This is a genomic window from Kitasatospora sp. NPDC058115 (genome assembly GCF_042884635.1).
GTDB lineage: Bacteria > Actinomycetota > Actinomycetes > Streptomycetales > Streptomycetaceae > Kitasatospora.
The window spans coordinates 57,672-98,684 of sequence record NZ_JBHVTL010000018.1 but is presented as its reverse complement, the minus strand read 5'-3'; the positions used below and the strand labels follow the sequence as shown (position 1 = coordinate 98,684).

Genomic DNA, 41,013 nt, shown 5'->3' with positions numbered 1-41,013 from the left:
GGCGCTGGTTCGTATGGTGGTCGAGGAGCACCGCCGGGCGTGCCCGCCCGGGCGGGCGGGGTCCACGCGGCCTGCACCTGACGCGAGTTGGGTGTGGGCTCTCGTGCGGTGCTGGTTCGTGTGGTGGTCGAGGAGCACCGTCGGGCGTGCCTGCCGGGGCGGTCGGGGTGCGCAGGGCCCGCGCGTGCGGCGAGTTGGGTGTGGGCTCTCGTGCGGTGCTGGTTCGTGTGGTGGTCGAGGAGCACCGCCGGGCGTGCCCGCCGGGGCGGTCGGGGTCCACGCGGCCGGCACCTGACGCGAGCTGGGCGTCGGCTCCCGTGCGGCGGTGCCCTCGGGACCTCCGGCCCGCGCGCGGCGGGCTGAACCCGGGCTGAAGCCGCGCCGAACCGCGATTGCCGCCCCCGGCCGGGCGTGGCTAGCGTGCCGTGCCTGCCGTCCCCGCCGGGGACGGGCGGTGGAGGTCGTCCGGCCCTGCGGGGCACGGGGAGAGTGCGGTGGTGCCTGATGGCGGCGAGCGCGGTACTGCGGTTGGCCGTGGCCCTGGACGGCGACCCGGGCGGTGCGCCGGAGCGGGAGACGCCCCTGCCGCCGGAGCGGTGGGCCGAGCGGGTGGCCGAGGCCGAGCGCGGGCTGCTGGACCTGGTCACCCTGGACGACGCCCACCGCCCGGCGCCGGACGGCACGGCCCGGCCGGAGGCGCTGCAACTCGCCGCCGCCCTGGGCGCGTCGACCCGGTGGATCGGCATCGCGCCGACGGTCACCCCGACCCACGGCGAGCCCTTCCACCTGTCGACCGCCCTCGCCACCCTGGACTTCGTGACCGGCGGCCGGGCGGCGGCCCTGGTGCGGCCCGGGCTGGACCCGGCCGAGGACCGCAACGCCGGGCGCGCCCCCGGCACCGCGCAGGAGCGGCTGGCGGAGACCGAGGAGGCCGTCGAGGTGATCCGCGCGCTGTGGGACAGCTGGGAGGACGGCGCGGAGATCCGCGACGCCGCGAGCGGCCGCTTCCTGGACCGCGCGCGGGTGCGGCCCGTCGACCACCGCGGCCGCCACTTCGCCGTCCGGGGACCGTCCGTCACCCCGCGCCCGCCGCAGGGGCAGCCGCCGGTCCTGGTCGCGGTGCACGACGAGGCCGGCCGCCGGCTCGCCGCCCGCGCCGCCGACCTCGCCCTGCTGACCGTCGCCGACCCGGACGACGCCCGGGCGCAGCTCGCCGCCCTGCGGGCCGCCGAGGCCGAGGCCGGAGCGGCCCGGACGGGGCCGCCGCTGCTGGTGTTCGCCGACCGCCCGGTGGCCCTGGACACCGACCCGCGCCGCGCCGCGGCCCGCCGCGCGGGCGGCCCCGGCGCGTTCGCCGGCACCCCGGAGGAGCTCGCCGGATCGCTGCTCGCCTGGCAGCGCACCGGCCTGGACGGCGTGCGGCTGCTGCCCGCCTCGCCCGGGCGGGACCTGCCGGGCATCGTCCGGGGCCTGGTGCCCGAGCTGCAGCTGCGCGGAGCCTTCCGCCGGCGGTACGAGGGCGCCACGCTGCGCGAGCGCCTCGGCCTGCCCGCCCCGGACAACCGGCTCTCCGGCCGCAGCGTCTGACGAGGAACCAGGAGGAACCGTGCCCGTGCGCCCGCGCCGACAGGTCCTGCTCGCCGCCACCTTCCCGCACAGCGTCTGGGTGGTCTGGGACGACCCCCGCTCCGGCAGCCAGATCGACTTCGCGTCGTTCCGGCACGCCGTCCGCACCGCCGAACGCGGCCGGTTCGACTTCTTCCTGATCGCCGAGACCCTGCGGCTGCGCGAACACGCCGGACGGCTGGACGACCTGGAGGTGGCCGGCCGCCCGCACAGCCCGACGGTGATGTCCGCGCTGGCCGCCGTCACCCGGCACATCGGGCTCGTCCCGACGATGAGCACCACCTACAACGAACCGTACGAACTCGCCCGGCAGATCGCCTCCCTGGACCACCTCTCGGGCGGCCGCGCGGGCTGGAACATGGTCACCACCGCCGACCCCGAGGCCGGGGTCAACTTCCGCCGGGGCGCCCACCTCGCGCCCGCCGACCGGTACGCCCGCGCCGAGGAGTTCGTCCGGGCCGCCGACACGCTCTGGCGCGGCGGCCTCGCCCCCTACCGCCACCGGGGCGCCCACTTCGACCTGGAGGGCCGCTTCACCCTGCCGCCGGGACCGCAGGGCCGCCCGGTCCTGGTGCAGGCCGGGGACTCCGGGCAGGGGCGCGACTTCGCGGCCCGCCACGCCGACATCGTCTTCGGCCTGCACGACCGCCCCGGGCCCGGCCGGCGGTTCCGGGCCGACCTGCGGGCGCGGGCCCGGGCGCTGGGCCGGGACCCGGACGCGCTCAAGGTGATGCCGGGTGCCGGGTTCATCCTCGGCGACACCCCGGCGGAGGCCGAGGAGCGCTCCCGCGAGGTGGCGGCGCGGCAGATCACCCCGGCGATCGCGCTCACCCGGATCGGGCAGCTGTGGGCGGCGGACCTGTCCGGCCACGACCCGGACGACCCGCCGCCCCCGCCCGCGGCGCCGCCCGGGTCGCCCGCCGCGACGCTGTACGACCGGGCGCTCGCCGAGGGCCTGTCGGTGCGCGAGCTGGCGATCCGCACGCTGCTGCGGCACACCTTCACCGGCACCCCGGCCGGGGTGGCCGCCCGGATCGACGCCGACGTCCAGAGCGGCGCCGCGGACGGCTACATCCTGGCCGGCCACCTCAACCCGGTCGGCTTCGACGAGTTCACCGACCTGGTGGTCCCGCACCTCCAGGAGCGCGGCGTGCTGCGCGCCGAGTACCGCGAGGGCGCCACCCTGCGCGAGAACCTCGGCCTGCCCGCCGGCGGACCGGACCTCGCCGGGCTGCGGGAATAACCGCCGGCCGCAGATTGTTGACGCGCTGCAAGGCCGCCGGCGACGGCCGCGCGGACGTGCGCGGCGGGGCAGGCGGAAGGGGCGGGCGGAGGAGGAGCACCGGTGAGGTACGAGGTACTCGGCCCGCTCAGGGTCAGTGACGCGGACGGCCAGGTCGTGATCACCTCCCGCAAGACCGAGGCGGTGCTGGCCGTCCTGCTCGCCCGGATGGGCCAGGTGGTCTCGGTGGACGACCTGGTGCGCGAGCTGTGGCCCGCCACGCCGCCCCAGCGCGCCCGGGACGCCGTCTACGTCTACGTCTCGCAGCTGCGCAAGCTGCTCACCCGCCCCGGCGAGCCCGAGCCGATCATCACCCGGGCGCCCGGCTACGTCCTGTGGACGCCCCCGCAGGCCGTCGACTTCCACACCCTCCAGGAGCAACTGCCCGCCGCCCGGGCGATGATGCGCGAACGGCGCTACGACGAGGCCTGCGAGCTGCTGGAGAAGACCGTCGCCCTGTGGCGCGGCCCGGTGCTGGCCGGTCTGCAGGCCGGGCCGGTGGTCAACACCTTCGCGGCCTGGCTGCAGGAGCTCCAGCTGGAGTGCAGCGAACTGCTGGTGGAGTCCAAGCTGATGCTCTCCCGGGACCGCGAGGTGGTCTCCCAGCTGCGCTGCCTGATCCGCGAGCACCCGCTGCAGGAGAGCTTCTACGCCCAGCTGATGCTGGCCCTGTGGCGCTCGGGCCGGCAGGCCGACGCGCTCACCGTCTACCACTCCGCGCGCGACACCCTCAACCGGGAGCTGGGCCTGGAGCCGGGCTGCTGGCTGCGCAACCTCCAGCGCACCATCCTGGAGGTCGGCGCGGACGCCCCCGCCCGGCGCAGGCCCGCCGCCGTGCGGGCCTGACGTCCGCCCCGTTCCCGTTTGGGTGCGGTTTAGCCCCCTTCGGCACGCTGGAGGAGGCAGAACCGATCCCCGAGCGATGACGGAGCGATTCGAGTGAACGATGTCCCCACCCGCCACCTGGGCGGCCTGGAAGTCGGTGCCCAGGGGCTCGGCGCCCTCGGCCTGAGCGAGTTCTACGGCCCGACCGATCCGGAGCAGGCGGTCGCCACCATCCGCCGGGCGCTCGACCTGGGCGTCACCCTGATCGACACCGCCGACGTCTACGGGCACGGCCTGAGCGAGGAACTGGTCGGCCGGGCGGTGGCCGGCCGGCGCGACGAGGCGGTGGTGGCCACCAAGTTCGGGGTGGTGCGCACCGGCGACGGGATCGGGCAGGCGGTGCGCGGCGACGCCGCCTACGTGAAGGAGTCCGCCGACGCCTCGCTCAAGCGCCTCGGGCTCGACCACATCGACCTCTTCTACCCGGCCCGGATCGACCCCTCGGTGCCGATCGAGGAGACGGTCGGCGCGCTGGCCGAGCTGGTGCGGGAGGGGAAGGTGCGCCACATCGGGCTCTCCGAGGCCGCCCCGGAGACCATCCGCCGGGCCCACGCCGTGCACCCGCTGGCCGCCGTGCAGACCGAGTGGTCGCTGTTCTCCCGCGGCCTGGAGAGCGAGGTCGTCCCGCTCGCGCGCGAGCTGGGCATCGGCATCGTGCCCAACGCCCCGCTCGCCCGGGGTCTGCTCACCGGGCGCTACCGGGCCGCGGAGGTGTTCGGGCCGGAGGACTTCCGGACCGTCGCCCAGCCGCGGTTCACCCCGGAGAACTTCCCGGCCAACCTCGCCCTGGTCGACCGGCTGGAGCCACTGTCCATCGAACTCGGAGTGTCGGTCGGCCAGTTGGCGCTGGCCTGGGTGCACCACCGGGGCGAGGACGTCGTCCCGATCCCCGGCACCCGGCGGATCGACCACCTGGAGGAGAACCTCGCCGCCGCGACGCTCGCCCTCGGCCCCGAGGAGCTGGCCGCGATCGAGGCCGCGGTGCCCGCCGAGCAGGTCGCCGGCGCCCGGCTCACCGACTTCAGTCTGCAGTTCGTCGACCGCTGACCGGCGAGCGGTACGCACCGGACGGGCCCCGGGCCCGTCCGGTGCTGACGGCTGTCCGCCGCCGTTCCGCGGACGACGCCCGGGCCGGCCGCCGTCGCGGGCGCCGTCGCGGGCGCCGGGGCGGGCGCGAGGGGCCCGTCGGGGACATGGCAAGGGCGCGGCCGCAGGGGGTTTAGCCGCGTGCACGGAAGGGGTTTAGCCGCCCGATGGAGGCTGGCCGCCCGACCGCACCGAGCGGTCGGCGTCCCTTCCCGTCCGCCTTGCGCAAAGGACCCGCGATGACCGAACTCCGCGGCAGACAGGCCGCGTTCTCGAACCTTCCGTCCCTCACCGGGCTGCGCTTCGCCGCCGCCCTGATCGTCTACTTCACCCACCTCTCGGTCGAGGGCTACCTCGCCCCCGGCCCGGCCGCGGCGGTGTTCCGGTACGCCTTCGGCCTGGGCTGGCTGGGGGTGGAGTTCTTCTTCATCCTGAGCGGGTTCGTGCTGACCTGGTCGGCCCGGATCGGCGAGAGCCGGACGGGGTTCTGGCGCCGCCGGCTGGTGAAGATCTTCCCGACCCATCTGCTGACCTGGCTGGCGGCGCTGCTGCTGGCCCTCGCGGCGGGTGAACTGCTCACCACCGCCCGGCTGTTGCCCAGCTTCTTCCTGCTGAACGCGTGGTTCCCGGAGCTGGACGTGATGCGGGCGGTCAACCTGCCCAGCTGGTCGCTCAGCGTCGAGCTGGCGTTCTACCTGGCCTTCCCCTGGCTGCACGCGCTGGTCCGGCGGATCCGGCCGGAGCGGCTGTGGGCCTGGGTGTGGGGCGTGACGGCGACGATCGCGCTGCTCCCGCTCGTCGCCGAGACCGCACTGCCGGGCAGCCCCCAGCTGCCGGGCCTGAAGGTGTCGCTGACGCAGAACTGGTTCCTGGTGGCGTTCCCGGCCGTGCGCGCGCTGGACTTCGTGCTCGGCATCCTGCTGGCCCGGATCATGCTGACCGGCCGGTGGATCCGGCTCGGCCTGCCCGGTGCGGCGCTGCTGGTCGCGGCCGGGGCGGCGGCCCAGCTGGCCCTGGTGCCGACGGCGTACGGCTTCACCGCCACGCTGGCGCTGCCGCTGGCCCTGCTGGTCGCCGCGGCGGCACGCGCGGACATCGCGGGGACCCGCTCGCCGTTCCGCGGCCGGACGGCGGTGCGTCTGGGCGAGATCTCCTTCGCCTTCTACATGACGCACCACCTGGTGCTGCACTACGTCCGGCTGGCCCTCGGCGAGACGAAGGTCTGGTCGGTGCCCGAGGTGGCCGGCCTCGGCCTGGTGCTGCTGGCCGTGACCATCGGGGTGTCCTGGCTCAGTTTCCGGCTCGTGGAGGTCCCGGCGATGCGCCGATGGAGCCGCCCGGCCGCTCGCGGGGAGCGGCCGGAGCCGGCACTGACGGGCGGCCGCACGGGGTGACCGCGGGGCACCGCGGGCCGTACGGGGCCACGACGGGCCACACCGGCCGAGCGGTCCCCGTACGACCCGGGCCGGGCGGCGGGCTCCCCACGGGGGCCCGCCGCCCGGCCCGCGGGACCGGGGCCTCCGGGTCAGGAGGCCACCGGCTCGCCGGTGTCCCGCGGCGAGACCTCCTCCACCACCGGGCCGGCCGCGAAGGCCTTCGGGCGGCCGGGCAGGAGCAGACCGACCACCACGATGACCGCGGTCATCGCCAGCTCCCACCAGAAGGTGGTGGAGTAGGCGTTGCGGACCGAGTCGCCGTGCGCGACCCCGCGCTGGACCAGCAGCGCCACCAGCGCCACGCCGAAGGAGCCGCCGACCTGGTTGAGCGACAGCATGGTGCTGGTCGCCCCCGAGGTCTTCTCCAGCGGGACGGTCCGGTAGAGCGAGGCGAGCGTCGGCGCGCCGACGCAGCCGAGGCCGATGCCCGAGACCAGGGCGTAGAGGCCGAGCACCAGCTGGCTGGTGGCCGCCGAGGACAGCGCGTTGCCGAGCGTGCCGAGCACCACCAGCGCGGCGCCGACCGGCACCAGCAGATTGGCGCCCAGCTTGTCGCTGAGCCGCCCGGCCAGCGGCATCCCGAGGAAGGTGCCGACCCCGAACGGGGCCAGCAGCAGCCCACTGGCCATCAGGCTCTGGCCGTGCACCTGCTGCTGGTAGAGCGGCAGCAGCACGTACAGCGAGAACACCGCCGCGCCGGTGAGCGCCATGGCGACCACGGCGGCCGTGAAGCCCCGGTTGGCGAGCAGCCGCACGTCGATCAGCGGGGTGCGGCGGGTGGTGAGCGCGTGCACCACGAAGCCCGCCACCAGCAGGGCGCCGATGATCAGCGACACCACCACCGTGGTCGAGCCGAAGCCCTCGTGGGCGGTCTGCGACAGCCCGTACACCAGGACGGCGAAGCCGGGGCTCAGCAGCAGGGTGCCGAGGACGTCGAAGGTCGCCCGCTCGCCCTCGGCGGGAGCGTCGGCGGGCACCACCTTGAACGAGAACACCAGCGCGATCAGCACGATCGGCACGTTCACCAGGAACAGCCAGCTCCAGTGCAGGTTGTCCGCGATGACGCCGCCGAGGATCGGGCCGATCACCGGGCCGAGCGTCATCGGCAGGGCCAGCAGGCCCATCACCTTGCCCAGCCGGGCCGGGCCGGCCGCGCGGGCGGTGAGCGTCATCATGACCGGCTCGATGATGCCGGCCGCCACGCCCTGGAGGATGCGGAAGGTCACCAGCGAGCCGATGTTCCAGGACAGCGCCGAGGCGACGGCCGTCACGGTGTAGAGCACCAGGCCGAACAGCCAGACCTTCTTGCCGCCGAAGTGGTCCACCGCCCAGCCGGTCACCGGGATGGTCGCGGCGACCGCCAGCAGATAGCCGGTGATGACCCACTCGGCGGTGGTGAGCGTGGTGTCGAAGGTGGCGGCCAGCGGGCTCAGCCCGACGCCGACGATGGTCGCGTTCAGCGTCGCGGTCACCGACGCGAGCGCCATGACAATGATCAGCTTGACCAGCGGACCGTCCAGCCGGTCCTCGGCTGATTGCGTCATTTCAGTCCTTAGGGATAGCAGGGGAGGAGAAGGCGGATGAGGAGGCGGGTGCGCATCACGCGATGCCCCGCGGCCGCGGAATGCGGCGGGACGGCGCGGCGGGGTACCGGAGGGGCGCCGCGCCCGAGGACCGCCTTGCCGAAAGCCCGGCGCTGGGCGCCCGGCGTACTGAAAGAGCGTATAAACAATGGCGGGGCGGCGGCCATCGGCCCTTAGACACCGTTAAGGCCGCCGACCCGGAATTCGGGTCGGCGGCCTTCGACGGGGTGGGAATCCGCCGGCCGGGCATCGGTGACCTGCGGATTCGTCCCGCCGGTCCGGGGCGGGGAAGGTTCCCGGAGTCTTTAGGTCGTGTCCGGTCGGGGGTCCGTCAGGAGCACGGCCTGGGCCGGGCAGAGCTGCTGGGCGAGCCGGACGTCCTGCTCCAGGCCGGCCGGGGGCTCGGGCGTCAGCAGGGTCACCAGGCCGTCGTCGTCGTGCTCGAAGACGTCCGGCGCGGTCAGCACGCACAGGCCCGCGCCGATGCAGCGGTCCCGGTCGGTGGAGACCCGCACCCCGGCGGCGCTCACCAGGCCACCGGCAGGCGCTCGACGCTCTGCATGGTGCCGGTCCGGCGCATCACCAGCTCCTCGGCCGGCACCGCCAGCCGCAGCCCGGGCAGCCGGCGCACCAGCGTCTCGAAGGCGATCTCCAGTTGCAGCCGGGCCAGGTTCTGCCCCAGGCACTGGTGGATGCCGTAGCCGAAGGTCAGGTGCTGGCGGCTGGCCCGGGAGAGGTCGAGATCGTAGGGCTCGGCGTGCACCCGCTCGTCCCGGTTGGTCATGGTGGAGGAGACCACCAGGCCGTCCCCGGCCTTCAGCACCCGGCCGTCGATCTCGATGTCGTCGGTGATCCAGCGCACCCCGGCGAAGTCGGTCACCGCCGTGATCCGCAGCAGCTCCTCGATCGCGGTGGCGGCCGGCACCTCGCCCGAGCGCAGTGCCGCCAGCTGCTCCGGGTTCTCCAGCAGGGCCAGCACGCTGATCGGGATCATCGAGGAGGTGGTCTCCAGACCGGCGATCAGCAGCACCATGGTCAGCTGGACCACCTCGTCGTGGCTCAGCTCGCCGCTCTCCACGTGCGCCACCAGCCGGCCGACCAGGTTCTCGTCGGGGCTGTCCTCCTGGGCCGTCACCAGCCGGTCCAGGTAGCGGACCAGTTCGGCGGCAGAGGCCTCGGTGTGGGCCGGGTCCCGGCCCTGCATGACGCCCGCGGTGGCGGACTGGAAGAAGGCGTGGTCCTCGTAGGGGATGCCCAGCAGCGCCGACATCACGAGCGACGGGATCGGCGCGGCGAAATGCTCCACCAGGTCGGCGGGGGAGCCGAGTTCCTCGATCCGGTCGATCAGTCCGTTGACGATCCGCTCGATGTCGGGGCGCAGCGCCCGGGCGTGCTTGAGGCTGAACTCCGGGTTGAGCAGCCGTCGGTGGTGGTGGTGGATCGGCGGGTCCTCGCCCACCAGCACCAGCTTGCGGGCGGCCGGCGCGCCCAGGTGCGGGGCCATGGTCGGGTAGGCGTCGTAGCTGCGGTCGGAGGACAGCCGCTCGTCGGCGAGCAGCCGGCGGGCCTCGGCGTAGCCGGTGATCAGCCAGACCCGGCGGTCGTCCCAGAGGGTGACCTGGTTGATCGGGCCCCGTGTGCTGATCTCCCGGTAGACGTCCGGCGGCTGGTAGGGGCAGGTGCGGCGCACCGGGAACGACGGTGCTTCGGCGGAACTGGCGGACAACGCGGCCTCCCAGTCGGATTTCCCGGAATGGTGCCCGGGGGGGAATTCTGGTTACTCCGGCGCATGCTAGTTGCGCCGCCCGGGGGCGGGCCACGGGAGTTCCGGCGGGAATCAACGGGAATTCAATGGCCGTTTGTCGCGGATTTAGCCGCGCATTCGACGGGTGGCGGCGGCCGGTTCAGCGGGGGCCGCCGGGCCGGTTTAGCGCCGTTGCCTAGCGTGATCGGCACGCCGTTTTCCCCGGCGTCCCCGTCCCCGTGCCGAATGGAGCCGAGCATGGCACCGATCCCCCTTCCCGGCCCGCTGGGCCCCGCCGCCGACGCCCTGCGGGGCTGGCTGCTCGCCAGGCTGGCGGTACCGCCGCTCGGCCCGACCGGGCCGAACCCGCCGGTCGGCGAACCGGAGAACCTGATCCACCTGACCGACCTCACCGAGACCCTGATCAGCTACGACTCCACCAACGCGGACTTCAGCGGGAGCACCCCGACGCTGGACGACCTCGCCCACGTCCGCTACGAGCTCCGTGACCAGCAGGGCGCGCTGGTCGGCACGACCAAGGGCATCGGGCGGATGCTGCGCAAGGGACCGGACGGCAACTTCCTGGGCTACTTCTCGGAGGAGATCCGGCTGATCGACGGTCATGTCATCCGCACCGGCGGCATCGTCGACGACGCCCGGCTGACCCTCGGCGAGCAGCAGACCATCAAGGCGGTCGCGGTGGCCGGCCCGCTGCGCGGGGCGATCGGGTTCCGCCAGTTCCGGCCGGTGGAGACCCACAAGTCCTACGCCTCGGCGATCGTCCTCTACCGCCGCTGAAACCCCGCCCGCCGCACTCCCGCCGGACCCCCGTCCGCCGCCCGCCCGACGCCCGCCCGCCGTACGCCCGCCCGCCGGACCGCCGTCCGGCCGGGGGGAGCGTACCGACGCCCCTGGGAGCAGACCGCAGATGGACCCCGCAGAGATCCGCCTCCTGGCGGCCGGCACCGCGCTGCCGGGCCCGCCCATCGACAACGCCGCCCTGGGCCGCCGCTTCGGCATGGACGCCCTCTGGGAACAGTGGGTGGACACCTTCATCGGCACCCGGACCCGCCACCTCGCCCTCGACCTGGAGACCGGCGAGCAGCGCGACACCCTGGCCGACCTCGGCACCACCGCCGGTGAGCGTGCGCTCGCCGCGGCCGGCACCGACCCCGCCGACATCGACCTCGTGGTGCTCGGCACCGCCACCCCCGACAGTCTGATGCCGGCCACCGTCAACCAGATCGCCGACCGGCTCGGCATCGACGGTGTGGCCACCTACCAGCTGCAGTCCGGCTGTTCCGGTGCGGTCCAGGCGATCGACGTCGCCCGGCAGCTGCTCTCCACCGGCCGCCACCGCACCGCCCTGGTGCTCGGCGGCGACGTCATCGCCAAGCACTACGACCTGAGCGCCGACCTGCGCGCGGTCCCGCCCGCCGAACTGGTCAACTACGTGCTGTTCGGCGACGCCGCCGGGGCCGCCGTGCTGAGCGCCGACCCGGCCGCGGGCCCGACCGCCGTCCGCGCCTCCTTCGTCCAGCTGGCCGGACGGGGACGGGCGCCGGGCCAGGTGCTGGAGTGGTTCGGGCCGGTCGACCGGCACAGCGGGCGGCCGGCGGCGCGCGAGGACTACAAGGCGATCGAGGAGACCGTCCCGCTGTTCGCCGAGCAGATCCTGCGCCGGCTGCTCGACGAGGCCGGCTGGCAGCCGGACGAGGTGACGCACCTGCTGCCGCCGCAGCTGTCCACCCAGATGACCGCCCGGATCGTCCAGCGGCTCGGTCTGCCCGGCGCCGAGGAGATCAGCTGCGTCGGCGAGACCGCCAACACCGGCAACGCGCTGGTCTTCTTCCAGCTCGAACAGGTGCTGCCGAAGCTGGCCGCGGGCGACCGCGCCGCCGTCCTCGCGGTGGAGTCCAGCAAGTGGATCAAGTCCGGGTTCGCCCTGGAACAGGTCTGACCCCTCCGCCCCGCTCCACCCCGTCCGGCCCCGCCACACCTCGAACCATCGAAGGGCAGAGCACGCATGTCGAACGACGAGAAGCTCCGCGACTACCTCAAGCGGGTCAGCGCCAGCCTCCAGGACACCCGCCTGCGGCTGCACGAGGCCGAGGCCAGGTACACGGAGCCGATCGCCATCGTCGGGATGGCGTGCCGTTATCCGGGTGGGGTGGGGTCGCCGGAGGAGCTGTGGCGGCTGGTGGCCGAGGGGCGGGACGCGATCTCGGAGTTCCCGGCGGACCGGGGCTGGGACCTGGAGGCGCTGTACGACCCGGATCCGGAGCGCACCGGGACGGCCTACACCCGGCACGGCGGCTTCCTGGCCGGCGCCGCCGACTTCGACGCCGACTTCTTCGGCATCAGCCCCCGGGAGAGCGGCACCATCGACCCCCAGCAGCGGCTGCTGCTGGAGACCACCTGGGAGGCGCTGGAGAGCGCCGGGCTGGACCCGGCCGCGCTGCGCGCCACCCCGGTCGGCGTCTTCACCGGGATCATGTACAGCGACTACGGCTCACGGCTCAACCCGGTGCCGGCGGCGGTCGAGGGCCAGGTCGGCATCGGCAGCGCGCCCAGCGTGGCGTCGGGGCGGATCGCCTACACCTACGGGTTCGAGGGCCCGGCGGTGACGGTGGACACCGCCTGCTCCTCCTCGCTGGTCGCCCTGCACCTGGCCGCCCAGGCCCTGCGGTCGGGCGAGTGCACACTGGCGCTCGCGGGCGGGGCCACGGTGATGGCCACCCCCAACACCTTCGTCGAGTTCAGCCGCCAGCGCGGCCTGTCGCCGGACGGCCGCTGCAAGGCCTTCTCGGCCGCCGCCGACGGCACCGGCTGGGGCGAGGGCGCGGCCCTGCTGCTCCTGGAGCGGCTCTCCGACGCCCGGGCCAACGGCCATCCGGTGTACGCGGTGGTGCGCGGCTCGGCCGTCAACCAGGACGGCACCAGCAGCCAGCTCTCCGCGCCGAACGGTCCTTCGCAGGAGCGGGTGATCCGGGCGGCGCTGGCGTCGGCGGGGTTGGGTGCGGGGGACGTGGACGTGGTGGAGGCGCACGGGACGGGGACGCGGCTGGGTGATCCGATCGAGGCGCAGGCGCTGCTGGCGACGTACGGTCAGGAGCGCCCTGCGGGGCGGCCGTTGTGGCTGGGGTCGGTGAAGTCCAACATCGGGCATGCCCAGGCGGCGGCCGGGGTGGCGGGTGTGATCAAGATGGTGCAGGCGCTGCGGCACGGGGTGCTGCCGGCCACCCTGCACATCGACGAGCCGACCGGTGAGGTGGACTGGTCCTCGCGCGGGGTGGAACTGCTGCGGACGCCGGTCGACTGGGCGCCGGGGGAGCGGCCGCGTCGTGCGGGCGTCTCCGCCTTCGGGATCAGCGGCACCAATGCGCACGTGATCCTGGAGGAGGCGCCCGCGGTGGCGGAGACCGCCGGGGCCCCGGCGGACGACCCGGCACCCGTGACGGCCCCGGTGCTGCTCTCGGGCCGCTCGGAGGCGGCGCTGGGCGCGGCGGCGGAGCGGCTGGCGGACTGGCTGGAGGGTACGGGCGCCCAGGCCGGACCGGCGCAGGTGGCGGCCTGGACGCTGACCCGGGGCGCCCGGCACCGGTTCGGCGGCGCCGTGGTCTCCCCGGACCGCGACGAACTGATCGCCGGACTGCGGGCGTTGGCGGAGCAGAAGTCCCATCCGGCGGTGGTGGCGGGGCGGTTGGCGTCGTCGCCGGGTGGGGTGGTGCTGGTGTTCCCGGGTCAGGGGTCGCAGTGGGTGGGGATGGGGGTGGCGTTGGCGGAGTCGTCGCCGGTGTTCGCGCAGTGGCTGGCGCGCACGGGGAAGGCGCTGGAGCCTCATGTGGAGTGGCGGTTGGAGGAGGCGCTGCGGGATCCGGTGTTGTTGGAGCGGGTCGATGTGGTGCAGCCGGTGCTGTGGGCGGTGATGGTGTCGCTGGCGGGGTTGTGGCGGTCGTTGGGGTTGCCGGTGGGTGCGGTGGTGGGGCATTCGCAGGGTGAGATCGCGGCGGCGGCGGTGTCGGGGGCGTTGAGTCTGGCGGACGCGGCGGCGGTGGTGGCGTTGCGCAGCCGGGCGATCCGTTCGATCGCGGGTGACGGCGGGATGGCGTCGGTGCCGTTGGCGGTGGCGGAGGTGGAGGAGCTGATCGGGCGCTGGGGTGGTGAGTTGGAGGTTGCGGCGGTCAACGGTCCGTCGTCGACGGTGGTGTCCGGGGCGGCTTCGGCGATCGCGGCGCTGGTGGCGTGGGGTGAGGAGCGGGAGGTGCGGGTGCGGCGGGTTCCGGTGGACTACGCCTCGCATTCCGCGCGGGTGGAGCCCCTGGAGGCCGAGTTGCTCGCTCTGCTGGGCGGGATCGTGCCGAGGGAGTCGTCGGTGCCGTTCTACTCGACGGTGACCGGTGGCCGGGTGGACACCCGGACGCTGGATGCCGGGTACTGGTTCCGTAATCTGCGGGGCCGGGTGCGTTTCGAGGAGACCGTCCAGGCCCTGGCCGAGGAGGGTTTCACGACGTTCGTGGAGTCCAGTGCGCATCCGGTGCTGACGGTCGGTGTCCAGGAGACCCTGGCCGGCCGTCCGGACACGCTCGTCACCGGCACCCTGCGCCGCAACCGTGAGGACGACCGGCCGCTGCTGCAGGCGCTGGCCGCCGTCGAACTGCACGGCCACCGTCTGGACTGGCCCGTCACCGCGCCCGCCACCCCGCCCGGCCTGCCCACCTACCCCTTCCAGCACCGCCACTACTGGCTGGACGCCCCCACCGCCACCGGCGGCCCGGACGCCTCCGCCCACCCGCTGCTCGGCGCGACCGTCGAACGGGCCGACGACGGCGGACTGCTCCTCAGCGGCCGCCTCTCGCCGCGCAGCCACCCCTGGCTGGCCGAGCACACCGTCTCCCACACCGCGCTGTTCCCCGGCACCGGATTCGCCGAACTGGCCCTGGCCACCGCCGCGTCCGCCGGATCGCCCGGCGTGGACGAACTCGTCCTGCTGGCACCGCTGACCCTCGGCGAGGCGGCGCTCGACCTCCAGGTCCTCGCCCCGGCCGCCGACGAGGACGGCCGGCGCACCTTCGACGTCTATTCGCGCCCCGAGCACGGCGGCGCCGGCGACTGGACCCACCACGCCACCGGCACCCTCGCCGCCGAAGCGGCCGAGCCCGCCGAACCCGCCACCCCCGCCGATGAGTTCCCCGCCGACTGGCCCCCGGCGGGCGCCACCCTCCTCGATCTCGCCGACGCCGAACGCAGGTTCACCGCCGCCGAGGTCGGCTACGGCCCGACCTACCGGGGCCTGCGCGCCGCCTGGCAGCAGGGCGACACCCTCTACGCCGAGGTCGAACTCCCCGAGGCCGCCCACCCGGACGCCGCCCGCTACGGCATCCACCCCGCCCTGCTGGACGCCGCCCTCCATGCGGAGGCCGCGGCGGGCGGCCCGGACCGCCCCGCGGTGCTGCGGCTGCCCTTCGCCTGGAACGGCCTCGGCCTGCACGCCGTCGGCGCCACCGTGCTGCGGGTGCGCCTGGACCGCCTGGACGAGGACACCCTCGGCGTCCTGGCCGTCGACCCCGAGGGCACCCCCGTGCTCACCGTCGCCACCCTGGTGCTGCGCCCGGTGGACGCCGGCCGGCTGACCGTCCCCGCCCCCCGGGGCTCGGCCCGGCCCACCCGCACCCCGGCCCGCCGGGCCGCCGGACGCACGGCGGGGGAGGACGGCGCCGCCGAGCGCCTCCGCCGGCTGTCCGCCGCCGATCTTGAGCGGCACCTGCGCGAGCTGGTGCGGGCCGAGGTCGCCACCGTCCTCGGCTACGCCACCACCGCGGAGCTCGACCCCGACCGGGCCTTCCGGGACCTCGGTTTCGAGTCCCTCACCGCCGTCCAGCTCCGCGACCGGGTCGCCGCCGCCACCGGACTCAAGCTGCCGCCGACCCTGGTGTTCAACCACCCCAGCCCGCGCGCCCTCGCCGAGCACCTCGGCGAGCTGCTGCGGCAGAGCGGCGGCGCGCCCGCCGCCGCGCCCGCCCGCACCCGCGCCGCCGCCGACGAACCCCTCGCGATCATCGGGATGGCGTGCCGTTATCCGGGTGGGGTGGGGTCGCCGGAGGAGCTGTGGCGGCTGGTGGCCGAGGGGCGGGACGCGATCTCGGAGTTCCCGGCGGACCGGGGCTGGGACCTGGAGGCGCTGTACGACCCGGATCCGGAGCGCACCGGGACGGCCTACACCCGGCACGGCGGCTTCCTGGCCGGCGCCGCCGACTTCGACCCCGCGTTCTTCGGCATCAACCCGCGTGAGGCCGTCGCGATGGACCCGCAGCAGCGGCTGCTGCTGGAGGCGTCCTGGGAGGCGCTGGAGAGCGCCGGGCTGGACCCGGCCGCGCTGCGCGCCACCCCGGTCGGCGTCTTCACCGGCCTGATCTACACCGAGTACGGCGGCCGGGTGCGCGGCTCCGCCCCCGAGGCGGAGGGCTACCTCGGCACCGGCAGCGCGGGCAGCGTGGCGTCGGGGCGGATCGCCTACACCTACGGGTTCGAGGGCCCGGCGGTGACGGTGGACACGGCCTGCTCCTCCTCGCTGGTCGCCCTGCACCTCGCGGGCCAGGCCCTGCGCTCCGGTGAGTGCAGCCTCGCCCTGGTCGGCGGCGCCACCGTGATGTCCACCCCGGACACCCTGATCGAGTTCAGCCGCCAGCGCGGCCTGTCGCCGGACGGCCGCTGCCGGGCCTTCGCGTCCGGCGCCGACGGCACCGGCTTCGCCGAGGGCGTCGGACTGCTGCTGGTCGAACGGCTCTCGGACGCCCGCGCCAACGGCCACCCCGTCCTGGCGGTGGTGCGCGGTACGGCGGTCAACCAGGACGGTGCCTCGAACGGTCTGACGGCGCCGAACGGTCCTTCGCAGGAGCGGGTGATCCGGGCGGCGTTGGCGTCGGCGGGGTTGGGTGCGGGGGACGTGGACGTGGTGGAGGCGCACGGGACGGGGACGCGGCTGGGTGATCCGATCGAGGCTCAGGCGCTGCTGGCGACGTACGGTCAGGAGCGCCCGGACGGGCGGCCGTTGTGGCTGGGGTCGGTGAAGTCGAACATCGGGCATGCCCAGGCGGCGGCCGGGGTGGCGGGTGTGATCAAGATGGTGCAGGCGCTGCGGCACGGGGTGCTGCCGGCCACCCTGCACATCGACGAGCCGACCGGCGCCGTGGAGTGGGAGAGCGGCGCGGTGGAACTGCTGCGCGAGCCCGTCGCCTGGGCGCCGGGTGAGCGGCCGCGCCGGGCCGGCGTCTCCGCCTTCGGCATGAGCGGCACCAATGCGCACGTGATCCTGGAGGAGGCCCCGGCCACCGCGGCCGCCGACCCGGCCCCGGTCGCGGGCCCCGTGCTCCTGTCGGCGCGTTCCGAGGCGGCGCTGGGCGCGGCGGCGGAGCGGCTGGCGGACTGGCTGGAGGGCGCGGGCGCGCAGACCGGGCTGGCCGAGGTCGCCGCCTGGACGCTGACCCGGGGCGCCCGGCACGGGTACGGCGCCGCCGTCGTCTCGGACGAGCGCGCCGAGGTGGTGGCCGCGCTGCGGGCCCTGACCGATCATCCGGCGGTGGTGGCGGGGCGGTTGGCGTCGTCGCCGGGTGGGGTGGTGCTGGTGTTCCCGGGTCAGGGGTCGCAGTGGGTGGGGATGGGGGTGGCGTTGGCGGAGTCGTCGCCGGTGTTCGCGCAGTGGCTGGCGCGGGCGGGGAAGGCGCTGGAGCCTCATGTGGAGTGGAGGTTGGAGGAGGCGCTGCGGGATCCGGTGTTGTTGGAGCGGGTCGATGTGGTGCAGCCGGTGTTGTGGGCGGTGATGGTGTCGCTGGCGGGGTTGTGGCGGTCGTTGGGGTTGCCGGTGGGTGCGGTGGTGGGGCATTCGCAGGGTGAGATCGCGGCGGCGGCGGTGTCGGGGGCGTTGAGTCTGGAGGATGCGGCGGCGGTGGTGGCGTTGCGCAGCCGGGCGATCCGTTCGATCGCGGGTGACGGCGGGATGGCGTCGGTGCCGTTGGCGGTGGCGGAGGTGGAGGAGCTGATCGGGCGTTGGGGTGGTGAGTTGGAGGTTGCGGCGGTCAACGGTCCGTCGTCGACGGTGGTGTCCGGGGCGGCTTCGGCGATCGCTGCGCTGGTGGCGTGGGGTGAGGAGCGGGAGGTGCGGGTGCGGCGGGTTCCGGTGGACTACGCCTCGCATTCCGCGCGGGTGGAGCCTTTGGAGGCCGAGTTGCTCGCTCTGCTGGGCGGGATCGTGCCGAGGGAGTCGTCGGTGCCGTTCTACTCGACGGTGACCGGTGGCCGGGTGGACACCCGGACGCTGGATGCCGGGTACTGGTTCCGTAATCTGCGGGGCCGGGTGCGTTTCGAGGAGACCGTCCAGGCCCTGGCCGAGGAGGGTTTCACGACGTTCGTGGAGTCCAGTGCGCATCCGGTGCTGACGGTCGGTGTCCAGGAGACGCTGGCCGGCCGTCCGGACACGCTCGTCACCGGCACCCTGCGCCGCAATCGCGAGGACGACCGGCCGCTGCTGCAGGCGCTGGCCGCCGTCGAACTGCACGGCCACCGTCTGGACTGGCCCGTCACCGCGCCCGCCACCCCGCCCGGCCTGCCCACCTACCCCTTCCAGCACCGCCACTACTGGCTCGACCCGGCCCCGGACATCAGCGATCCCGGCCACCTCGGCCTGCACAGCGCCGACCATCCGCTGCTGGGCGCCACCACCGACCTCCCGGACGGCACCGCGCTCTACACCAGCAGCCTCTCCACCGGCACCCACCCCTGGCTGCTCGACCACGCCGTCACCGGCACCCCGCTGCTGCCCGCCACCGCGCTGGTCGAGCTCGCCCTGCACGCCGGCCACCGCGCCGCCGTCCCGGCCCTGGCCGAACTGACCCTGGAGGCCCCGCTGGTGCTCGGCGCCGGGGCCGTCCACCTGCAGACCACCGTGCAGCCCCCGGACGACGACGGCGCCCGCGCGCTGGCCGTCCACTCCCGCCCGGCCGCCGCCGGACCCCAGGAGCCCTGGACCCGGCACGCCACCGCCCTGCTGCTCCCGGAGCAGCCCGCGGCGCACCCGGAGGAGTGGACGTCCGGCGCCTGGCCGCCGCCCGGCGCCACGCCCGTCGATCCGGCCGCCCTCTACCCGGGCCTCGCCGACCGGGGCTACGACTACGGCCCGGCCTTCCAGGGCGTCCGCGCCCTGTGGCGCGCCGGCGACACCCTCTACGCCGAGGTCGAACTCCCGGAGGCCGCCCACCCGGACGCCGCCCGCTACGGCATCCACCCCGCGCTGCTCGACGCCACCCTCCACCCGCTGGCCGCCGACGACACCGGCACCGACGGCGACCGGGGGACGGCGCTCCCCTTCGCCTGGACCGGCGTCACGCTCGCCGCCACGGCCGCCACCGGCCTGCGCGTGCGGCTGACCCGGCACGGCACGGACTCGCTGGCGCTGAGCGCCGTCGACCCGGCCGGCGGGCCGGTGGTCTCCGCCGAGCGGATCGCCCTGCGCCCGCTCGCCCCCGGCGCCCTCGCCGCCGCCGGCCCGGCCGGACGCCCGGACGGCCTGTACCACCTGGACTGGACGCCCGTCGCCCCGCAGCCCGCGGAGCGCGCCGAGTGGTCCGAACTGCCCGAGTACCGTCTCGACACCGAACCGGCCGACCCCGCCACCCTGTTCACCGCCGACCCGCCCGCCACCGCGGTCCTGCCGCTCACCCTGCCCGAGCACCCGGACCTCGGGACCGCCACCGCCGCACTGCTCGGCTTCGTGCAGCGCTGGCTCGCCCAGGAGCACCTGGCCGGCACCCGGCTGGCCGTGCTGACCCGCGACGCCCAGAGCACCGACCCCGCCGACCGCCCGGTCGAGCCGGTCGCGGCCGCCCTGTGGGGCCTGCTGCGCAGCGCCCAGACCGAGCACCCCGGCCGGCTGCGCCTGCTGGACACCGACGGGCACCCCGGATCCCGGGACGCGCTGGCCGCGGCCCTCACCCTGGACGAGCCCCAACTCGCCCTGCGCCGGGGCGCGGTGCTCACCCCGGCGGTCGTGCCGCTGCCCGCCCGCCCCGAGCTCCTCGCCCCGGGCGACGGTCCCTGGCGGCTCGCCCCCACCGGCGACACCCTGGACGGGCTGGCCCTGGTCCCCGCCCCGGACGCCGACCGCCCGCTCGGCCCCGGAGAGGTGCGGATCGCCGTGCGCGCCGCCGGGCTGAACTTCCGGGACGTGCTGATCACCCTCGGCGTCTACCCGGACCGCGCCCTGCTCGGCACCGAGGCGGCCGGCGTGGTCACCGCCGTCGGCCCGGAGGTCACCGGCCTGGCGCCCGGCGACCGGGTCACCGGTCTGGTCTCCGGCGGCATCGGCCCGGTCGCCGTCACCGACCACCGGCTGCTGGCCCGCATCCCGGCCGGCTGGACCTTCGCCCAGGCCGCCGCCGTCCCCGCCGCCTACCTGACCGCCCACTACGCCCTGGTCGACCTGGCCGGGCTCCGCGCCGGGGAGCGCCTGCTGGTGCACTCGGCGGCCGGCGGGGTCGGCATCGCCGCCGTCCAGCTCGCCACCCACCTCGGCGCCGAGGTGTACGGGACGGCCGGGCCCGGCAAGTGGGACACCCTCGCCGCGCTCGGCATCGACCCGGAGCGCACCGCCTCCTCCCGCACCCTCGACTTCGAGGGACGGTTCCTGGCCGCCACCGACGGCGCCGGGGTGGACGTCGTGCTGAACTCCTTCACCGGGGACTTCGTCGACGCCTCCCTGCGGCTGCTGCCGCGCGGCGGCCGCTTCGTCGAGATGGGCAAGGCCGACCTGCGCGACCCGCAGCGGATCGCCGAGCTGCACCCCGGCGTGCGCTACCGCTCCTTCGACCTGCTGGAGGCCGGCCCGCAGCGGATCGGCGAGCTGCTGGCCGAACTGCTGTCGCTGTTCGAGCGCGGGGCGCTGACCCTGCCGCCGGTCACCGTCTGGCCGGTCGCCCGCGCCGGGGAGGCGCTGCGCCACCTCGCCCAGGCCCGGCACACCGGCAAGGTGGTGGTGAGCGTCCCCGCGCCGCTCGACCCGGCGGGCACCGTCCTGGTCACCGGCGGCACCGGCACCCTGGGCGCGCTGACCGCCCGGCACCTGGTGGCCGAACACGGCGTCCGGCACCTGCTGCTGGCCGGGCGCCGGGGCCCGGAGGCCGCCGGCGCGGCCGAGCTGGCCGCCGAACTCGCCGCACTGGGCGCCGAGGTGACCCTCGCCGCGGTGGACGTCGCCGACCGGGCCGCGCTGGCCGCGCTGCTCGACGCCGTGCCCGCCGAGCATCCGCTGACCCTGGTGGTGCACACCGCGGGGGTGCTGGCCGACGGCGTCCTGGAGGCCCTCGACCCGGCCGCCCTGGAGACCGTGCTCGCCCCCAAGGCCCGGGCCGCCCGGCACCTGGACGAGCTGACCCGGGACGCCGACCTCTCCGGCCTGCTGCTGTTCTCCTCCGTCTCCGGCGTGCTCGGCGGCGGCGGACAGGCCAACTACGCCGCCGCCAACGCGTACCTGGACGCCCTCGCCCAGCGCCGCGCCGCCGAGGGCCTGCCCGCGACCTCGCTGGCCTGGGGCCTGTGGCAGCGGGCCAGCGGCCTCACCGGGCAGCTCACCGACGGCGACCGGGCCCGGCTGGCCCGCGGCGGCCTGGTGCCGCTGGCCGACCGGGAGGGCCTGGCCCTGCTGGACGCGGCCCGCGCCACCGGCCGGGCGGCCGTGGTCACCAGCCGCTTCGACCTGCGGGCGGGCCGGGCCGCCGGGAGCGTGCCCCCGCTGCTGCGCTCGCTGGCGGGTGCCCCCGTCCGGCGCAGCGCCGCCGGGTCCGCCGCCGCGCCCGCCGCCGGGTCCGCGGCCCCGCTGCAGGCGAGGCTGGCCGGCCTCGACCCGGCCGGGCGCGCGGAGGCCCTGCTCCAGCTGGTGCTGGCCCAGGCCGCCGCCGTCCTCGGCCACGGCACGGCCGCCACCGTCGCCCCCGACCAGGCCTTCAAGGAGATCGGCTTCGACTCGCTGACCGCCGTCGAACTGCGCAACCGCCTCGGTGCGGCCACCGGCCTGCGGCTGGCGCCGACCACGGTGTTCGACCATCCGACCCCGGCGGCGCTGGCCGGCCACCTGCACCGCGCCCTGGCCCCCGGCGACGAGGCCCCGCAGGACCCGCTGCTGGCCGAACTCGACCGGCTGGAGGCCCTGCTGCCCGCACTGGCCGCCGCGGAGAGCGTCCGCGGAAAGGTCGGACGGCGGCTGCGCGAGCTGCTCTGGCGGCTCGACGACGGCCCGGCCGAGGCCGGCGGCGAGCGCGCCGGGGACCTCGCCGAGGACCTCGCCGGGGCCAGCGACGACGAACTGTTCGCCGCGCTCGACGACGAACTCAACCACCCCGGAACGGAGCTCTGAGATGCCCGGGACGACCGGATCGACCGCCGCCCCCGGCGGCACCGAGGAGCGGCTGCGCGACTACCTGCGCCGCGCGACCGCCGACCTGCGCCAGGCCAGGCGCCGGATCGAGGCCCTGGAGGAGCGGGCCCACGAGCCGATCGCGATCGTCGGCATGGCCTGCCGGCTGCCCGGCGGCGTGCGCACCCCCGAGGACCTGTGGCAGCTGCTCGCCGAGGGCCGGGACGCGGTCGGCGACTTCCCCGCCGACCGCGGCTGGGACCTCGACGCGCTGTTCGACGAGGACCCGGCCACCCCCGGCACCTCCTACGCCCGCCAGGGCGGGTTCCTCGACGGCGCGGGGGAGTTCGACGCCGCCTTCTTCGGCCTGGGCCCGCGCGAGGCGCTGGCCATGGACCCGCAGCAGCGGCTGCTGCTGGAGACCGCGTGGCGCGCCTTCGAGTCCGCCGCGATCGACCCGGCCGGCCTGCGCGGCAGCCGCACCGGCGTGTACGTCGGCATGATCGGCCAGGACTACGCCCCGCGCCCGCACGAGGTGGCCGGCGAACTCGACGGCCACTTCATGACCGGCAACGCCGGCTCCGTGGCCTCCGGCCGGCTCGCCTACCACTTCGGCCTGCACGGGCCGGCCCTGACCGTCGACACCGCCTGCTCGTCCTCGCTGGTCGCGATGCACCTGGCCGCCCGTTCGCTGCGCTCGGGCGAGAGCGACCTGGCCCTGGCCGGCGGCGCCTGCGTGCTCGCCCACCCGAGGGTGTTCCTGGAGTTCAGCCGCCAGCGCGGACTGGCCCCGGACGGCCGGTGCAAGGCCTTCGCGGCGGGCGCCGACGGCACCGGGCTCGCCGAGGGCGTCGGCCTGCTGCTGCTGGAGCGCCTTTCCGACGCCCGCGCCCACGGCCACCGGGTGCTCGCCGTGCTGCGCGGCTCGGCCGTCAACCAGGACGGGCCCAGCAACGGGCTCACCGCCCCCAGCGGACCGGCGCAGGAAGCGGTCATCCGGGAGGCCCTGGCCGACGCCCGGCTCACCCCCGGCCAGATCGACGCGGTCGAGGCGCACGGCACCGGCACCACCCTCGGCGACCCGATCGAGGCGAGCGCCCTGCTCGCCGTGTACGGCCGGGCCGAGCGCGAACGCCCGCTGCGGCTCGGCTCGTTGAAGTCCAACATCGGTCACACCCAGGCCGCCGCAGGGGTGGCCGGGGTGATCAAACTGATCCTCTCGCTGCGGCACGACACCCTGCCGGCCAGCCTCCACCTGGACGCGCCCACCCCGCACGTCGACTGGTCCCGGGGCGCGGTCGAGCTGCTCACCGGGGCGGCGCCCTGGCCGCGCGGGGAGCACCCGCGCCGGGCCGCCGTCTCCTCCTTCGGGATCAGCGGCACCAACGCCCACCTCGTCCTGGAGGAGGCCCCGCAGCCCCCGCAGCCCCCGCAGGCGCCGCAGGCGCCGCCCGCCGACCCCGGCGCCGCTCCCGCCGGGCGGCCCTGGCTGCTCACCGCCCGCACCCCCGCGGCGCTCGGCGAACACGCGCTGGCGCTCGCCGCGCACGCCGAGGCTGGCGCGGCCGGGAACCCGCAGGAGACCGCCCACTGGCTCCGGCACGGCCGGGCCCGGTTCCCGCACCGGGCCGCCGTGCTCACCGACCGCCCCGAGGAGATCGCCCCCGCCCTGCGCGCCCTGGCCGCCGGGCGCGCACACCCCGCCCTGGTGCGCGGAACCGCCGTCGCCCCCGCCAGGGCCGCCTGGACCTTCTCCGGCCAGGGCGCCCAGTCCGCCGGGATGGGCCGCGAACTCCACGCCGAGCACCAGGAGTTCGCCAAGGCGCTGGACGAGGTCTGTGACGCCCTCGACCCCCATCTCGAACGCCCGCTGCGGGACGTCATGTTCGCCGAGCCGGGCACCCCCGAGGCCGCCCTGCTGGACCGCACCCGCTACACCCAGCCGGCCCTGTTCGCCCACCAGACCGCCCTGGCCCGGCTGCTCGGCACCCGGCTGCCGCCCCCGGTCGCGGTGCTGGGCCACTCGCTCGGCGAACTGTCCGCGGCCCACCTGGCCGGGGTGTTCGACCTGGAGTCGGCGGCCGCCCTGGTCGCCGCCCGGGCCCGGCTGATGGACGAACTGCCCGCCGGCGCCGGCGCCATGCTCTCCGTCCAGGCCTCCGAGGAACGGCTCACCGAACTGCTCGCGCCGTACGCCGGCGCGCTGGACCTGGCCGCCGTCAACGGGCCCGCCTCGACCGTGGTCTCCGGCGACACCGCCGCGGTCGACCGGCTCGACCGGGAGCTGACCGCGCTCGGGCTGCGCACCCGCCGGCTGCGGGTCTCGCACGCCTTCCACTCCGCCCAGCTGGACCCGGTGCTCGAACGCTTCCACGCCGAGGCGCGGCGGATCGGCTACCGCGCCCCGGACCTGCCGGTGATCAGCAACCTCACCGGCGAGGCCGCCGACCCGCAGCGGATCGCCGGGCCCGACTACTGGACCGAGCAGATCCGCGCCACCGTCCGCTTCGACCGGGGCGTGCGCACCCTGCGCGACCGCTACGGCGTCACCGCCTACCTGGAGCTCGGTCCGCACGGAACGCTCAGCGCGCTGACGGCCGCGATCCACCCCGAGGCCGCCCACCTGGCCGCGCAGCTGCGCGAACGGCCCCAGCCGAGGGCGCTCGCGGCCGCGCTGGCCGGGGCCGAGGTGCACGGGCTCCCGGTCTCCGGCCCGGCCGGCCCGGCGCCCGCCGCCGACCCCGACACCGTGCCCGGCCACCCCTTCGCCCGCACCGCCTACTGGCTGGCCACCCCCGGCCCGTCCGGCGCCGCCCCGGCCGGGGCGCCCGTCGAGGGCGCGGACGGCCCGCCCGCCGACGGGCCCGCCGCCGACGACCCGGACGCCCTGCTGCGCCGCTGGGCGGCGGCCGGCCCCCCGGACCGCACCGCCCTGCTGCTGGCCGTGGTCCGGGAGCACGCCGCGGCCGCCCTCGGCCACCCCGACCCGGCGCAGATCGGCGAACGGGAACGCTTCCAGGACCTCGGCTTCTCCTCCTTCAGCGTCCTGGACCTGCGCAACCGGCTCGGCGCCGCCACCGGGCTCACCCTGCCCCCGGTGGTCGCCTTCGACCACCCCACGCCGGCCGAACTGGCCGGCCACCTCGACCACCTGCTGGCCGAGTCCGCCCTGCCCGCCTCCTGACCACACAACCCGCCGAACCCCCAGAGGAGCGAAACCCGGTCATGCGCGTCGGAATCACCTACCTCAGCATCTCCCCGTCGGTGGACCGGGAGTCCGCCCGCCGGAAGTACCTGGACTTCGCCCGGCAGGTCGAATGGGCCAATGACCGGGGATTCTCCGGCATCTGGGTCACCGAACACCACTTCTCCGGCTACAGCCTCAGCTCCTCGCCGCTGCTGCTGCTCGGCCGGGCCGCCGGGCTCGCCCCCGACCTGCGGATCGGCACCGGGATCCTGGTGCTGCCGCTGTGGGACCCGGTCCGGCTGGTCGCCGACGTCAACACCCTCGACCAGCTGTCCGGCGGACGGCTGGACCTGGGCATCGGCCGCGGCTACCAGCCGCACGAGTTCCTCGGCTTCGGCCGCGACCTCGACCACAGCCGGGCCGCCTTCGAGGAGTCCACCGATCTGCTGCTGCGGCTGCTCACCGAGAACGAGGTCACCCACAAGGGGGAGTTCCACCGGATCGATGCCCCGGTGACCGTCCTGCCGCCCTCCCACCAGACCCCGCATCCGCCGATCTGGGCCGCCGCGGTGTCACCGGAGTCCACCCGCTTCGCCGTCCGGCGCGGCTTCCACCTGCTCGGCCTGGCCCTGTCGACCCCGGACGAACTGGCCGCCCAGTGGCGGACGGTGAACACCCTGGCGGCCGAGGAGGGCGTCGCGGCCGAGGGCCTGGAGTACGCGGTCAACCGGTTCGTGCACATCGGCACCGACCCGGCCGGGCGCCGGGCCGCCGCCCGTGAGGTCGCCCGGCAGATCCGGACCTCCCAGGCGCTGGCCGAGGGCGCCTACCCGACCGGCGGCGTCCCGCCGCTGCCCGTCGCCGTCGACCCGGCCGACGAGGAGTTCGCCTCCGAGCGGCTGCTGGCCGGCTCGCCCGAGCAGATCGTCGACCAGCTGCGCGAGCTCGCCGCCGTCGGCGTCACCCAGGTCAACGCCGCCTTCGAGTACGGCACCCTGCCCGCCGAGACGGCCTTCGCCGCGATGCGCACCTTCGCCGCCGAGGTGCTCCCGGCCCTGCGCGAGCTGCCCGTGCGCCGCTGAGCCCCGGCACGCCGAAGGGGGGTGGGACACCGTCACGGTGTCCCACCCCCCTTCGGCGCGGCCGGACGGTCAGCCGCGGTCCAGACCGGCGAGCTCGGCCAGCCGGCTGTAGGACTCCCGGCGGTCCTGCGGGTCGTAGGTGTTCGCCACCACCATCACCTCGTCGGCGCCGGACTCGGCCACGAAGGCCTTCAGCTTCGCGGCCACCGTGGCGGGCCCGCCGACCACCTCGGCCCGCAGGTCGTTCAGCGGCGGGGTGCGCTGGGCGACCTGCTCCGCCGGGGTCGGCCGGTGGGCCAGGGCCTGGTCGACGGGCAGCAGCGGCGACGGGTTGCCCGTCGCGTGCTGCGCGAGCGCCAGGCGCCACGGGGTGGCCAGCTCGTCGGCGTGCCGGTCGTCCCGGCCCACCACCACGGTCAGCGCCAGGATCGCCCACGGCCGCGCGCCCTCGTGGGCCGGGACGAACTGCTCCCGGTAGCGGCGCAGCGCGGTGAAGGCGTTGACCGGGTTCTGGTAGGCCGCCAGGTACCCGTAGCCCAGGCCCAGCCGGGCCGCCGTGCCCGCCGAGGCGGGGCTGCCGCCGAGCAGGAACACCTGCGGCAGCGGCGCGTCCCGGGGCACCGCCCTGACCCCGGCCAGCTCGTGGCCCTCCGGGAGGGGGGTGCGCCCCCCGAACGCCAGCAGCTGCGCCAGCTGGCCGTTGAAGACCTCCGGGGCGAGCGAGGAACGCTGGAGCACGGCGGCGGTCGGCCCGTGCTCGGTGCCGGTGGACCGGCCGATGCCGAGGTCGATCCGGCCGGGGTGCAGCGCCTCCAGGGTCTGGAACTGCTCCGCGACGTGCAGCGGCGAGTGGTTGGGCAGCAGCATGCCACCGGCGCCGATCCGCAGCCGGGTGGTGCGGGCCGCCAGGTGTGCGATGACGATCTCGGGCGCCGAGATGCCCACCGCCGCCTGGGCGTGGTGCTCGGCCACCCAGTACCGGCTGAAGCCCAGCTCCTCGACGTGCACGGCGAGCCGGGTGGCCTCCTGGAGCAGCTCGGCGCTGCCGGTGCCGGCCCGGCGGGGGCCCTGGTCGAGGACGGAGAACGCGGTCATGCCTGTTTCCTCAGGAGTCGGCCCCCGACACGCCGGGGGCGGGTGGATCGGGTGCGGGGCGCGCCGGCGGTCACACGACGGCCGGCGCCGGGTAGGGGTGCGGCACGCCGAAGTGCTCGCGCAGCGTGCTGCCCCGGTAGGCGGAGCGGTAGATCCCGCGCTTCTGCAGGATCGGCACCACCAGCTCGACGAAGGCCTGCAGACCGTCGGCGAACACGTCCGGCATCAGGGTGAAGCCGTCCGCCGCGCCCGAGGCGAACCACTCCTCGGCGACGTCGGCGACGTGCTCGGGCGTGCCGACCGCCTCGATGTGCGCCCCCCGCCAGGGCGCGTGGCCCGCCAGCTCGTCCAGCCGCCGCAGCCGCTCCAGCGCCTCGCGCCGGCTGTCGGCCACGGTGGTCATCAGGCCGGGCAGGATCTTGACCGACCGGGGGTCGCGGCCGTGCCGCTCGGCCCGGGCCCGGACGTCGCCGGCGTAGGCGTGCGCGACGTCCGGCGTCTTGGCCCCGGAGAACACCACGTCCGCCGTCCGCCCGGCCAGTTCGCGCCCCGGCTCGGAGGCACCGGCCTGCACCACCAGCGGGTGGCCCTGGGCGGAGGGCGGCAGCGGCAGCGGCCCGCGCACGCTGAAGTGCGCCCCCTGGTGGGATATCGGCCGCAGCCGCCGCGGGTCGGTGAAGCGGCCGGTGCGCACGTCCGCCACCAGCGCCTCCGGCTCCCAGCTGCGCCACAGCGCCTTGACGATGTCGACGAACTCCTCGGCGCGCGCGTACCGGTCGGTGCGCGGCGCCAGCCCGGTGCCGCCGAAGTTGGCCGCCACCTGCGGGATGTAGGTGGTGACGGCGTTCCAGCCGGCCCGGCCGCCGCTGAGCACGTCGAGCGACTTGAAGCGGCGGGCGATGTTGTACGGCTCGTTGGAGGTGGTGGAGGCGGTGGCGATCAGGCCGATCCGGGAGGTGGCGCCGGCGATCGCGGTGAGGAGCAGGGTCGGCTCGTGGTAGTACGCGCCGTGCGGGCTGAAGTCGACGTCACCGAAGACCCCGGGGGTGTCGGAGAGGAACACCGCGTCCATCAGGCCGCGTTCGGCGAGCTGCGCGGCGGCCACCCAGGTCTCCACCCGGGCGAAGCCGTACGGATCGGAGCCGGACACCCGCCAGGCGGCGGGGTGCACGCCCATGGCGCTGCCGACCATGTGGAGGTTGAGGTGGAGCTCGCGTTCGGTGCTCATGGGGCCTTCCCGGGGTTCGGGCCGTCCAGTCGGGGGACGGCGTCCAGCAGCTGGCGGGTGTAGGGGTGACGCGGTGCGGTGAGGACCTCGGTGACGTCCCCGGACTCGACGACCCCGCCGTCCTTCATCACCAGCACCTCGTCGGCGAGGTGGCGCACCACGCCGAGGTCGTGCGAGATGAACACGTAGGCGACGCCGAGCTCGGCCCGCAGCTCGGCCAGCAGGTCGAGGACCTGGGCCTGGACCGAGACGTCCAGCGCCGCCACCGGCTCGTCGAGCACGATGATCCGCGGGCGGGGGGCCAGTGCCCGGGCGATCGCCACCCGCTGGCGCTGCCCGCCGGACAGCGCGCGCGGACGGCGGTGCAGCAGGTCCGGGTCCAGTCCCACCTGGGCCATCAGCTCGGCGACCCGGCCGGCCCGCGCCGCCCGGGGCACGCCGGTGGCGGCCAGCGGCTCGGCGATGATCCGGGCGACCGGGTAGCGCGGGTCGAAGCTGCTGAGCGGGTCCTGGTGGACGACCTGGATCCGCCGGTGGAGGGCGCGCCGCGCGGTGCCGCGCAGGCCCTGCCAGGACTGCCCGTCCACCTCGACCCGTCCGGCGTCCGGCGAGGCCAGGCCCAGCAGCAGGCGCCCGGTGGTGCTCTTGCCGGAGCCGGACTCGCCCACGATGCCGAGCGTGCGGCCCTCGCGGAGGGTCAGCGAGACGTCCCGGACGGCGGCCACCGGGGCGTGGCCGGGGACGGCGAAGGACTTGCCGAGGCCCTCGGCGCGCAGCACCACCCGCTCCCCGGTGCGCGGGCGGGGCAGCTCGCTGCCCGCGCGCGGCCCGGAGAGCCGGGTGCCGCGCGCCCGCGGCCGGGGCACCGCGGCGAGCAGCCGCCGGGTGTACGGGTGCCCGGGCTCGGCCAGCACCTGGGCGGTGGGGCCCTGTTCGACCACCTCGCCGTCCTTCATCACCAGCACCCGGTCGGCGACCTGGGCCACCACCGCGAGGTCGTGGCTGATCAGCAGCAGGGCCCGGCCGGCCCGGCGCCGCTCGGCGAGCAGGTCCAGGATCTGCGCCTGGACGGTGACGTCCAGGGCGGTGGTCGGCTCGTCGGCGATCAGCAGGGCCGGATCGGCGGCGAGCGCGGAGGCGATCAGGGCCCGCTGGCGCAGGCCGCCGGACAGCTGGTGCGGGAACTGCCGGGCGCGCAGTTCCGGTTGGGGCACCCCCGCCTCGGAGAGCAGCCGCAGGACCCGCGCGGGCACCTCGGCGCGCGGCACGGTGCGGTGGGCGCGCAGCGCCTCGGCGATCTCGTCGCCGACCCGGCGCAGCGGGTCGAGCGAGACCAGCGCGTCCTGCAGCACGAAGCCGATCCGGCGCCCGCGCAGCGGCCGCCACTGCCGGCCGGTCAGCGCTCCGGCGTCGCGTCCGTCGATCCGGAAGGTCTCGGCGGCGGTGCGCGCGCCGCTCCCGGCCAGCCCGACCAGGCTGCGCGCGGTGACGCTCTTGCCGGAGCCGGACTCGCCGACCAGGGCGACGCTCTCCCCGGCGCCGACGGTCAGCGACAGGCCGCGCACGGCGTTGACCGAACCGCGCGGGCCGGGGAAGGTGACGGTGAGGCCGCGCACCTCGACGACGGGCGGCGGCGGTTCCTGGGTGCGTCCGGCCGTGGGCTCCGGCCGCAGTTCGGTGCTCATCGGTGCCTCCGGGTGTCTCGTGCGCCGCGCCCGTTCATCGCGCCACCCGGCCTTCGGCCCGGTCCTGGAGCCACTGCCCGGCGGCCGAGACGGCCAGCACCGTGAGGGTGATCGCCGCGCCCGGGAAGACCGCCGTCCACCAGGCGACCTCGACGTAGTCGCCGCTGCCGGCGAGCATCGCGCCCCACTCGGCGGTGGGCGGCTGCGGGCCGAGTCCCAGGTAGCTGAGCGCGGAGCCGGTGACGATCATGCCGCCGACGCCGACGGTGGCGAGCGCCAGCAGCGGGCCGACGGCGTTCGGCACGATGTGCCGCAGGACCACCTGGAGCCGGGACCAGCCGAGCACGGTGGCCGCCTCGACGTAGTCGGTGCCGCGCACCCGCAGCACCTCGGCGCGCACCAGCCGGGCGTAGCCGGGCAGGGTGACCAGGGCGAGGCCGGCCACCAGGTTGCCGGTGCCGGTGCCCAGCACCGCGACCACCAGCAGCACCAGCAGCACGCCGGGGATGGACATCAGCACGTCCAGCGCCCGGGCGACGACCCCGTCGACGGCCCGCCCGCCCTGGGCGGCCAGGACGCCGACCACGGTGCCGGCCGCCAGCGCCAGGGCGGAGGCGGACAGGCCGATCAGCAGCGAGGGCCGGGCGCCGTGCACCACCCGGGAGTAGACGTCGCGTCCGTTCTCGTCGGTGCCCATCCAGTGCGCGGCCCCGGGGGGCAGCAGGCTGTCGGCGGCGTCGGCGGCGTCCGGGCCGGTGCCGGTGAACAGCCCGGGGGCGAGCGCGGCCAGCAGGAGGACGGCGCAGAGCGCGAGCCCGACGGCGGCGCCGGGCCTGATGCGGGGGACGACCACGGTTCCTCCTCAGTTCTCTCGGGTGCGCAGTCGCGGGTCGATCAGCCGGTAGGACAGATCGACGGCGGTGTTGACGACGGCGCAGACCAGCCCGGCCACCAGCACGATGCCGATGACCAGCGGCAGGTCCTTGTTGCGGACGGCGGTGACCGCGAGCGTGCCCAGCCCCTGCCGGGAGAAGACCGACTCGACCACCACCGCGCCGCCGATCAGCGAGCCGGTCAGCCAGCCGACCAGGGTGGTGACCGGCAGCAGGCCGTGCCGCAGCGCGTGCCGCAGCCGGACCGCCGCCTCGCCGACGCCCCGGGCGCGGGCCGTGGTGACGAACGGTTCGTCCAGGGTCTGTTCCAGCCCGCGCCGCAGCACCCGGGTGATCACCGCGGCGGGCGCGGCGGCCAGCGCCAGGGCGGGCAGGACGAGCCCGTCCAGTCCGGGCGCCCCGAGCGCGGGGAACCAGCGCAGCCTGAAGGAGAACAGCGCGAGCAGCAGGGTGCCGAGCCAGAAGGCGGGCACCGCGACGCCCAGGCCCTCCAGCAGCGCGGCCGGGGTGCGCACCGCGCGCGGGCGCCCGGCGGTCAGCAGGGCCGCCGCCAGCGCCAGCACGACGGTCACCAGCACGGTGGCGGCCAGCAGTTGGAGGGTCGGGCCGAGCTGCTGGCCGATCGCGGTGCGCACCGGGAGGTGTAGCACGTAGGAGTCGCCGAGGTCGCCGCGCAGCACGTGGCCGAGGAAGGTCGTGTACTGGAGCGGCAGCGGCCGGTCCAGGCCGTACTCCCGGGTGATCTCGGCGCGCAGCTGGTCGCTGGTGCCGCGCAGGCCGGTGAGCAGGTCGACCGGGTCGCCGGAGGTGAGGTGCAGGGCGAGGAAGGCGACCGTCACCGCGCCCCACAGCACCAGGACGGCGCTGCCGAGCCGGCGGGCGGCGGCGCCGATCACGGCGCGAGCCAGGTGTCGGCGAAGTTGGGGAAGCTCTGCTGCTCGAAGACGACGCCCCGCACCCGGGCCGAAGTGCCCAGCACGTAGGTGTTGTTGAAGACGGGCAGGATCGCCGCGTCGTCGCCGATCTTCTGCTGGACGGCGGTGTACAGGGCCTTCTGCCGCTGCACGTCGGTAGTCGCGAGCGCCTCGGCGAGCTGGGCGTCGACCTGGTCGTCGCGGTAGCGGGCGGCGTTGTTGTCGATCTTGGCGGTGGGCACGTGGGCGCTGCCGAAGACCAGCCGCAGCGCGTCCGGGGAGGAGTTGTTGGCGCTGCTGTTGAGGAGGTCGTAGTCCCCGGCGAGGACGCGCTTGACGTAGGTGCCGGTGTCCAGGTTCTGGTTGCGGATCTCGATGCCGAGGTCCTTGGCGGCGGCCTGGATCTGGGTGGCCAGGGCGGTGTACTGGCCGAAGTACTCGCCGATGTACAGGAAGTCCAGGCTCAGCCGCTTGCCGTCCTTGGTGCGGTAGCCCTCGGCGTCGCGCGCCGTCCAGCCGGCGTCGGCCAGCAGCTTCCCGGCGGCCGCGGCGTCGTAGCCGTACTGGCCGGCGACGCTCGCCGCGTACTGCGGGGTGGAGGGCGAGAGCGCCCCGGTGGCGGCGGGGGAGACGCCGAAGTAGAGCTTCTGGACGATCAGGTGCCAGTCGATGCCGTTGCGCAGCGCCTTGCGCAGCCGGACGTCGGTGAGCGGGCCCTTCTCGGTGTTGGGGTTGAGGCTCCAGGGGACGCCGGGGGAGACGGCGCTGTGCACGCTGAACTTGGGGTCGGCCTTGAGCTTGGCCACGTTGACCGGGGCGATCGCGGCGGCGGCGTCGGCCTGACCGCTGGTCAGCGCGCCCTGGCGGGAGGCGTTGTCCGGGACGATCCGCACGGTCAGCCGGTCCAGGTGGGCGGCGCCCCGGTTGACGGCGCCGTCGGGGGCCCAGGCGTAGTCGGCGCGGCGCTGGTAGGTGATGCCCTGCTGCGGGGTGAAGCCCTCGGCGCTGGTGAAGGGGCCGGTGCCGACGATCTTCGAGCAGAGCGCCTTGGGGTCGCCGGCCAGCGTGGCGGGCGACTCGATGCCGAGGCTGGGCGAGGCCAGGCCGGTGAGGAAGGAGGAGGCGGGCGCGGCGAGGGTGACCTCGACGGTCCTCGGGTCGACCACCCTGGCCGACCGGTAGTTCTCGATCAGCTGGGCGGCGCCGGCGGACTTGGTGGCGGGGGCGACCACGTGGTCCAGGTTGGCCTTCACCGCGGCCGCGTCGAAGGCGGTGCCGTCGCTGAAGGTGACGCCCTCGCGCAGGGCGAAGGTGTAGGTCTTCTGGTCCTCGGAGATCGTCCAGGACTTCGCCAGCCAGGGCTGGATGGTGCCGCTGTCGTCCTGCCAGACCAGGGAGTCCAGCGCGGCCCGGGAGAACAGGGCGTCGGCCTGGCCCTGGTGGGGGTCGAGGCAGGTCGGGCCGTAGGGGACGGCGAGGGTGAGGGTGCCGCCGTCCACCGGCTTCCCGCCGTCGGCGGCGCCGCTGGACGTGGTCGCGGATCCGGCGCAGGCGGCGGTCGCCGGGAGCACGGCCAGGGCGGCGACGAGGCCGAGTCTGGAGCGGAACCTCCGGCTGCGGACGGCGGTTCGGGACCGGCCGGCGAGGGCGGCCGGCCGGAGGGACGCGGTGCGGGGGAGTGCGGTGGCGGGTGTGGCGGTGTCGGGGTGCGGCTGCATGACGGGCTTCTCTCCGAGGCGCGCGGACGGCGGCGGGGCCGCCGGGGGACGGGTCGGGGCGCCGCGAGGGCCGCCGCGCGGCCCGGCCGGTCAGAAGGGGCCGGTGGACCGCGCGGGGGCGCAACGCGGCCGGGGACACAGCGCGCTGTCGGTACGGGAGAGGTCGATGGCCCGGCGGGTGGCGGCAAGCAGCAGGCGCATGCCTGGCAGGCCACGCGTGGCGGACACCCCGTACTCCTCGAAGAGCGGCTCCGGAACCGGAGCACCGATGAACGATCGGTTCTCGCCCCTGGAATGACGCGAACGATCAATACTGACCCTGATAGTTAATCAGACTGAACTGGCTTGTTCAATGATTGTCCGGTCTGCGGGATGCAGCGCCCGTCGCAGCGCGTCCGCCTGGGTCGCCAGCGAGTGCCGGCTGACCCCCGCGCGCGGGTCCTTGATGTCGAAGCCGTGGTACGCGCCGGGGAAGACGTGGAGCTCCAGCGGGACGTCCGCCTGGGACAGCCGCAGGCCGAAGTCGATCACCTCGTCCCGGGCCACCTCCAGGTCCCCGACCGAGAGGTAGACCGGCGGCAGGCCGTCCAGCCGCTGCGCCCGGGCCGGCGCGGCGTACGGCGGCACGTCCGGGTGGCCGGGCGGCAGCGGGTGCAGATAGGCGGCCCAGCCGGCCAGCGAGGAGCGCCGGTTCCAGGTGCGCCGGTCCTGGACCAGCCGGCTGGAGGGCGTCAGGTGGCGGTCGTCCAGGACCGGGGCGTGCAGCAGCAGGAGCGTCGGCAGCGCCTCGCCGGTGTCGCGCAGCGCCAGGGTCAGTCCGGTCACCACGGCGGCGCCCGAACTGCTGCCGGCCAGTGCCACCCGGCCGCCGTCCGCGCCGAGCCCGGCGCCCTCGCGGCGCAGCCAGCGCAGCACGGTGCGGCAGTCCTGCTGGGCGGCGGGGTAGGGGTGGCGCGGTGCCAGCCGGTATCCGACCGAGACCACGACCGCCCCCGCGCCCTCGGCGTACAGCTCGCACAGCGGGTCGAACCACTCCAGCCGCTCGCCCGCGGTGAAGCCGCCGCCGTGCACGAACACCACGGTCGGGAGCGGGGGTTCGGCGGGGCCGGCGCCCGGCCGGGCGGGCAGGTAGACGCGCACCGGCACCGGCGGGGCGTCCGGGTCCTGCGGGTCGTGCGCCACCAGGTCCCGGCGCTCGGGCCCGGCCGCGTCGGGGCGCAGCGGGGCCATGCCCGGCACGGGGGCGACGAAGCCCGCCAGCAGCTCCCGGTCGAGCCGGGGGGAGATGTCTTCCATGAGCGCGCGGTCCTCTTCCTGTCCGGCGGCCGGCATCAAACTGAACTGGTCAGTTCAGATCAGTTCTACCAGGAGGAGTGCGCTACTGTGAGGAATGTGAACGAACGTGAACTCCCGATGACGGGCCGTGGCCGGATCGACAAGCGCAGCGCCATCCTTGACGCCGCCGTCAAGGTGTTCACGCGCGAGGGCTACGCGCAGGCGGGCATCGACGCCATCGCCGCGGCCGCCGGAGTGGCCAAGCCGACGCTCTACAACCACTTCGGGGACAAGGAGAACCTCTTCCGGGTGGTGATGCGGGACGGTGCCGAGCGCACCGCCACCCGCATCGTCGCCGCGCTGGCCACCCTGCCCGACGACGGGCAGGACCTCGAAGGCGAACTGGAGCGGGTGGCGCACCGCGTGGTGGAGTGTCAGCTCAGCGACGAGGGCTGGGCGCTGCAGCGGCTGCTCTACGCGGAGGCCTCCCGGCTGCCCGACCTCTACGACCAGGTCGTGGCGCGCGGCTCGCAGCCGGTGGTGGACGTGCTGGCCGGGCGGCTGTCCAGCCTGGCGAACCGGGGCCACCTGGAGCTGGACGACCCGGCCGTCGCGGCGGCCCAGTTCATCGGCCTGGTCTCCGGCAACCTGCCCGGGCTCTCGGCCCTCGGCACCCGCCCGGTCGCGCCGTCGGACCTGGACACCGCCGTTCGGACCGGTGTGCACACCTTCCTGCGCGCCTTCGGTACCGCCCGCCGCCGGTCCGGCCGGCGGGGCTGAGGCGCCCCGGGAACGGGAGCGCGGCCGGACACCTGTTCGGTGCGTGCCGGCCGCGAGATGGCTCCGTTGCTTCAGCCGCCGAGGCGGGCGAGCAGGATGCGTGCCCGGCGGGACTTGGCCTCGGCGCGGTTCTTCAGGTGCAGCGCGTGGGCGAGGCGGTGCTGCTCGGCCTCCCGCATCCGCTCGTTGATGATGGCGCGCGCGGTGTCGAGGTGGTGGTTCATGGTGCGTCGTTCCCCCTTGCCTGCGGGTGCCCGCCGATGGCTTCGGCATCGGCCTCAAGGCCCCCTTGCGCCTATGATTCTACACCAATTTCTGAGCAGGAGCCGACGTTTCGCAGCCGTGACGGGTTGTTGTCCTGTTGTTTAAAGGCCTGTTGATTGGTGAGGTTTGGGTGTGCCGGGCGTGTCCGGGCGTCGTCCGGCGCCGGTAGCATGGGTCCGGCTCCGGGGGGCCGCGAATGAGCATGCCGCGCAAGGATCATGACGATCGGTCAGATCGGAGCGCCTGGACTCGATGGGGGCTCGGATGGGATCGCCGGGAGTGAGCGGCCGGTCCGGGGTGCTGGCCCCGTCGCTGCGGCTCTGGCTCGGGCTGATGGCCGCCTTCGGGGCGGCGGCGGTCGCCGTGCTCGGGGTGGTGTACGGCGGCGAGGGCGAGCCCGGCGCGGTGGACGCCCGGATCGGCGCGGCCGTGGACGGGGTGGGGGCGCCGTGGCGGAACGTCGCACTGGCCGTCGACGCCCTGGGGGAGCCGGTGGGGGCCGTGGTGCTGGTCGCGGCCGCGGTCGCGGGCTGCCTGCTGCTGCGGCAGCCGCGCGCCGCGGTGTTCCTGATCGCCGGCGTCGGCCTGAGCGTGGCGACGGCGACGCTGCTCAAACACCTGGTGGGCCGCACCATCCACGGTGCGAACCTCTCCTTCCCGAGCGGGCACACCGCCTTCCTCACCGCGCTCGTCCTCGTGCCGGCGGTGCTCGCGGCCCGCGGCAGGACGGCGGGCCCGCTGCTGGTCGTGGCCGCGGCGCTGCCGGCCGGCGCCGTCATGGGCTGGGCGGAGGTCGCCCTCGGCGCGCACTACCCGACCGACACCCTCGGTGGCTGGTGCACCGCGCTGGCGGTGACACCGGCCACCGGGTGGCTGGTCGACCGGACGGCCGGTCGGTGGTACGCGGCGCACTGAACCCCTGCCGAACCGCATCGCAGGGGGTTCGCGGCGGGTGCTTCGGAGCGGGTGGGGCACAGCGGGGCGGTTCACCCCGGACGGCTCAGACCCGGCGCCGGAACACGGGTTTCACCGGCCGGCCGGCCAGCCAGGGGGTGGGGTCACCGGCGTCCAGCGCCTTGCGGTACACGGCGCAGGCCTCGGCCACCACCTCGACGGTGTGGTCGATGTCGGCGTCGTCGAGCGCGCTGCTCACCACGAACGACGGGGCCAGCACCCCGCCCAGCACGAGCCGGCGCAGGAACAGGGTGCGGTAGGGCTGCGACGGCTGCCGATGCTCGTCGAGGGTGGCGAAGACCAGGTTGCTCGCCCGTCCCCGGACCACGACGTGGTCGCCGACACCCGCGGCCGCGGCGACCGCGCGGACGCCTGCGGCCAGCCGCTCGCCGAGGGCGTGCAGCCGGGCGGTGATGCCCTCCTCGGTGTAGGTGGCCTGCACGGCCATCGCGGCGGCCAGCGAGTGCGTCTCCGCGCCGTGGGTGGTGGACAGCAGGAACACCCGGTCGCCGGGGTGACGCAGCCCGCCGCGCTCCATCAGGTCCCGGCGCCCGGCCAGCGCGGAGACGGCGAACCCGTTGCCCAGCGCCTTGCCGAAGGTGGACAGGTCGGGGACGACGCCGTACAGGCCCTGGGCGCCCGCCTCGGACCAGCGCAGACCGGTGATCATCTCGTCGAAGACCAGCAGGCAGCCGTGCCGGTCCGCCAGCTCCCGCAGCCCGGCCAGGTACCCGGGCGGCGGCTCGGTGTGGCCGGCGGGTTCGAGGATCAGACAGGCGATCTCGTCCCGGTGGCGGGTGAGCAGTTCCTCCGTGGCGGCCAGGTCCCCGTACGGGAAGGTCACGGTGAGCTCGGTGGTCGCGGCGGGGATGCCGGTGGACATCGGCGTGGTGCCGATGAACCAGTCGTCGACGGAGAAGAACGGCTGGTCGCCGCAGACGGCCACCCGCTGGCGCCCGGTGACGGCGCGGGCGAGCCGGACCGCGGCGGTGGTGACGTCGGAGCCGTTCTTCGCGAACTTCACCATCTCGGCGGTCGGCACCGTGGCGAGGAAGCGTTCCGCGGCCTCGACCTCCACGACGGACGGCCGGACGAAGTTGCTGCCCCGCTCGATCTCCCGCCGCACCGCCTCGATCACCCGCGGGTGGGCGTGGCCGAGGCTGACCGAGCGCAGGCCGGAGCCGTACTCGACGTAGCGGTTGCCGTCGACGTCCCACACGTGGGCGCCGCGGCCGTGGCTGATGACCGGGGCGAGGTCCTCGGGGTACTGGTCGTCGCCCTTGGCGTAGGTGTGGGCGCCGCCGGGGATCAGGGCATGCAGCCGCTCGTTCGCCCGCCGCGATCCGAGCCGGTCGGACTCCCCGGAGTGCCGGGCGTGGGTGTCTCGGGTGGTCATGGCGGCCCTCATCCCTTCCCGTGCCGCAGGACCTCGGCGAGGCTCGGCGCCTCCCGGTCCCGCTTGGACACCGACGTGGCCGGCAACGGCCAGGGGATGGCGAGTTCGGGGTCGTCGAAGGCGATCGTCACGTCCTCGGCCGGATCGTGCGGTCGGTCGATCCGGTACGAGACGTCGGCGGTCGCGCTCAGCGCCTGGAAGCCGTGGGCGCACCCGGCCGGGATGTACACGCTCGTCTGCGTCTCGCCGGACAGCTCGAAGAAGGCCCGGCCGAGGAAGGTCGGCGAGTCCGGCCGCAGGTCCACCACGACGTCGAAGACCTCCCCGGAGGAGCAGCGCACCAGCTTGGCCTCACCGGCGCCGGAGCGCAGGTGCAGGCCGCGCAGCACGCCCCGCACCGAACGGGACAGGCTGTGCTGGACGAAGGCGCCCGGGTCGAGGCCCACCGAGCGGATCACCTCGGCGTCGAAGGTGCGGCAGAAGAAGCCGCGTTCATCGGCGTACGGGGTCGGTTCGAACAGGTACGCACCGGCGATCGCCGGAACTTTGGTCGCCCTCATGGAGCCTCCCCTGGAGAGTGGTTGTGGGTCAGGTCGTGGTCGAGGCCGCGGCCGGCCGTCGGGAAGAGGGCCGCGGTCAGGGCGCCGAACTGCCGTTCGAGCTCCCGGCCGGCGGCCAGGTTGCGTTCGGCGAGGGTCTGCCGCAGCTCCGCCGACTGCTTCTCCAGCGCGCGGAACTGCTCGATCAGCCGGTCGGCGTCGACCTCCCGGGCCGGGTGGCAGTACGCCCCCAGCCCCATCCGGGCCATCAGCGCCTCGCTCTTGGCCGCGTAGCTGAGCGCGAGCGTCGGCGTACCGGCCTTCAGCGCGCAGATCAGATTGTGGTATCGGGTCGCCACCACGGTGTCGGCGGCGGCCGTCTCCTCCATCAGGTCGGCCAGCGAGGCCGGCGAGGCCGCGGTGAGTAGCGGCGAGTCCACGGCGGCGAGGATCGAGGTGACCACCGGTTCGTCGACGTCGTCACCCCAGAGCAGCCGGACGGGTCTGCCCTCCTCGACCAGCGCGCGGACGAAGCGGGTCGTGCCGTCGAGGTAGCGCCGGTGGATCTCCTCCGCCCGGGCGCGGTCGTCGTTCCCGCCGTGGAAGGCCATGACGCCGACGCAGACCGGTCCCGGCGGACCCTGCGGCGCGCCCGCCGGCGGCGCCGGCAGGGAGAAGGCGAGGTCCGGGTAGACCTCGTCGCGCCGGGTGTCCACCCCCATCGCCCGCATCGCGTCGCGGGACGGGGCGTCCCGGTACGAGCGGTAGGCGGCCAGCCGCGCCGACCAGCGCACCAGGATCCGGGTGGGCCGGCTGCCGATCGTGGCGGCGCCGACGCTGACCAGCGCCACCCGGGTGCCGAACAGCCGCCCGGAGGCGCAGAGCAGGAACAGCGCGTACGGGAAGCCCCACGGCCGCAGCGGCAGGGTGGCCTCCAGGACGCCCATGCCCGGCACGATCACCACGTCGTGCCGGCGCACCCAGGCGGCGGTGCGCACGGCGTCGACGATCTTGCCCAGCCCCTTCGCGGCGACCGAGCCCGCCCGGGAGGCCGTCCGGTACTCCCCGCGGTACCAGTGCAGCCGGGTCGCGGGGATCCGGAACCGGGCGGTGACCGCCTCGGGCCCGCCGCACAGCGCGTCCACGACGGCCTCGGGGTGCTCGGCGCGCAGGTAGCGCAGCACCGCCTCCAGCGAGCCGTCGTTGCCGAGGTTGCCGGAGCCGAGCAGGCCGAACACCCCGACCCGCACCGGTGTTCCGTGCGCCGCGGTCATGCCCGCCTCCCCTCGCGCCCGGCGACCAGCGCGTCCACCGAGACGGCGAGCCGGTCCGGGTCGACCGGCGCCCGGTCCTCGACGCGCTCGCCGGCGCCCGGCCGGACCCGGCTGGTCGCCCAGGCGGCCAGGTGGCGGTAGCAGGCGCGCCGGTCGGCGGGGGACAGCGGCACCCGCCGGATCGTCGCGACGAACCCCCAGACGTACTCGGCGAGCAGCCGGGGCGTCGGGTGCAGCGGTCCCGCCCGGCGCGGGTCCAGGTTGACGCACCGGGAGCGCTTGGAGGGGTTGGCCCGCTCGGCGCGGGTGGGGTGGTCGCGGCGGAAGTACAGCAGCTCCGGCACCTGGTGGAAGGGCCCGCGCAGGCCGATCTCGGCGACGAAGGTGCGGTCCGCGTGGTGGTAGCTGTCGAGCGGCTTCACCCGGCGCAGCACATCGGCCCGGATCACCCCGTAGAAGTCGTCGCCGCCGGGCTCGAACAGCATGCTGCGGAAGCGCTCCGGCGCGTGCGGCGAGGCGGTGGCGAGCCCGTACTCGTAGGGGACCTTCACCCGGCCGTCGCCGTCGATGACCGCCTGGTCGGCGTGCGCGAGGATCACCTCCGGCCGCTCGTCCAGCGCCTCCACGCAGCGCCGCAGCAGGTCGCGGGCGTAGAGGTCGTCGTGCGAGGCCCACTTGAACAGT

27 protein-coding genes (1 of these 27 cut by a window edge) are annotated in these 41,013 nt (G+C 75.5%); 12 read left to right on the top strand and 15 right to left on the bottom strand.

Annotated features, from left to right (window positions below; genetic code table 11):
• Positions 1 to 504 precede the first annotated feature (504 nt).
• The 5 genes from ACFVVL_RS20340 (at position 505) to ACFVVL_RS20320 (ending at position 6,273) form a co-directional block, all read left to right on the top strand.
• A complete protein-coding gene (locus tag ACFVVL_RS20340; protein ID WP_387677080.1) occupies positions 505 to 1,587 on the top strand; it encodes an LLM class flavin-dependent oxidoreductase in 1,083 nt (360 codons plus the stop codon).
• Positions 1,588 to 1,612: 25 nt separating this feature from the next.
• Positions 1,613 to 2,869: an LLM class flavin-dependent oxidoreductase gene (locus ACFVVL_RS20335; protein WP_387677077.1), complete on the top strand. Its 1,257-nt coding sequence runs from the start codon at positions 1,613 to 1,615 to the stop codon at positions 2,867 to 2,869.
• 102 nt (positions 2,870 to 2,971) lie between these two features.
• The gene (locus tag ACFVVL_RS20330; protein ID WP_380296888.1) at positions 2,972 to 3,754 is read left to right on the top strand and encodes a BTAD domain-containing putative transcriptional regulator; all 783 of its coding nucleotides are present in this window, start codon (positions 2,972 to 2,974) and stop codon (positions 3,752 to 3,754) included.
• A gap of 93 nt (positions 3,755 to 3,847) precedes the next feature.
• A complete protein-coding gene (locus tag ACFVVL_RS20325; protein ID WP_387677074.1) occupies positions 3,848 to 4,840 on the top strand; it encodes an aldo/keto reductase in 993 nt (330 codons plus the stop codon).
• A gap of 278 nt (positions 4,841 to 5,118) precedes the next feature.
• A complete protein-coding gene (locus tag ACFVVL_RS20320; protein WP_380296885.1) occupies positions 5,119 to 6,273 on the top strand; it encodes an acyltransferase family protein in 1,155 nt (384 codons plus the stop codon).
• A 131-nt stretch (positions 6,274 to 6,404) separates the two neighbouring features.
• Here the strand turns inward: ACFVVL_RS20320 and ACFVVL_RS20315 are convergent, their stop codons facing one another.
• From ACFVVL_RS20315 to ACFVVL_RS20305, 3 genes are all read right to left on the bottom strand, one after another.
• Positions 6,405 to 7,859 carry a DHA2 family efflux MFS transporter permease subunit gene (locus ACFVVL_RS20315; protein ID WP_380296883.1) on the bottom strand — a complete coding sequence of 485 codons (1,455 nt, stop codon included), beginning with the start codon at positions 7,857 to 7,859 and terminating at the stop codon, positions 6,405 to 6,407.
• A gap of 344 nt (positions 7,860 to 8,203) precedes the next feature.
• Complete coding sequence (locus tag ACFVVL_RS20310) at positions 8,204 to 8,428, bottom strand: ferredoxin (protein WP_380296882.1); 225 nt, start codon at positions 8,426 to 8,428, stop codon at positions 8,204 to 8,206.
• Positions 8,425 to 9,624 (bottom strand): cytochrome P450, encoded by a 1,200-nt coding sequence (locus tag ACFVVL_RS20305; protein ID WP_387677070.1) that lies wholly within the window; start codon positions 9,622 to 9,624, stop codon positions 8,425 to 8,427. Before ACFVVL_RS20305 ends, ACFVVL_RS20310 begins: the two co-directional genes overlap by 4 nt.
• 276 nt (positions 9,625 to 9,900) lie before the next feature.
• On the opposite strand from ACFVVL_RS20305, the gene ACFVVL_RS20300 reads away from it, so the two are divergent.
• The 5 genes from ACFVVL_RS20300 (at position 9,901) to ACFVVL_RS20280 (ending at position 26,314) form a co-directional block, all read left to right on the top strand.
• On the top strand, positions 9,901 to 10,440 hold the full coding sequence (locus tag ACFVVL_RS20300) for a hypothetical protein (RefSeq protein ID WP_387677068.1): 540 nt from the start codon (positions 9,901 to 9,903) through the stop codon (positions 10,438 to 10,440).
• 130 nt (positions 10,441 to 10,570) lie between these two features.
• Positions 10,571 to 11,602, top strand: coding sequence for a 3-oxoacyl-ACP synthase III family protein (locus tag ACFVVL_RS20295; RefSeq protein ID WP_380296876.1), 1,032 nt, complete (start codon positions 10,571 to 10,573; stop codon positions 11,600 to 11,602).
• 66 nt (positions 11,603 to 11,668) lie between these two features.
• Positions 11,669 to 22,045 (top strand): SDR family NAD(P)-dependent oxidoreductase, encoded by a 10,377-nt coding sequence (locus tag ACFVVL_RS20290; protein ID WP_387677066.1) that lies wholly within the window; start codon positions 11,669 to 11,671, stop codon positions 22,043 to 22,045.
• Position 22,046: 1 nt separating this feature from the next.
• Positions 22,047 to 25,229 (top strand): type I polyketide synthase, encoded by a 3,183-nt coding sequence (locus ACFVVL_RS20285; protein ID WP_387677063.1) that lies wholly within the window; start codon positions 22,047 to 22,049, stop codon positions 25,227 to 25,229.
• Between the two features lie 41 nt (positions 25,230 to 25,270).
• On the top strand, positions 25,271 to 26,314 hold the full coding sequence (locus ACFVVL_RS20280; protein ID WP_380288960.1) for an LLM class flavin-dependent oxidoreductase: 1,044 nt from the start codon (positions 25,271 to 25,273) through the stop codon (positions 26,312 to 26,314).
• Positions 26,315 to 26,383: 69 nt separating this feature from the next.
• Here the strand turns inward: ACFVVL_RS20280 and ACFVVL_RS20275 are convergent, their stop codons facing one another.
• From ACFVVL_RS20275 to ACFVVL_RS20245, 7 genes are all read right to left on the bottom strand, one after another.
• The gene (locus ACFVVL_RS20275) at positions 26,384 to 27,409 is read right to left on the bottom strand and encodes an LLM class flavin-dependent oxidoreductase (RefSeq protein WP_380288962.1); all 1,026 of its coding nucleotides are present in this window, start codon (positions 27,407 to 27,409) and stop codon (positions 26,384 to 26,386) included.
• A gap of 70 nt (positions 27,410 to 27,479) precedes the next feature.
• Positions 27,480 to 28,637, bottom strand: coding sequence for an NtaA/DmoA family FMN-dependent monooxygenase (locus ACFVVL_RS20270; protein ID WP_380288964.1), 1,158 nt, complete (start codon positions 28,635 to 28,637; stop codon positions 27,480 to 27,482).
• Complete coding sequence (locus ACFVVL_RS20265; protein WP_387677058.1) at positions 28,634 to 30,322, bottom strand: dipeptide ABC transporter ATP-binding protein; 1,689 nt, start codon at positions 30,320 to 30,322, stop codon at positions 28,634 to 28,636. The genes ACFVVL_RS20270 and ACFVVL_RS20265 overlap by 4 nt, the downstream gene beginning before the upstream one ends.
• Before the next feature lie 34 nt (positions 30,323 to 30,356).
• On the bottom strand, positions 30,357 to 31,175 hold the full coding sequence (locus tag ACFVVL_RS20260; RefSeq protein ID WP_380288968.1) for an ABC transporter permease: 819 nt from the start codon (positions 31,173 to 31,175) through the stop codon (positions 30,357 to 30,359).
• Positions 31,176 to 31,184: 9 nt separating this feature from the next.
• Positions 31,185 to 32,111: an ABC transporter permease gene (locus ACFVVL_RS20255; RefSeq protein WP_380288970.1), complete on the bottom strand. Its 927-nt coding sequence runs from the start codon at positions 32,109 to 32,111 to the stop codon at positions 31,185 to 31,187.
• The gene (locus ACFVVL_RS20250; RefSeq protein WP_380288972.1) at positions 32,108 to 33,847 is read right to left on the bottom strand and encodes an ABC transporter substrate-binding protein; all 1,740 of its coding nucleotides are present in this window, start codon (positions 33,845 to 33,847) and stop codon (positions 32,108 to 32,110) included. The genes ACFVVL_RS20255 and ACFVVL_RS20250 overlap by 4 nt, the downstream gene beginning before the upstream one ends.
• 330 nt (positions 33,848 to 34,177) lie before the next feature.
• The gene (locus tag ACFVVL_RS20245; protein ID WP_387677053.1) at positions 34,178 to 35,143 is read right to left on the bottom strand and encodes an alpha/beta hydrolase; all 966 of its coding nucleotides are present in this window, start codon (positions 35,141 to 35,143) and stop codon (positions 34,178 to 34,180) included.
• A 96-nt stretch (positions 35,144 to 35,239) separates the two neighbouring features.
• Between ACFVVL_RS20245 and ACFVVL_RS20240 the strand changes: the two genes are divergently transcribed.
• On the top strand, positions 35,240 to 35,902 hold the full coding sequence (locus ACFVVL_RS20240; protein ID WP_387677050.1) for a TetR/AcrR family transcriptional regulator: 663 nt from the start codon (positions 35,240 to 35,242) through the stop codon (positions 35,900 to 35,902).
• Positions 35,903 to 35,973: 71 nt separating this feature from the next.
• On the opposite strand, the gene ACFVVL_RS20235 is transcribed toward ACFVVL_RS20240, so the two are convergent.
• The gene (locus tag ACFVVL_RS20235; protein WP_380288978.1) at positions 35,974 to 36,126 is read right to left on the bottom strand and encodes a hypothetical protein; all 153 of its coding nucleotides are present in this window, start codon (positions 36,124 to 36,126) and stop codon (positions 35,974 to 35,976) included.
• Between the two features lie 319 nt (positions 36,127 to 36,445).
• On the opposite strand from ACFVVL_RS20235, the gene ACFVVL_RS20230 reads away from it, so the two are divergent.
• Positions 36,446 to 37,081, top strand: a complete 636-nt coding sequence (locus ACFVVL_RS20230; protein ID WP_380288980.1) for a phosphatase PAP2 family protein — start codon at positions 36,446 to 36,448, stop codon at positions 37,079 to 37,081.
• An 85-nt stretch (positions 37,082 to 37,166) separates the two neighbouring features.
• Here ACFVVL_RS20230 and ACFVVL_RS20225 read toward each other — a convergent pair whose 3' ends face one another.
• The 4 genes in view from ACFVVL_RS20225 to ACFVVL_RS20210 are tightly spaced (at most 8 nt apart) and all read right to left on the bottom strand, a layout consistent with a single transcriptional unit that may run on beyond the window.
• Positions 37,167 to 38,516, bottom strand: coding sequence for a glutamate-1-semialdehyde 2,1-aminomutase (locus tag ACFVVL_RS20225; RefSeq protein ID WP_380288982.1), 1,350 nt, complete (start codon positions 38,514 to 38,516; stop codon positions 37,167 to 37,169).
• An 8-nt stretch (positions 38,517 to 38,524) separates the two neighbouring features.
• Positions 38,525 to 39,076, bottom strand: a complete 552-nt coding sequence (locus ACFVVL_RS20220) for a dTDP-4-dehydrorhamnose 3,5-epimerase family protein (RefSeq protein ID WP_387677047.1) — start codon at positions 39,074 to 39,076, stop codon at positions 38,525 to 38,527.
• Positions 39,073 to 40,329: a polysaccharide pyruvyl transferase family protein gene (locus ACFVVL_RS20215; RefSeq protein ID WP_387677044.1), complete on the bottom strand. Its 1,257-nt coding sequence runs from the start codon at positions 40,327 to 40,329 to the stop codon at positions 39,073 to 39,075. The genes ACFVVL_RS20220 and ACFVVL_RS20215 overlap by 4 nt, the downstream gene beginning before the upstream one ends.
• A protein-coding gene (locus ACFVVL_RS20210) for a glycosyltransferase family 2 protein (RefSeq protein WP_387677041.1) crosses the window boundary here: on the bottom strand, positions 40,326 to 41,013 show its 3' portion. The gene runs 260 nt beyond the window's last position; 688 of the gene's 948 nt are visible here — the last part of the coding sequence; its start codon lies off the right edge, out of view — the gene reads right to left on this strand; its stop codon occupies positions 40,326 to 40,328. Before ACFVVL_RS20210 ends, ACFVVL_RS20215 begins: the two co-directional genes overlap by 4 nt.

What these genes read in the sequence shown, in the direction of transcription:
- ACFVVL_RS20320 (WP_380296885.1), top strand. Translation starts at nt 5,119, where the DNA reads ATGACCGAACTCCGCGGCAGACAGGCCGCGTTCTCGAACCTTCCGTCC.
- ACFVVL_RS20280 (WP_380288960.1), top strand. Translation starts at nt 25,271, where the DNA reads ATGCGCGTCGGAATCACCTACCTCAGCATCTCCCCGTCGGTGGACCGG.
- ACFVVL_RS20225 (WP_380288982.1), bottom strand. Translation starts at nt 38,516, where the DNA reads ATGACCACCCGAGACACCCACGCCCGGCACTCCGGGGAGTCCGACCGG.
- ACFVVL_RS20235 (WP_380288978.1), bottom strand. Translation starts at nt 36,126, where the DNA reads ATGAACCACCACCTCGACACCGCGCGCGCCATCATCAACGAGCGGATG.
- ACFVVL_RS20245 (WP_387677053.1), bottom strand. Translation starts at nt 35,143, where the DNA reads ATGGAAGACATCTCCCCCCGGCTCGACCGGGAGCTGCTGGCGGGCTTC.
- ACFVVL_RS20215 (WP_387677044.1), bottom strand. Translation starts at nt 40,329, where the DNA reads ATGACCGCGGCGCACGGAACACCGGTGCGGGTCGGGGTGTTCGGCCTG.
- ACFVVL_RS20315 (WP_380296883.1), bottom strand. Translation starts at nt 7,859, where the DNA reads ATGACGCAATCAGCCGAGGACCGGCTGGACGGTCCGCTGGTCAAGCTG.
- ACFVVL_RS20285 (WP_387677063.1), top strand. Translation starts at nt 22,047, where the DNA reads ATGCCCGGGACGACCGGATCGACCGCCGCCCCCGGCGGCACCGAGGAG.
- ACFVVL_RS20275 (WP_380288962.1), bottom strand. Translation starts at nt 27,409, where the DNA reads ATGACCGCGTTCTCCGTCCTCGACCAGGGCCCCCGCCGGGCCGGCACC.
- ACFVVL_RS20300 (WP_387677068.1), top strand. Translation starts at nt 9,901, where the DNA reads ATGGCACCGATCCCCCTTCCCGGCCCGCTGGGCCCCGCCGCCGACGCC.
- ACFVVL_RS20295 (WP_380296876.1), top strand. Translation starts at nt 10,571, where the DNA reads ATGGACCCCGCAGAGATCCGCCTCCTGGCGGCCGGCACCGCGCTGCCG.
- ACFVVL_RS20290 (WP_387677066.1), top strand. Translation starts at nt 11,669, where the DNA reads ATGTCGAACGACGAGAAGCTCCGCGACTACCTCAAGCGGGTCAGCGCC.
- ACFVVL_RS20265 (WP_387677058.1), bottom strand. Translation starts at nt 30,322, where the DNA reads ATGAGCACCGAACTGCGGCCGGAGCCCACGGCCGGACGCACCCAGGAA.
- ACFVVL_RS20340 (WP_387677080.1), top strand. Translation starts at nt 505, where the DNA reads ATGGCGGCGAGCGCGGTACTGCGGTTGGCCGTGGCCCTGGACGGCGAC.
- ACFVVL_RS20220 (WP_387677047.1), bottom strand. Translation starts at nt 39,076, where the DNA reads ATGAGGGCGACCAAAGTTCCGGCGATCGCCGGTGCGTACCTGTTCGAA.
- ACFVVL_RS20250 (WP_380288972.1), bottom strand. Translation starts at nt 33,847, where the DNA reads ATGCAGCCGCACCCCGACACCGCCACACCCGCCACCGCACTCCCCCGC.
- ACFVVL_RS20270 (WP_380288964.1), bottom strand. Translation starts at nt 28,637, where the DNA reads ATGAGCACCGAACGCGAGCTCCACCTCAACCTCCACATGGTCGGCAGC.